35 protein-coding genes and 1 pseudogene are annotated in these 41,815 nt (G+C 41.6%); 4 read left to right on the top strand and 32 right to left on the bottom strand.

What is annotated here, in order from left to right; genetic code table 11:
- On the bottom strand, positions 1-254 hold a 254-nt coding region (locus CXF72_RS09660), incomplete at its 3' end, for a 2TM domain-containing protein (RefSeq protein WP_101038761.1).
- 482 nt (positions 255-736) lie between these two features.
- Here CXF72_RS09660 and CXF72_RS09655 point away from each other — a divergent pair.
- Positions 737-2,017, top strand: a complete 1,281-nt coding sequence (locus CXF72_RS09655; RefSeq protein ID WP_101038760.1) for a cation:proton antiporter — start codon at positions 737-739, stop codon at positions 2,015-2,017.
- Between the two features lie 172 nt (positions 2,018-2,189).
- On the opposite strand, the gene rhlP is transcribed toward CXF72_RS09655, so the two are convergent.
- From rhlP to zwf, 18 genes and pseudogenes are all read right to left on the bottom strand, one after another.
- Complete coding sequence (rhlP, locus tag CXF72_RS09650) at positions 2,190-3,059, bottom strand: rhombotarget lipoprotein (RefSeq protein ID WP_101038759.1); 870 nt, start codon at positions 3,057-3,059, stop codon at positions 2,190-2,192.
- Positions 3,060-3,183: 124 nt separating this feature from the next.
- The gene (locus CXF72_RS09645) at positions 3,184-4,062 is read right to left on the bottom strand and encodes an NAD(P)-dependent oxidoreductase (RefSeq protein ID WP_101038758.1); all 879 of its coding nucleotides are present in this window, start codon (positions 4,060-4,062) and stop codon (positions 3,184-3,186) included.
- A 241-nt stretch (positions 4,063-4,303) separates the two neighbouring features.
- Positions 4,304-4,471 (bottom strand): succinylglutamate desuccinylase/aspartoacylase domain-containing protein, encoded by a 168-nt coding sequence (locus tag CXF72_RS20240; protein ID WP_442966036.1) that lies wholly within the window; start codon positions 4,469-4,471, stop codon positions 4,304-4,306.
- Positions 4,472-4,792 (bottom strand): succinylglutamate desuccinylase/aspartoacylase domain-containing protein, encoded by a 321-nt coding sequence (locus tag CXF72_RS09640; RefSeq protein WP_101038757.1) that lies wholly within the window; start codon positions 4,790-4,792, stop codon positions 4,472-4,474.
- 110 nt (positions 4,793-4,902) lie between these two features.
- Positions 4,903-5,500, bottom strand: a pseudogene (locus tag CXF72_RS09635) (N-succinylarginine dihydrolase).
- 198 nt (positions 5,501-5,698) lie between these two features.
- A complete protein-coding gene (gene astA / locus CXF72_RS09630; protein WP_101038756.1) occupies positions 5,699-6,733 on the bottom strand; it encodes an arginine N-succinyltransferase in 1,035 nt (344 codons plus the stop codon).
- 49 nt (positions 6,734-6,782) lie between these two features.
- Positions 6,783-7,796, bottom strand: coding sequence for an arginine N-succinyltransferase (locus tag CXF72_RS09625; RefSeq protein WP_101038755.1), 1,014 nt, complete (start codon positions 7,794-7,796; stop codon positions 6,783-6,785).
- Positions 7,797-7,802: 6 nt separating this feature from the next.
- Positions 7,803-9,017 carry a bifunctional succinylornithine transaminase/acetylornithine transaminase gene (locus tag CXF72_RS09620; RefSeq protein ID WP_101038754.1) on the bottom strand — a complete coding sequence of 405 codons (1,215 nt, stop codon included), beginning with the start codon at positions 9,015-9,017 and terminating at the stop codon, positions 7,803-7,805.
- A 93-nt stretch (positions 9,018-9,110) separates the two neighbouring features.
- The gene (locus tag CXF72_RS09615) at positions 9,111-10,082 is read right to left on the bottom strand and encodes a GlxA family transcriptional regulator (RefSeq protein WP_101038753.1); all 972 of its coding nucleotides are present in this window, start codon (positions 10,080-10,082) and stop codon (positions 9,111-9,113) included.
- Positions 10,083-10,086: 4 nt separating this feature from the next.
- Positions 10,087-10,869, bottom strand: a complete 783-nt coding sequence (gene hisP / locus CXF72_RS09610) for a histidine ABC transporter ATP-binding protein HisP (protein ID WP_101038752.1) — start codon at positions 10,867-10,869, stop codon at positions 10,087-10,089.
- A gap of 28 nt (positions 10,870-10,897) precedes the next feature.
- Entirely contained in the window at positions 10,898-11,596 is a 699-nt protein-coding gene (locus tag CXF72_RS09605; protein ID WP_101038751.1) for an ABC transporter permease, read from the bottom strand.
- Entirely contained in the window at positions 11,593-12,279 is a 687-nt protein-coding gene (locus tag CXF72_RS09600; protein WP_101038750.1) for an ABC transporter permease, read from the bottom strand. The genes CXF72_RS09605 and CXF72_RS09600 overlap by 4 nt, the downstream gene beginning before the upstream one ends.
- Positions 12,280-12,678: 399 nt before the next feature.
- On the bottom strand, positions 12,679-13,452 hold the full coding sequence (locus tag CXF72_RS09595; RefSeq protein ID WP_101038749.1) for an ABC transporter substrate-binding protein: 774 nt from the start codon (positions 13,450-13,452) through the stop codon (positions 12,679-12,681).
- A gap of 847 nt (positions 13,453-14,299) precedes the next feature.
- The gene (locus CXF72_RS09590; protein WP_101038748.1) at positions 14,300-14,554 is read right to left on the bottom strand and encodes a transporter substrate-binding domain-containing protein; all 255 of its coding nucleotides are present in this window, start codon (positions 14,552-14,554) and stop codon (positions 14,300-14,302) included.
- Complete coding sequence (locus tag CXF72_RS19320) at positions 14,506-14,694, bottom strand: hypothetical protein (RefSeq protein ID WP_157823227.1); 189 nt, start codon at positions 14,692-14,694, stop codon at positions 14,506-14,508. Before CXF72_RS19320 ends, CXF72_RS09590 begins: the two co-directional genes overlap by 49 nt.
- 793 nt (positions 14,695-15,487) lie before the next feature.
- Positions 15,488-16,936, bottom strand: a complete 1,449-nt coding sequence (gene gnd, locus CXF72_RS09585; RefSeq protein ID WP_101038747.1) for a decarboxylating NADP(+)-dependent phosphogluconate dehydrogenase — start codon at positions 16,934-16,936, stop codon at positions 15,488-15,490.
- Positions 16,926-17,660 carry a 6-phosphogluconolactonase gene (gene pgl / locus CXF72_RS09580; RefSeq protein ID WP_101038746.1) on the bottom strand — a complete coding sequence of 245 codons (735 nt, stop codon included), beginning with the start codon at positions 17,658-17,660 and terminating at the stop codon, positions 16,926-16,928. The genes gnd and pgl overlap by 11 nt, the downstream gene beginning before the upstream one ends.
- Before the next feature lies 1 nt (position 17,661).
- Entirely contained in the window at positions 17,662-19,161 is a 1,500-nt protein-coding gene (zwf, locus tag CXF72_RS09575; protein WP_101038745.1) for a glucose-6-phosphate dehydrogenase, read from the bottom strand.
- A 290-nt stretch (positions 19,162-19,451) separates the two neighbouring features.
- On the opposite strand from zwf, the gene CXF72_RS09570 reads away from it, so the two are divergent.
- Complete coding sequence (locus tag CXF72_RS09570) at positions 19,452-20,396, top strand: precorrin-2 dehydrogenase/sirohydrochlorin ferrochelatase family protein (protein ID WP_101038744.1); 945 nt, start codon at positions 19,452-19,454, stop codon at positions 20,394-20,396.
- A 795-nt stretch (positions 20,397-21,191) separates the two neighbouring features.
- Here CXF72_RS09570 and CXF72_RS09565 read toward each other — a convergent pair.
- Complete coding sequence (locus CXF72_RS09565) at positions 21,192-21,419, bottom strand: hypothetical protein (RefSeq protein ID WP_101038743.1); 228 nt, start codon at positions 21,417-21,419, stop codon at positions 21,192-21,194.
- Between the two features lie 275 nt (positions 21,420-21,694).
- Between CXF72_RS09565 and CXF72_RS09560 the strand changes: the two genes are divergently transcribed.
- Positions 21,695-23,041: a magnesium transporter gene (locus tag CXF72_RS09560; protein WP_101038742.1), complete on the top strand. Its 1,347-nt coding sequence runs from the start codon at positions 21,695-21,697 to the stop codon at positions 23,039-23,041.
- Positions 23,042-23,586: 545 nt separating this feature from the next.
- On the opposite strand, the gene CXF72_RS09555 is transcribed toward CXF72_RS09560, so the two are convergent.
- On the bottom strand, positions 23,587-24,435 hold the full coding sequence (locus CXF72_RS09555) for a LysR family transcriptional regulator (RefSeq protein ID WP_101038741.1): 849 nt from the start codon (positions 24,433-24,435) through the stop codon (positions 23,587-23,589).
- A 577-nt stretch (positions 24,436-25,012) separates the two neighbouring features.
- Here CXF72_RS09555 and CXF72_RS09550 point away from each other — a divergent pair.
- Positions 25,013-26,221: an acetate kinase gene (locus CXF72_RS09550; RefSeq protein WP_101038740.1), complete on the top strand. Its 1,209-nt coding sequence runs from the start codon at positions 25,013-25,015 to the stop codon at positions 26,219-26,221.
- Between the two features lie 59 nt (positions 26,222-26,280).
- On the opposite strand, the gene CXF72_RS09545 is transcribed toward CXF72_RS09550, so the two are convergent.
- From CXF72_RS09545 to CXF72_RS09495, 11 genes are all read right to left on the bottom strand, one after another.
- Positions 26,281-26,652 (bottom strand): VanZ family protein, encoded by a 372-nt coding sequence (locus CXF72_RS09545; RefSeq protein WP_101038739.1) that lies wholly within the window; start codon positions 26,650-26,652, stop codon positions 26,281-26,283.
- Between the two features lie 728 nt (positions 26,653-27,380).
- On the bottom strand, positions 27,381-30,056 hold the full coding sequence (locus CXF72_RS09540; protein ID WP_232784934.1) for a cation-translocating P-type ATPase: 2,676 nt from the start codon (positions 30,054-30,056) through the stop codon (positions 27,381-27,383).
- A 57-nt stretch (positions 30,057-30,113) separates the two neighbouring features.
- Positions 30,114-32,774 carry a pyruvate, phosphate dikinase gene (ppdK, locus tag CXF72_RS09535; protein WP_198552555.1) on the bottom strand — a complete coding sequence of 887 codons (2,661 nt, stop codon included), beginning with the start codon at positions 32,772-32,774 and terminating at the stop codon, positions 30,114-30,116.
- A 319-nt stretch (positions 32,775-33,093) separates the two neighbouring features.
- A complete protein-coding gene (locus CXF72_RS09530; protein WP_101038737.1) occupies positions 33,094-34,359 on the bottom strand; it encodes a mechanosensitive ion channel family protein in 1,266 nt (421 codons plus the stop codon).
- A gap of 253 nt (positions 34,360-34,612) precedes the next feature.
- Positions 34,613-35,212, bottom strand: coding sequence for a protein-disulfide isomerase (locus CXF72_RS09525; protein ID WP_101038736.1), 600 nt, complete (start codon positions 35,210-35,212; stop codon positions 34,613-34,615).
- 207 nt (positions 35,213-35,419) lie between these two features.
- The gene (locus CXF72_RS09520) at positions 35,420-36,346 is read right to left on the bottom strand and encodes a M14 family metallopeptidase (protein WP_101038735.1); all 927 of its coding nucleotides are present in this window, start codon (positions 36,344-36,346) and stop codon (positions 35,420-35,422) included.
- Positions 36,347-36,738: 392 nt separating this feature from the next.
- Complete coding sequence (locus CXF72_RS09515) at positions 36,739-37,152, bottom strand: cytochrome c3 family protein (protein ID WP_101038734.1); 414 nt, start codon at positions 37,150-37,152, stop codon at positions 36,739-36,741.
- A gap of 85 nt (positions 37,153-37,237) precedes the next feature.
- The gene (nrfD, locus tag CXF72_RS09510) at positions 37,238-38,224 is read right to left on the bottom strand and encodes a cytochrome c nitrite reductase subunit NrfD (protein WP_198552554.1); all 987 of its coding nucleotides are present in this window, start codon (positions 38,222-38,224) and stop codon (positions 37,238-37,240) included.
- On the bottom strand, positions 38,221-38,898 hold the full coding sequence (nrfC, locus tag CXF72_RS09505) for a cytochrome c nitrite reductase Fe-S protein (protein WP_101038733.1): 678 nt from the start codon (positions 38,896-38,898) through the stop codon (positions 38,221-38,223). The genes nrfD and nrfC overlap by 4 nt, the downstream gene beginning before the upstream one ends.
- The gene (locus tag CXF72_RS09500) at positions 38,898-39,473 is read right to left on the bottom strand and encodes a multiheme c-type cytochrome (protein ID WP_101038732.1); all 576 of its coding nucleotides are present in this window, start codon (positions 39,471-39,473) and stop codon (positions 38,898-38,900) included. Before CXF72_RS09500 ends, nrfC begins: the two co-directional genes overlap by 1 nt.
- A gap of 198 nt (positions 39,474-39,671) precedes the next feature.
- Positions 39,672-40,724, bottom strand: coding sequence for an ethylbenzene dehydrogenase-related protein (locus tag CXF72_RS09495; RefSeq protein ID WP_101038731.1), 1,053 nt, complete (start codon positions 40,722-40,724; stop codon positions 39,672-39,674).
- Positions 40,725-41,815: the final 1,091 nt, after the last annotated feature.

Here is a 41,815-nt window from a genome sequence, read left to right as displayed (position 1 = left end):
ATCTCTTTTATCTTTTTTTCCTCCCACTCTTTGCCCAGAAATTTACCTTTGATAATAAAAACATTTGACCCATGAAGAGCGATACCAATCCCCCAGAAAATAGTTACCCAATAAAACCATAAGCTGTCGGAATTTGTGACTAAATTGATAACCATAAGAACTATATTAACAGCAATGTACGTGAGAAAGTTTTGATAGAAGCCTTTTAATTCTTTCACACGTTTTTTAGCCTCTTCGTACTTTTCGTCATTCATAAACTCCCCTTTTCGGGCGGTATTTATATTAGCCGTATTTACTCAATTTATTTAGTTATAAACCATAGAAAGCTTGTATTGATATTGAATGGTTAGCTCTCTTTGTTGCATCAATTCTTATCACTTTTAGTTTAGTTCACTCTTAGTAAAATTAATTTATATCTGATGGATGATAGAAAGCCGAATAGTTATACATTGAATGCATAATGACTGTTATTATTTTTGAAAAAAAAAGCTAAAACACTTAACATAGCGCTTCATTATTTACAGCTTTACAGCTTTACAGCCTAGCCTTATAGCCTTACAGCTTACAGCCTTACAGCCTTACAGCTTACAGCCTTACAGCCTTACAGCCTTATAGCCTTATAGCCTTACAGCCTTACAGCCTTACAGCCTTACAGCCTTATAGCTGACAGCCTTATAGCCGACAGCCTATATATTCCTTTAAACTAAAATTATTTACTAATATATGAGAATTCTAAATGACGGTCTACGCAACTCTCTGTTTTCTAGCCGCAGCAGCGATGCTAATTACATTTTTAAACAGTAAGATAGGTAAGATGCAAAATACGATTGCAATTACTGCAGGCTCCTTAGTCTTATCTTTACTAATAGTTATTGCGGGTAAAAATGGCTTTTATCCCTTACAAGAGATTGCCTCGGAGCAGCTTGCTAAAATTGATTTTCACAGTTTTCTGCTAAATGGTATTTTGGGTTTTTTATTATTTGCAGGTGGTTTAGGTATTAAGCTCGGTAATATCAAAGATCAAAAATGGGAAATCGCGGTACTCGCATTAGGGGCGACTTTATTTTCGACCTTTTTTATCGGTTATGTGCTGTTTTATCTCTGTCAATTTTTAGACTTCCAGTTCGACCTTATCTACTGTCTGTTATTTGGCGCACTTATATCCCCTACCGACCCTATTGCAGTACTTGCGATTGTTAAAAAGCTTAATGCACCAAAACGTATATCGACACAAATTGAAGGCGAGTCATTATTCAATGATGGGTTCGGGCTGGTTATTTTTGTGACGTTATACAGCATCGCATTTTCAGATACCCAACCGACCGCTTTAAGTATTACTGAGTTATTTTTGCATGAAGCCATAGGCGGGATTATATACGGACTTGTATTAGGTTTCTTGTTCCATTATTTAATCAGTGCCACCAATGATCACTCGATGGAATTGTTGCTGACGATTGGTATCCCCAGCGCAGGTTATGTTTTTGCTGCTATTATCGGTGTTTCCGGCCCGCTTGCGATGGTTATCTCAGGTATTATGATTGGCAACTGGACGCGTATTAATGGTTTTTCCAAAGAAAGTATCAAACTGCTCGATCATTTTTGGGAGCTGATTGATGAATTTTTAAACGGCATTCTTTTTCTACTGATTGGTTTAAGCATGTTGGAATACAGCTTCCATCAGGAAGATTGGATTTTAATGGTGATTGCAGTTCCATTAACCTTAACAGCACGTTACCTCAGCATTAAATTATCTTATGTGGCTTTCAAACGATTCCGTGAATATAACCCTTACTCTGTATCGGTATTAACCTGGGGAGGCTTGCGGGGTGGATTGGCGTTAGCGATGGCGATGGCTATCCCTGCAGGAGTTATGATAATTCCAAGCAAACAAATAGATGTGCGCGAAATCATCCTGGTGATGACCTACTCAGCGGTGTTCTTTTCAATTTTAGTACAAGATTCCACCATCACTCCACTGATTAATAAAGCCAAAGCATGGCAGGAAAAACAAAAATAGTTTTCAGTAAGTAGCCGGGTCTTTAATTTATTGATGGCCGGCGAATGGAATTTGAAAATTATTCCGGTCACTATTCCACTCATTAAAGGGCAAGTATCCTGGCCAACGCTATGAAACTCAATATCGTTATGCCAGCGCTTTGAGAAAAGACCTTGAAGTGAGGTCCACCACTTTAGCGATTAGGTTTCATTCTACGAACAGGATATAAAACGGCAGCAAGAAGCATCATTATCACCGTTTCAAAGGGCCCCATAGCACCACCACCGGTATAACCTTCCCGGTGTACAACCTTAACCTTTTCAGGGTGTTGTTTGATTTTATCTTTGAAATTTTCCAGCTGTACAGTGAGATTTCCAACCATATTGGTGGTCGCATCTTCAAAGCTCTTAATACTATCCCGTCGTAATTCTTCGCTAAGGTTTATTGGCGTTGATCGGCCCTTTACATTACTGGTTCCGGGCGCTCTGAAGAGCATACTCCTGCTCTGAATGTCATATACCGCGGTATCTAACAGGGTACTAGTATCATTTTTCTCACCTGACACTATATATGCCCCCACTAGCGTCCAGTAGGTTAATGACAATAAATCTTGATCGGTAAATTGAACCTGATCATATGAAACCAGGGCAATCACATCAATTCCGTATAGGGTTTTTATTTGTTCCAGATTTGTAAAACCACCACCAGCCGTTAGGTATGACGACGGAATAACTTCTATTCCACTGACAAAATCATGCTTAAAAAAGTTATCTGCAACTTTTTTAAGCAGATTGGTTTTATTGTCTTCAGTCAGCGCACTCCCCCCAACAACGCCTGACCACATATTAATGCCTCTGGACCGGGACGGCTGCTCAGGTACGAAGGCTATTCCTACTTTTAGAGGAACATTCAGCATGGGGATTGAGGGCTGTACAAGGGTTGTCGACTCCGTCGGATAAAGATAATCGACAACGCTACTTTTTGCTCTGGTTTGTTGACCGGCGCATCCTGTTATCAAAACCGTTATCAGAATGCAGATCGACGCTCTATAATTTATGTTCATATGAATACCTTTCAGCTACTCTATCTCGCCGCCATAAATTATAAAGCTAGGTTAACCGCCTTATACGCCGGTGTTTATCAACTTAGCATCAATTTATGCCCATTCTTTTAACCGTTCAGCATGATTATTTATCGGTAAACTTTTCTAACCGGGCATGTAAGCTTGCGGTGTCCCAACGACTCCCCCCCATGCCCTGCACTTCACCGTAAAACTGATCAACCACTGCTGTCACTGGTAAGTTTGCCTTATTGTGACGCGCTTCATTAAGCGTAATAGCTAAATCCTTACGCATCCAGTCAACCGCAAAACCAAATTCATAACTATTGTCGATCATTGCCTGGTGACGATTCTCCATTTGCCATGACTGCGCCGCACCTTTCGAGATAACATCAATGACTTTATTGACATCAAGATCGGCACATTTAGCAAAATGAATCCCCTCAGCCAGGCCCTGCACCGCGCCGGCAATACAGATTTGGTTAACCATTTTAGCCAGCTGACCGCTGCCCACATCACCAATCAATTCTGCGCAGCGGGCATAGGCATCAATCACCGGCCGCACTTTCTCAAACACCGCGCTGTCACCACCAATCATAATGGTTAAAACACCCTTTTCGGCACCCGCCTGACCACCGGATACCGGTGCGTCGAGAAATCCTTTGCTCTGCTCAGCACAGGTAGCCGCTAACTCGCGAGCAATATCCGCAGATGCAGTAGTATGATCGACTAATATAGCGCCGCTCTTCATTCCTGCCAGCACGCCGTCTTCACCTAAAACAACAGCGCGTAAGTCATTGTCGTTACCAACACAGCTAAATACAATTTCAGCGTCTTGAGCGGCTTCACGCGGCGTCAGGGCTATTCTCCCCTGATATTGTTGCTGCCATTTCTCTGCCTTAGCGAGTGTCCGGTTATAGACACACACATCATGACCCGCTTGTTTTAAGAATCCTGCCATCGGGTAACCCATAACGCCTAAGCCAATAAATGCAACCTTCATGATAATGCCCCTTTCTGGAATAAATTATTGATTAAAAATGATAAAAGACCATGAAATTCATGGAAATATAAAAGACTAAAAATGCACAATATCCAACATTTTTATTTATAAAATTAATATTATGCCGATTAAAATCAGAATGTTATTTTTTAAACTAAAAATGAGATAACAAAGGAAATTGATTAATCTAAAGCATATTGAATTTTAAGAAATAAGATAAAATCTAGTGTTTCAATAAAGACGGCTACGACGAACTATCAAGCATAATATCAGACAAGTTACCTTTTACTAACAGTAACCCAGCTCGAAAACTGATTTTAACCTTAGGGCTTGGAAAGAGAAGAGAACCACTCTCTTGCTGTACTCGGTATGTCACATCCCTATCCGATGCTAACATAAAACCTTTTGGCAATTAGGTGAAATTTTCCACATTATCGGACAAATTAAGCTTAAATTTTTCGCTCCATTTTGTAATGACTCCTGCTACCTTATAAACCGGCAGCTCAGAGTGTATTTCACTCTCAATAACTTGATTGAAGATTAAGTTAACTAGCCCCTGCTGGATACCTGTAAATTGTTGCAAATCATGGTGACCAAAAAGTCTGGTTTTACCAAGCTCAAGCGTGCAACTGCTTGCGCCAAATTCATTGCTGCTGAAATAACTGAAGGTGGCTACCGACGCATGATTAACCACCAAAGCTTCAAGTCCAACACTCTGTAACCAAACAATCATACTTTGATTATAGCGCGGGGCGCGTCCAAGAAAGCCTTAAGCTGCCCCTTGACTCTGCTGTTACCTTATACCCTGCGATAGTTTCGGCTAGAAAATCGAACATATTGGCATTAGCCTTGTTGAAATGAATAAATTGAGCCTAAGTTCATAATCTGGGTTAACTCATCGAGGGTGCGGTGATTTTCCAGCAATAGCTGCGGATCAGCCAGCTGCGCAGTGAATCATATAAAGCATCATTAAGCAGCGTCTGCTGGTTACATATCGTTAAGCACAACCAGCAAGCACGCTGGCTCTCCCCCGTTACACATGATCTCACGCAAGTCAAAAACACGCAGTTCCTCGATAGGATTATCACCTTGGATAAGTTCATTGAGATAAGCCCAAACCCGCGCATGACGGCGCGACTCTTCCGGCATCACCATCAGCATTTTGCCATCCGCTTTAGTGAGTAGCTGGCTATTAAACAGATAGGTGGGCACCGCATCACTGGCACTGACCTTTGCGGCAGGCACTTCAAGGGGCATAAAATAGACGCCAAGCTGCTGCAGTTTTCGAGCGATTTCAGTAAAGGCAACGCTTTGATTTATAGATGCTTTCTGATGATGAAGTAACAGATTACCGTTACTCACCGAGATCACATCGTTATGAAATACCCGGCTCAATCACTTTGGGATTTTGCTGCACAAAAACGGGTTTTTCCTGATCCAGTCTGGCAACCGCTTCGCTTGCTTCTCGCGTTTGTCGTGCCTGCCACGCTTCGCGCCGCGCTAACAGCCAGTGAAACGTCCTGCTCGGAACTGGAATGATGACCTTCTCAAATCAGGGCGTTATCACCCGGATTGTGCTTTTCAAAACCTTCGCCGCTACCAACTTGCCAGCAACCATTAATAAAATGTGAAGCCTGATTCATAAATTGTTCTCCTTTTCAAATAAAGGAACAATACGTAATTTTTCCCCGTCAAGCACAGATAATACCTGTGCTTGCTCTTGGGTTAGATAAATATTGCTACGATCAATCAGTGGGCTGCCAAGAATTGCGCGAAAGTCCTGATACTGATCATTACTTATCAGCAGGGCTTGCTCGCCAAGTAACTCCGTAGCGCCTACCTTGACTTGCCGCAGCCGACTCTTTTTGACTATGCGCAGATCCTTGGTATAGGCTTCGAGCATCGGGCCTGCATCAAAAATATCAACATACCCCTCATAGCGCATCCCTTCACTTTCTAAAATTTCACGCGCCGGCAGCGTGCTCGGAAGCACCTCTGCGATGACGTTCTGTGCAGCTTCAGTTAAAAAATCAACATAAAAAGCATGCTTGGGCATAAGCTCCGCAATAAAGGATTTTTTCCCTATGCCCGTGAGATAATCGGCTTCTGTAAAATCGATGGCGAAGAAATGCCGGCCTAAACTTTCCCAAAAAGGAGACTCTCCCTGCTGGTCGTGTACACCACGTAATTCTGAGATAATCCTGTCGGAAAATTTATCTTTAAACCCGGCAATAAAGAGTAAGCGGCTTTTAGATAAAAGCTGACCGTTTTTGTTTTTTCGATATTCAGGATCCAAAAATAGCGTACACAATTCACTATGACCGGTATGATCATTACTCAAACTTAATTTTTTCATCTGCCGATAGATACCAAGCTCTTTGGAGGCATGTACCTGTGTGCCGACGTGAAAATCATAGCAAGGATCGTTGAGGCCAATGGAGACCTCTATCGCGCTGATCCCAACCACTTTTTGTGTCGCGCTATCTTCCAATACAAACAGATAACCTTGATCAGAAAGTGCCGCCTCTCCTTCCCATGTCGCGAGTATCCTTTCAATACGCGCGGTCAGATGACGCTCATTTTGAGGAAGCGAGGTAAAACCCGTACCGGTTTTTGCGGCCAGTTGTAAAAGTGCCTGTTTGTCCTGCCTTTTTATCGGGCGAATAAGCATCATAGTTATATTCCTTAACTCTATTTTGGTACAGCGGTTTACAGGCAACCTTTTACAGAGCAACACAGAAAAGACGCGGCTTCTGGCATAAATTAAGCTGCTCTATATTTTCCTGTGACAGCATAAGCCGTTCACCCTGTAACACGCCTTGCACTATGCAGGCTTTAAAATCGTTGTTATCTGCCATGCCAAGCAGATAAGTTTGTGTGGCTGCATCCGTTGTATTGATAGTAAGGGTGACAGATTTGATCTGCTGGCAAAGAGATATCGCATTACGCGGTGCGCTAAGAATAGGGCCGGCGTCAAAGATTTCGACATATTTATCCGGCTCAAATCCCTGCTCACTGAGCAGATCGCACTGCAATTGTGCCTCGTTGTGTACCAGCCCCATTACCGCTTGTGCCTCTTCGTTAATTAAGGTCACGTAAAGTGGGTGATAGGGCATCATTTCAGCAACAAAGGTTTTATCACGTGTGGTGTTGTAATACTCCACCTGGTTATAATCTATGCCGAAAAATTTACGTCCCACATGTTCCCAAAAGGGAGCCCGTCCATCTTTATCTGAGATGCCCGGCAATACCGCCATCCACTCATTAGCAAAGCGCATCGGAAAAACGCTCATAAAGAGTAAACGGCCAAGCGTTACCAGTGACGGGTAGCGCGTATCGGCAAGGGCCGGCGAAATATAAAAAGAGCAAAGCTGCGAATGGTCACTGAGATCATGATTGAGGGTCAGCGCATGAATACGGCTATGGATCTTGAGTTCGCGTGACGAATGGATCTTGATATCGTTTCGAAAAGAATAAAAAGGCTCTCTGTTTCCCGCTAATGCATTGACAACCCCCGTTCCCACTAATTGCCCGGTTAGCATCTCTTCTAATACGAACAGATAGGACTCTTCTCCGGGCGTCAACACTTCCTGCTCAAAGGAATGTATTGAACGCTCGACTTTAGCCAGTAAATGCGATCGTTTTGCAGGAAGCGTAGAAACCATCGGGCCGCTTGCATAAGCTAAACGTTCGAGCTTACTGATATCACTCAATTGTGCTGGACGCAATACAATCATTATTAATTACTCTTTATTCAAATAGAGATCGAGGGCCGCGGCGAAACGCGATAATCCAGTATCAATATCCTGCTCGGGAATATTTAACGCGGGCGCAAAGCGAATAACATCCGGACCGGCAATAAGCATGAGCACTCCCTGCTCTGCGGCCAACGTGCTGATTAATTTTGCCTGTCCACGGTGGGCATCATTTAACTCGCAGCCAATCAGTAATCCCAACCCGCGGATCTCTTTAAATACCTGGCGTTTTTTATTTATCTCATTAAGTTGTGATAAATACTGTTGCCGACGGTCTTTAACTCCCTGTAAAAAATCCGGCTGATTAATCTCCTGTAAAACTGCGCTAGCCACGGCCGCAGCGAGTGGATTTCCCCCGTAAGTAGTGCCGTGTGACCCGACCGATAATGCGCCGGCAAACTTGTCCGTTGTTAACATCGCAGCAATAGGGAAACCGCCGCCCAGCGCTTTTGCCGTAGAAAGCAGATCCGGCTGTACGCCATAGTCCATATAAGCATAAAGATGACCGGTACGCCCTACTCCAGTCTGCACTTCATCAAAAATCAGCAGCGCATCATGTTCGTCACAGAGTGCGCGCAAGCCCTGTAAAAAGTTAGGATCTGCCGGGATAACACCTCCTTCACCTTGGATAGGCTCAACGATCACCGCGCAAGTATTGGCTCCGATAGTCGCTTTAGCCGTCTCAAGATCGTTAAAAGCAACATGGTGAATTCCCGCTGGTAAAGGGGCAAAGTCCTGCGAATATTTAGGCTGTCCACCTGCGCTTACGGTAAACAGGGTGCGGCCATGAAAGCCATTATTAAATGCGACGATTTCATTTTTAGCCGCGCCGTGATGATCATTTCCATATTTTCTGGCGAGTTTCAGCGCTGCCTCATTGGCTTCTGCGCCTGAGTTACAAAAAAATACTTTATCGGCAAAGGTGCTTTCAACTAATTGTTTAGCCAAGTTCAATACCGGTTCATTGCTGTAACCATTGCCTATGTGCCAAAGCGATTCGGCCTGCTGGTTAAGTGCCTGTTTGAGTTTGGCATTGGCATGGCCAAGCGCATTCACCGCAATGCCACCAGCAAAATCTATATATTCCTTGCCTTGCTGATCCACAACCCGCGAGCCGATCCCCTTTACCGGAATAAATGACGCGGGAGAATAGGTGGGGATCATATATTGATCAAAATCTTTTCGAGTTGCTAGTTGAGTCATTATGCTGCCTCTTGGGTTAGATCATTAATTAATAGAATAGTAGACTTGGGTTTTTCAGGCTTTCAAAAATGCGACCAAAACGTATAGATTTTTTCATTTGACACCGAGGTATTTGGCACGTTCCTGCCTTGGTGTGGTTTGATAAAATGACTTGTAAGTTGAAGAAAAATGCGGGCCGCTTGAGAAACCGCAAATCAAGCCTATCTGCACAATCGATTTATTGCTTGTCTGCAATAAATGGTGCGCGCGTTTAAGGCGCATTTGCAGGTAATGGCGGGCAGGCATAGTATTAAGATAACGCCTAAACAATCGTTCAAGATGACGCCGGGAAATAAACACAAGCTCCGCTATTTGCTCAGTAGTGAGCGGCTCTTCAATATTATTTTCCATTAAGTCAATCGCCATTGTCAGCCTCGGCTGCAGATCTCCCAGAGACTGGCTTGGCAGACGTTGCCGTTCACTGCCGCCGCGCACACGATCCATACACAGATGATCGCTGATTTGATTGGCCAAGCCAGCGCCTTCTTGCCTGTCTAAGTAGCCGAGGAGATAATCTACAATAGCTAACTGCCCGGCACAACTGCTTAGACGCAGGTCAGTTTGGTAGAGATCATGACTAAGCATAACATCAGGATAACAGTCTTTAAAATCATCCATTAATGACCAATGTACGACTATTTTCTGGTGTAGCCCAATGCCACTTTCGAGCAGCCACCATACCCCCGCTTTTACCGCCAGCAGTTGCCCTGCTTGTTGCTGATAATAGCGCTGTAGCGCTTTTTTTATTGCAGTTGAAAGCGGCTGCAAAGGGGGCTTTTCCGCAATAACAATCAGTAAATCATAATCTTGTAGATTAGCGAGTTGCGCTTCATCAAGCAGAACTACCCCAGCAGGCGGCGCAACGCAGGGCTCCGCGCAGGCAATCAAGGTTAAATGATACTTGTGCTGCTCTAATAATTGGTTGGCCAGCAAAAACGGCTCGGCGATTGCGCCATAACTGAGCAGCGAACACCCCTGCGGCGCTAACACGGCAATACGGATAATAGGGAGAGGGAAATTAGTCATTATTTCACGCTAAACTACTCAATGAAGCAGATAAAAACTGTTGTAGGCGTTCACTTTTTGGGTGATTAAACACTTCTTCAGGATCCCCCTGTTCCTCTATTTTCCCCTGATGCAAAAATACCACATGGTTGGAGACATTTCGCGCAAAGTCCATCTCATGCGTCACTACTATCATGGTTTTACCCTCTTCAGCGAGCTGCTGCATGATCTTCAGTACTTCGCCGACCAATTCCGGATCCAGTGCGGAAGTAGGTTCATCGAACAGCAGTACTTCGGGCTCCATTGCAAGTGCACGGGCTATCGATACGCGCTGCTGTTGTCCGCCAGAAAGCTGTGACGGGTAACGTTGCTGCGCTTTTTCATCAATACCCACTTTGCTCAGATAATCCATCGCTTGCTGTTTTGCCTGTTGCTTATCCAAGCCCAATACTTCAATCGGGGCGATCATCACGTTCTCCAGCACCGTCATGTGGCTCCAGAGATTGAAATGCTGAAACACCATGGTCAGTTTGGTTCTCATCAACTGGAGCTGTTTAATGTCAAAAACTCTGAGTTGGCCGTCGCCATCACGCACCATTTCGATAGACTTTCCACCGACATAAATATTACCTTCCGACGGTTTTTCAAGAAAATTTAAACAGCGTAAAAAAGTACTTTTACCCGAGCCGGAGGACCCTATAATACTGATAACATCCCCTGCTTTTGCGTTCAAAGAGATGCCTTTGATCACTTCATTATTTCCGTAACGCTTATGCAGTCCGGTAACGGCTAGTTTTGTTTGTTCCATGCACATCTCCTGTTTAACTTGATAAAGGCTATAAATGTTTTAACCATTTTTGCTCGGCGCGCCTGAAAATAGCGACAAGAAAAAATGAGATGATTAAATACAGAATGGCGGCGATGCCAAATGCAAAAAACGATTGATAGGTTGCCGAGTTTACATCTCTGGCTATTTTTAATATATCCGGAACCGTTGCTGTAAAGGCTAATGAGGTTGCATGCAGCACCAGGATCACTTCGTTGCTATAAGAAGGTATCGCCCGTCGCAGTGCGGAGGGAAGAATGACCTTGCTGTAAAGTTTCCAATTAGAAAAACCGTAAGCCCTGGCCGCTTCAATCTCGCCCTTATCTGTTTCGCGTATCGCCCCGGCAAATATCTCAGTGGTATAAGCGCAGGTATTGAGCACTAAAGCCAGTAACATACAGTAATAACCGCTGCGGAAAAACCAGTTAAGAAAATCAGAAGAGTGCACAAATTCCAAGGTGTAAACGCCGGAGTAAAACACCAGTAGTTGTACATACAAAGGGGTGCCGCGAAACAGGAAGGAGAATACCCATACAGGGTAAACATAGCTCCTACGCCCGGATGTACGCGCAATCGCGAGTGGAATTGAGAGCACAAAACCGATAACTACAGAGGTGACGAGCAGCATTAAAGTGACTGAAACGCCGGTATAATGAAAACCATCCGTCCATAAATATGCTTCACCATATTGTTGCATAATATCAATCATACACGAGTATCCTTACGGTCAGACTGAAACTGCTTGTCCAGCCAATAAAATACGACATTGGAAAAGGTTGTAAAAAGCAGATAAATCAGCGCCGCAATAATAGTGAAAAAGAAAAACTCGTAAGTGCCTTTACCCGCCATCTGGGTCGCTTTGACCACATCGGCTAACCCGATAATTGACACAAGCGCCGTGGATTTAAGGATCACCAGCCAGTTATTTTCCAGACCAGGTAAGGCGTGGCGCATCATCTGCGGGAAGAGCACAAAACGAAACACTTTCCATGGTGTAAAGCCATATGCGGTAGCCGCTTCAATTTGTCCTTTAAGAACGGCCAGAAATGCACCGCGGAAAGTTTCAGTCAGGTAAGCACCGTAAATAAAACCGATGGTTAATACACCAGTGACAAATGGATTAATATTTATCTGCTGCCAAGAAAAGAACTCGGTTAACTGATTTAAGGCTATTTGCAATCCGTAGAAAATTAATAACATCAGCACTAAATCGGGAATGCCACGAATAATAGTTGAGTACAGCGAAGCCACTGTTGATGAAAGTTTCGAGCCAAAAATTTTTGCGCAAGCCCCAAGCAGCCCAAGTATCATTGATAACAAGGCAGACATCACCGCCAGACTCATGGTCATCAAGGCACCATCAATGATTAAGTTTGTGTAGCCATAAAGCATAACAATTTCCTTATCTTGCAAATCGCGACTTAGCAGAAGCAGTGACGGATTAACATGAATTACTTTCAGTAAATAGCAACGCTAAATTATTCTTCAGCGATCGCATAGTAAGTCCCAGCAGCAAAAGAGAGTTCATTATTGACGGCAGGACAGCTAAACTAGACATTGACCGAAATAAATGACGAGGGTGAAAATAGGGAGAGCAGAGATTGTTCAAAATCTTTTATCTGTGTTTTTTTAATCATTACTTTTACCTCGTTAGTTAATCCATTAAGTTATAGATTAATAGAGTTGCATTGCTCATGCTTTCAAAAATGCGACCAAAACGTATAGATTTAGCCACTCTTTATTTATCCTGCGATCGCTGCTTAGCATTAAGCAACGATCGGTTAATGCGAGTTATTTACCGTAAATATCAAAATTGAAGTACTTGCTGGCTATCTCAGAGTAAGTGCCATCAGCAAGCATTGAATCGATTGCCTGATTGATTTTTGCTTTCAATTCGCTATCTTCTTGACGCAGGCCGATTCCAGCCCCGACACCAAAATAGGTTTTATTATTGACTTCTGGACCGCTAAATTGAAAGTGTTTACCAATAGAGCGCTTTAAGAAACCGTCATCGGCAGCCACGGCATCTTGAAATGCACCATCCAAACGGCCATTGATCAAATCCGCATAAACGAGGTCTTGACTTTGATAGGTCACCACATCAACCCCTTTTACCGCCCATTGCTCTTTCGCGTAAGTTTCAGCCGTTGTGCCTTGGAAAACCCCAATACGTTTTCCCCCCAGTGCAGCGGCAGTAGGCTGTAAATCAAGACCTTTTGCGGTCACTAGGCGCGCCGGCGTACCGTAAAGTTTGTGTGAGAAGGCAATCTCTTCTAGCCGGGCGTCCGTTATCGACATGGCAGATAAAATAGCATCGATTTTTTTCGCTTTAAGCGAAGGAATCAGTCCATCAAAGTCACTTTCAATCCAACGGCACTGTGCTTCGATGCGTTTACAAATTTCATTGCCCAAATCGATATCAAAGCCTGCCAGTGAACCATCTGGTTTTTTGATTTCAAATGGCGCATAACCCGGCTCTACACCCAGTCGAACAATTTCAGTGGCAAAACTCATGGATGATGCTGTTACAGCAGCAATGATTAGCGGAAGTAGTTTTTTTTTCATTTATTAACCCCTTGATAATTAAAAATGGTGAACAGCTAGATCACATAATGCCAAATAAATAAACGCATTTATCCATCACATAAAACGCTGCCGTAAGTATTTTTTTTTATTGTTTAGATTCAAATAATAAGTGCATAACTTGAATAGGTAGAAAAAACGCTCAGCTGAATATCGGCTAATCGTTTTTTAGCCGGCAAGAGATGCAGCAATGAAAACATTAAACAACTGACCTATTTTCCGGTGCAGTCCAATGCCACTATCAAACAGCTGAACGTTTCGATCCGACAATTTCAGCACAAGCCAAGTATCATTAATAATAAGGCGGACATCACCGCCAGGTTCATGGCCATCAATGCACCGTCAATGATTAAGTTTGTGTCGCCATAAAGCATAACAATTTCCTTATCTTGCAAATCGCGACTTAGCAGAAGCAGTGACCGATTAACGCGAATTACTTTCAGTAAATATCAACGCTAAATTATTCTTCAGCGAGGGCATATTAAGTTCCATCGGCAAGCATTGAATCAATAACCCGCTCGATTTTATCTTTCAATGCACCCTTATTTTTACACCGGCCGATTCCCAAGCCAGCAGCAACAGAGATCTTATTATTGACGTCAGGACAGCTAAACTGGACATTGACCGAAATAAATGGCGCGGGTAAAACGAGGGTGAGCAGAGATTGTTCAAAATCTTTTATCGGTGATTTTTATCATTACTCTTACCTCGTTCGCGTATCCATTTAATGATAGATTAATAGACTTGCGTTGCTCAGGCTTTCAAAAATGCGACCAAAACGTATAGATTTAGTCACTCTTTCCTGATCGTCGCGATCGGTTAATGCGAGTTATTTATCGTACATATCAACATTGAAGTACTTGCTGTCTCTCTCAGAGTAAGTGCTATCAGCAAGCATTGAATCAATAGCCCGATTGATTTTACCTTGCAATGCACTATCCTTTTTGCGCATACCGATTCCGGCCCCGACGCCAAAATAGTTTTCATTATTGACTTCTGGACCGCTAAATTGAAAACGTTCACCAACCGCCCGCTTTAAGAAACCATCACCTGCAGCGACTGCATCTTGAAATGCAACATCCAAACGGCCATGGAACCATCTGGTTTTTTGATTTCAAATGGTGCATAACCCGGCTCTACACCAGTCGAATTTTTTCCGTGGCAAAACTCATGAATGATGCCGTCACAGCAGCTATGATCAGAAGAGGTAGTCATTTTTTTCATTTATTAAACCCTTAGTAATTAAACATATTAAACAGCAACATAGACCTAATGCAGATAATATGCCGGATAACTCAATGAATTTATTAGTTACATAAAAACCTATTGGAAGTGATTATTTAAGATAAGGGGGAAGATGAAATAGAATGCGAATAAAGTTTACTACGAATAAAAAAATAAAAATAAAATACCAATAAAACGCACGCTCATAGTGGAAAAAGTACAAATTAAGTCGTCAACGCACTAGCGTGGTGCAAGTGTTCTGCCTTTATAATAAGCTTTTGGCTAACCGTTAGAGATAAATACAAAAAAGATTATAAAGAGCCGGTATTCAAAATTGATGACGTAGCGCTGCTGGTTTAGGACAGTATTGAAAGTGTTTATTAGGAAGGTAGGGGAGATCAGAATCACATTCTTATCATTTATTAAATTAGCTATGTTATAACTAATTTTATACCTCCGCGTAGATTTTAAAATCACATTGAGTCAGGCAGACTGGACAGTAAAATAGAGAATCAGCCAGACGCATTAGTTGAAGTCATAGAAGTTAAAGCCAAGGATGCCGACATTCAGGTAATCCGCGACAATCTGGAGACATTATTCAATCTTGCTAAAGTGGCGCGGTTGAGCAGCTGCCGGCACAAGGTGAAAAGCTCAAAAGCAGTTTTGTGAAGGTTTCTTTGCAGCGCGGCTAAATGGACGTCCTCCAAACACAACGGCTTAAGTATCAACAATAACACCGGGCGAGATGGGTAGGACCCTAAATTTTCCGCTGCTGATAAAACCAACTCAACGGTTAAGCATCATAGGTTGTTGAAGCGGTATTTCCGCCCTGTCCGGTCCAGTTGGTATGGAAAAACTCCCCGGATTTTTTATCTACCCTTTCATAGGTATGCGCTCCAAAATAGTCTCGTTGCGCCTGAATCATATTGGCAGGTGATTTTGCTGTTGTATAACCGTCCAGAAAAGACAAAGCGGAGGTCATGCATGGCATGGGTAACGCAGTCTGAAAAGAGCTGGCGGCAATTTTTCGCCAGGCTGGCATGCAGCGTTCTAAAATATTTTTAAAGTAGGGATCTAAGACCAGAAAATCTAATTCGGGCAGCAAAGCAAAAGCATCACGAATATTGCCTAGAAACGCACTGCGTATAATGCAGCCACCGCGCCACAACAGAGCTACATTACCGTAATTAAGATCCCAATTATTATCTTCCGATGCCTGCTTCATCAGCATAAAACCCTGCGCATAGGAAATTATTTTACTCGCAAGCAATGCATCATGTAATGCCGCTACCCATTGCTGTTTATCATCATGAATTTCGCCAATGGATTTATTAAATAGTTTTTGTGCGACCACGCGCTGCTCTTTCAATGAAGAGAGGCAACGGGCAAACACGGATTCAGTGATTAAGGTTAACGGAATACCGGCGTCTAATGCATTTATTCCCGTCCATTTACCGGTCCCTTTTTGCCCTGCGGTATCCATTATTTTTTCAATAAGGGGATCTCCGTCGGTATCCTTAGAACCTAAAATATCTGCGGTTATTTCAACTAAGTAGCTATTTAACTCTGTTGTGTTCCAATCAATGAAGGTGGCCTGCATCTCTTGATGAGACATCCTCAAAACATCCTTCATAAAATGGTACGCTTCGCTAATTAACTGCATATCACCATATTCTATGCCGTTGTGGATCATCTTCACAAAATGACCCGATCCGCCATGACCGACCCAGTCACAACAAGGCTCCCCCTGATCTGTTTTAGCTGAAATCCCTTGAAAAATAGCTTTAATAGCAGGCCATGCCCGTACATCTCCTCCGGGCATAATTGAGGGCCCATGGCGAGCCCCTTCTTCCCCACCGGAGACACCGGCACCGACATAATGTAAATGCAGTTTGCTTAACTTTTCAACACGGCGGTTGGTATCGGTAAAATTGGAATTGCCGCCATCAATAATAATATCGCCTTTAGCCAATAAAGGGATTAACTTATCAATAAAATCATCGACGACCTCCCCAGCCTTGACCATCAGCATGATTTTACGCGGCAAAGCCAGTAAACTCACCATTTCTTCAAGGGAGTGCGCCGCGATAACATCGGTATCTTTCGCTGCCGCCGCAAGAAATTGATCAACCTTTGAGACAGTGCGGTTAAATGCGACGACCTTAAAACCGTGATCGTTCATATTTAGAATTAAATTCTGTCCCATCACGGCCAGACCTATTACTGCAATATCAGCATTCATCATTGTGTCCCTCTGTTAATAGCTTTGCCGAGCCTGAATCTAAATACCACTCAGTTAGCCCTGCTGTAGCTTTTATTTTGCCCGCCGGATAGCGCTCGCTGCCCGCGGGTTCAATGTTAATTTCATGAATAATATCGGCTTTACCTTCACCGAGTACCAGATAAGTAATACGCTGACTGTTTTCAATTAAGCCGGCTGTTTTAGATACCCGTAATTGCCCGCTTTGCGGCTGTGTTGCCACCAAGGTTAAATGAGGATCCTGATAGTTGGTTTGTCCGGGGAAAAGTGAGGCGGTATGACCGTCACCGCCCACGCCTAAAAGAATCCAGTCAAACTGCGGAATGCCATTAACATTATCAATATGATTTATTATTTCCTGTGCATAGCGAACTGCTTCCTGCTGCGGGGAGTTTTCCCCGCGAATACGGTGAATATTTTCTGCCGGAATAATAATATTATCAAAGAGCAATGGTTTGCACTGCCCAAAATTACTTTCCGGATCACTCGGGGCGACGCAGCGTTCATCTCCCCACCAGAAATGCAATTTCTGCCAGTTGATGCTCTGTGCATAGGGCGACTTGGCTAAATATTTAAACAGAAGAATTGGGGTTGATCCGCCGGATAAAGAGAGATGGCTTACTTTCTCCTGTTGACTTAAAAGCAAAAAATCCTGGGCCAGTTTCTCCAGCAATAATTGGGTTGCAGCAAAAATTTTATAGTTCATTTTATAACTCACAGTAGTCCGTATCGGTTAGATTTTTACAAGGATAGCGCCATTGATGCTTATCCCGTTTTAATAATTTTTCCGCTTCAATCGGCCCCCATGTACCGGACGCGTATCCATACAAAGGAAATGATTGTTTTTGATAGTCTAAAATGGGCTGTACAAAATCCCAACAGGCCCGCACCGCGTCGCTTCTGGCAAATAGCGTGGCATCACCTTTCAATAAATCCAGCAGTAAACGCTCATAGGCGGTTAATAATTCAGTTTCTTTCAAGTCACTGTAATGAAAGTCCATGGCGACTTCTTTGGCATCAAAACCCGCGCCCGGCTGCTTTAAGCCAAAACCTAACAGGATCCCTTCATCGGGCTGAATGCGAACAATTAATTTGTTTTCGGGGGCTTGGGCTGAAAAAACCGGGTGAGGCGTTTTTTTAAAATGGATAACTACTTCAGTGACCCGGGTTGGCAGCCGCTTTCCGGTACGCAGATAAAATGGCACCCCATCCCAGCGCCAATTATTAATAAACAGCTTAAGGGCGACATAGGTTTCTGTTCTCGAGTTATGCGACACGCCCTTCTCTTCGCGATAAGCCGGCAGACATTGCCCTCTTACCTGCGACTGAATATATTGCCCTAATACCAGGTTATTTTGCAGATCATCTTGAGAAAGTGGTTTTAAACATTGTAAAACTTTGACCACCTCATCGCGCATTGACTTGGCATTGATAACGGCGGGCGGCTCCATGGCAACCATAGCAATCACCTGTAATAAGTGGTTTTGCAGCATATCCCGCATGGCACCGGAACCATCATAATAACCACCGCGCTGTTCCACGCCCAATGCTTCAGCCCCCGTGACTTCTACATAATCAATGTACCTGCCGTTCCACAAGGGTTCAAAAATGCTGTTAGCAAAACGTAATACCAGCATATTCTGTACCGTTTCCTTGCCGAGGTAATGATCAATACGATAAATTTGCTGTTCCTGAAAATGCCGATACAGAGATTCATCCAGACTCAGCGCAGATTTAAGATCACAACCAAAGGGTTTTTCAACCACCAGCCGTTTCCAGCCGTCCGTCTCTTCATTAAGGCCAACAGCGGCAAGATGCTGGGGAATAACAGAATATAAACTGGGTGGCGTGGCAAGGTAAAAAAGGGTGTTATTTTTAAGCTCTAGATCCGTATTAATACGGGTAATACGTTTTTTCAGCAGTTGGTAATCATTGACGTCGCTGGTATTAATCGCCTGATAAAACAGGTGTTCACAAAATTTATTTAATAAGTTTTCATTACTATTTTGGTCAGATTTTATGTTTTTTATTAATTTACTGCGGAATGTCTGATCATTATAAACGCTGCGACTTACCCCCAGAATAGCGAAGGACTTTGGCAGTTTTTGATCGATATAAAGATGATAAAGCGCTGGAATAAGCATGCGCTGCGTGAGATCGCCTGAAGCGCCAAATATGACAATACAGCTGCTATCGATGACTGACATTGAGAATCCTTATATAACAGATAAATATAAAGTTTACTTTAATCAAAGGTTGCTGAGGCCTGAGCAGCTTATTATAACCAGTGGTTTTATAATAACTGCGACTGCAGACGCAGATTAAAGCGGACGGAGAGCCTTAAGCGGCCGATGCTCAATTCTTTGTTAATTTTCAAACTTACGTTATGATTGTTACCCTCTTTTTTGAATAATAAACAATAAGTTAAAAAATAATTTATCGGGGTGATACTTAACGGTATTCGCTTTAACCAAAATATTTGTTAACTAAGGCCAGAATGATGGACTATTTCCCGATTTTTTTAGATGCTAAAAAGTTTAATGCCGTGATTATCGGAGGCGGTAATGTTGCTGCGCGAAAGATTGAACTTCTGCTCAAGTCAAAAGCACAGGTAACCGTTATCAGCCCGGCACTTAAAGACAGTGTGAAAGAACTGTTAACAAACCAGCAACTCACTTGGATTAAAGCTGAATATGCACCTCATTTTCTGGACAACCACCAGTTAGTGATAGCTGCAACAAATATCAGATCGGTCAACATTGAAATCAGTATTGCGGCAAATAAGCGCGGTATGCTGCTCAATGTGGTTGACGATCCTGAGCTTTGCAATTACATCACACCCGCAATCATTGACCGGGATCCGATGATCATTGCCATGTCCAGCTCGGGTAACGCCCCTATATTATTGCAAATGTTAAAATCTCAAGTAGAGCAGATGTTGCCCGCAGGTTACGGCAGATTAGCGCGCTTTTGTGGTCGCTATCGCATTGAAGTACAGGCCAGAATCAAACAGTTTTCCGAACGTAAACTGTTCTGGAAAAAAATATTGACCGGTGACGTCGCCAAACAGCTACTGGCGGGTGATGAAGAGCAGGCTGTGGCGCTGTTTAATCATGCATTGACCACTGACACATTTAAAGAAAGCGGCAGTGTCAGTATTATCCGAATTTATGATCAGCAACCTGATAATTTAACCCTGCAGGCGTATCAAAAAATGCAGCAGGCTGATGCCATATTTTTAGACTCTGATATTACTGCGTTATTTTTTGATTACGGGCGGCGCGATGCCGCTAAATTCCAAAAAATAGATCTCCATAATATTGAAAAATTGACCAATAATAACCAACAAGTTGTGATTATAGCGGCACATTCTACCCAATTAGGATCAGCCTTTAACACCGACTCTCCCGTCTCAGAAATTATTTGCGGACGTCTTATTTAAAAAACTGCGATCGATCATAATCTCGCCTTTCGACGATTAAAATATGGCGCTTCGAAAACTGAAAAGGGGCAGCGCGCCCCTTTTATAGTTTTAGGTGAATATTGTCTGTGAATATTGTTCAGTTAAAAGAAGCAACGCTTAATGCAATGATAAATTTTTAATCATAATCACGCCGGTTAATTAATGTTTCACTAACGACGTTTTTAGCAACGCTTAATGCAATGATAAATTTAGCCGCCACTCACTGTTTATTATTCCAAGCAGAAAGCAATGAAATATTTTATGCTTGCATTAGTTACATTGGCTACTTTTCTTACATTATCGAATAAAAAAGGTAAAGGTCAGAAAAAGAGTAAGATGCACCGCGAATAGCAATAACTTGCTATAGGGCAGCATGGCCAACGCTATTTTTCACCTCTGAATCAGGTGTATTTATCTTTCGGGAGTTTTTGCAGCTACGAGTAAATTTTTTATACAAGGCAGAGCCTGGAATTTCCTCTTTTATAAAGACTGAAATTTACAGGCCTATTGATGGAATATCTGCAACACTTTATGAAATATCTGCAACAATGTTAGCAAGAAGTTAAAATAGCCTGCACATTTTCGACCTTGTTTGTACAAAGCAATTGTTAAGCATAAAAACAGTAAAATTCGTTGCTAGTGACGAATGATTTTAGCCGTTATTCTGGTCATTGTATTAAAATCGAGTCCGTTTTATTCACTCGCCAACTTCTTTATAGCTTTGAGCCTAATCATCACCTACATTTTAGTCCAGTGACCCTATGAATTTTAGCTCTAGTCATCATATAAATAGTCGAATTCTTTTTTTTCTCTTATTTTTTCAAGTTGGAACTCTATTTGTCCCTTAATAATTCGTTTATTTTTATTTTTAGAACGCACTTTTTGGACACTAGATTCTTCGTTAGTATTCTCAGATTCCAGATCGGCTAAATCCTTAAAATAAGGACTAGTTTCATCTTCTTGCTCAAGATCGGCTTCTGCTACACTATGACTGTTATTCATTTAAAATCTCTATCGGGTCAGAATTTGGTGCATAATCAGGCTTTTTCCTGCAAAAACAAAGCGAAAAATTTTGTTCTTAATGATTCATTTTTTTTGTTAAAAAAAAGAGACCTAATACGCCGGAATATGAAGTAATAGGCAGTTTCCCTTTGCGATGGAATAGCGAATCTTTGTTACTAATCCATTAAATTTAATTTATTATTTTCAGCTTATTAAAAACTCTCCAGCGCATTTTTTATAGTAAAATGAGTCTCTCATCCACAAGGATCCAGCTTATGTCATTTGAAAAACTGCCTTTTTTCATTGAAATGCTTAATGATAATATTGAAAATCGATCGGCGTTGGCCGACGTTGTCACTGAATTAGAAAACAGCTTGTCTTTTGAACAAATAGCGGTCTTATTGGAAGCATTCCCAATTCCATTAAGAAAATTAATTTGGCAATTGATAAGCCAGGAAGTGCAGCAACAAGTTTTTATTGAAATGCGTAATGAATCACGGCAATTAATTTTAGATGCCAGTGCAGATGAGCAATGTTTCCCGTTATTTGAGAAATTGGATGCGGATGAATTATTAGATCTGTCAGAAAATCTGAGTGATCGCTTTGTTGATTATGCGGTTTCTAAAATGACCGCTAAACAAAGAGCATTATTTAAGAAAGCACAAGAATTCTCAAATGATGAGGTTGGCCATTGGCAAAGTTTTGACGATATACAGATTCCCGAACGACTAAAAACATCAGCGGTAAAAAAGATTCTTTCAAATTTTTTACCGCCTCTCACTGAAGTCTTTTATGTCACTGATCATGATGCAATATTAATCGGAGAAGTTGCCATTGCGAAGCTTATCGCAATGCAGGATGATATCCCAATATCTACCGTTGTGAATAGAGATCATGAGGTTTTACTTTCTACTGATAATATTTATTCTGCTGCTGAAAAGGTCATTATCTCGGGTAAAGCCGCCTTACCCGTTGTTGATACAAAAGGGTGTTTAACCGGCAGGTTAGATTTACAGCAGGCCCATGCTATAAGGGAAGAGCAAAAAGATATTCAATTATTTAAGTCCTCAGGCATGGTCGAAGAAGAAGATCTGTTTTCCAATATATGGATCAGTAGTAAAAATCGCGCGGTTTGGTTAGGTGTTAATCTTGTGACTGCTTTTTTGGCTTCTTGGTTTATCGGCCTATTTGAAGGTACGCTGCAACAAGTTGTCGCGCTTGCCGTACTGATGCCCGTTGTCGCCTCAATGGGCGGAATATCGGGAAGCCAGACATTAACCTTGATTATTCGCGGACTTGCATTGGGGCAAATAACCGATGCGAATCAGAAAGCCATTGTCATAAAAGAGCTTAAAGTGGGCTGCATAAATGGATTACTGTGGGCAGCGATCATTGCGGGCATTACCTATATCTGGTTTGAAAATCCATTATTATCCTTAGCTATTTATATCGCCATTCTGGGCAATATTATTATTGCTTCACTTTCCGGTGTCTGGGTGCCCTGGTTGTTAACTAAACTGAAAATTGATCCTGCTCTTTCGGGGGCTGTAATATTAACCACGGTAACAGATATTTTTGGCTTTATTACCTTTTTAGGCTTAGGTGCCTTATTTCTGACTTAATACCAAAGGAATGAATGAAGTGAGCAATTATTGCGAAGGAAAAATTAGCACTTAAGTTGCATTCGATCGTTGTACTCCTTCACAAAATCGTATGGAACGATTTTGAACAGCTTTAGCTGGCCACAAAGTGGTGAAGAACAGGATGTTCTGAATAAAACTCACAACGCAGTTAGGGATGATTTTAACCAGCAAGGGTGATCACCTTTTTAGTTCTTTTGGTATATACCCATGATACTTCAAGATGCAAAGTCAGCAAGGAAAATTGTGCTGAGATGCTAGGCATAAAATTGAAGGTTAGTTATTCTACAGAGAGATTTTATAACAACGCAGATTGGCACAATTTACCTTGCCCTACGGGGCGCAAGGTCGAAAACCAGCGCTGCGTTGCACCAATCGAAAAGGGAATAACCATTACCTCATGTTGCATCTTGCTCTGATCGAAGAGCTTGCGCCTGACAAAGCATGTTGAAGTAACATGGGTATAAGTCAGTCAACTTTCATTTTTACCGCTGCAACATTCAAAACGGCATCAATGAAAGCGTTTCTTAATAAATCATCTCCGGAAAGTATTGGATTGCCTGCTTGATAACATCTGCTTTATGACTTTTTGCCAGATAAATAGCAAATATTTCCCGAGAATAGACCGGCGCATCATCAATAAGGTAGAGTTTTTCGCAGCTTATATGATCGATAACCATCTGACGAGGCAAATAAGCACATCCGCCGGCTTCTAATATGTACTCTAATGCGACCCGAGGTTGACTCATGAAATGTTTGGCCGGTGGCGCATTTTTAAACTCTCTCAGATGCTGAGTATTGACCGATTCACCATAATCAACCACCACATAATCATTTAAATTCTGTGTTTTTATATCAATATTGGATTGTGTGGAAACAAGATGCAGTGGTACTGCCGCTACCTTTTCCGTTACCAATTCTTCAACAAAGGGAGGTTCAAACAAAAAGGCGATATCAGTAACACCGTTTAAAACACTTTTTCGTAACTCAAGGGGCGAACTGGCATTAGTTAATAAACTAATCTCCCCCATGTTGCGATGTATTTTTTGTAACCAGGTCTGTAAAATAACATCCCAAATAGACATCATTGAACCTATGGCTAACTGCGTGGTTTTCTGGTCTGAAACACCGACATCTTGTTTCGCTTTTTGCCACATAAAAATAATTTCGTGCGCATGTTTAATTAAACGATCTCCTGCCGTTGTCAATTTAAGATGCTTTTGACGGCGATCAAATAACAATACCCCTAAGTCATCTTCAAGTAGTTTAATTCTTGCACTCACGGCAGATTGAGTGATAAATAAAGATTCAGACGCCAAACGAAAATGCAGCGTTCGACTGACTTCTAAAAATGTTTTAAGCAATTCAATTTTCATTTACTGGTCACTCTCAATTAATTAATTTTTTTATCAAACAATCAAAATCATGATTTATTGTACCTCTATTATTGCGGGCATACTAAAAATAATCAGCGGCTTTTCAAGGTTGAATCTGGCCGATAAAAAGAGGCTGAGAGTCGCTGTTAAAATCAGCATAAAGCGTCATTGGAATGCAAATATAACCCCAGTAAAAGGCAATCAAAGTTGTCCCGCAGCGACTAACCTTTTTTTTGGCGTTTTGTTGTATTTACCCATTGCCTTTTTATTATCCCGCTGCTCGACAACAACGGCAAATATTTATCACATAATAAATCATCACGTTAGGCCTTTAATCATAAAATTTACAGTTAGCTTAATGAGATTAAAATCTAATGCTAAAGCGAGCTTGATGAAAACTATATTGTTATCTTTCAACTTCGCCTGTATCCTACGCACCCTTTGATATAGGCTATTTAATAGGGTGTTTTTCGGCTATTCGGCATTTTCTAAAAATAGACAATATACCCTTTATAAAAACCCACAAAATATCAATCTGATCCACTGTTTTTTACACAATAAATAGGAAATATAATACATGAGCAACAAGCTAATTCTTGTACTTAACTGCGGCAGTTCTTCACTGAAGTTTGCCATCATCGACATGTCAACAGGTGAAGAAAAACTATCAGGTCTTGCTGAATGCCTGCATCTGGATGATGCGCGCATGAAATGGAAATTGGAAGGCGTGAAAGGAAGTGCAGATTTAGGTATTGGCGCAGCTCATGAAGAAGCTCTGAACTATATTGTCAATGAGATTCTGTCCAAACAACCTGCATTAAAAGAAAACCTCTTTGCAATTGGTCATCGTATCGTACACGGTGGTGAAAAATTCACTCAATCTGTAGTGATCACCGATCAAGTGATTCAGGGCATTGAAGATTGCGTGTCGCTGGCGCCTTTACATAATCCTGCTCACCTCGTTGGTATCCGTGCCGCACAGCATGCTTTTTCCGGACTGCCAAATGTAGGCGTATTTGATACCGCTTTTCACCAGACCATGCCTGAACAAGCGTTTTTATATGCACTACCTTACAAACTTTACCGTGAAAATGGTGTCCGTCGTTACGGCATGCACGGTACCAGCCACCTTTACATCTGCCTTGAAGCTGCCGGAATATTAAACAAACCCGTTGAAGAGTTAAATATTATTAACTGTCACCTTGGTAACGGCGGCTCTGTTTGTGCGATTAAAAACGGTCAGTCCGTTGATACTTCTATGGGTATGACACCCTTAGAAGGTTTGGTCATGGGGACTCGTTGTGGTGACATTGATCCGGCCGTTATCTTCCACCTGTATGATGAATTAGGTTATAGCATGGCAGAAATAAATACTATGCTGACTAAAGAGTCTGGATTATTAGGGTTAACTGAAAAAACATCTGATTGTCGTTTTGTTGAAGATAACTACGATACGGATCCAGCAGCGAAACGTGCCATGGATCTATACTGCTACCGTCTGGCTAAATATATAGCCAGCTACACGGCAGCATTAGACGGGCGATTAGACGCAGTGGTATTCACCGGCGGTATTGGTGAGAATTCAGCACCAATACGTGAACTAACACTGGCGCGTTTAAGTTTATTAGGTTTTAAAGTAAACCCGCAAGAAAACCTGGCAAACCGCTTTGGTAAATCATCGAATCAGGGCATTATTACTGAACAGGATAGTACGGTCGCAATGGTTATTCAAACCAATGAAGAGTGGGTTATTGCCCGTGATACATTAGCCTTAGTAAGCGCTTAATTACAGCTCTTATTGACGATAAAGCTTGTAATAACCCGAGTGTTATTACAAGCTTTTCATTAGCTATCTTGGTTTATCAAAGAGGGAAACACTCTGTGTATTAACTGTGCGAATAGGATACTGAACATAATGCCGCTCCAATTTGCGACAAGATCAAGCCAATCATTAGTACGTCCAACCAGAGGTTGCAGTAACTCAATTCCGCCGCTTAAACAAAGAAAGAATAACGCAATGAGCAACCAATGCTGAGGTTTTTTCAACGCGACCGGAAACATTAATAATGCATAGGCAATAAAATGATGCATTTTATCTCCACCTGGTACGGAGGGTAAATTAATACTAAGGTTGAACGACAGCAGCGTAATCACTGTCAGCATGAAAATGGTGCAGGCAAACCAATAATTACGCATTATTGTTAATAAGATAATCATTCATATTCCCGTTAAAAATTTTAAACCGCTAATTAATTCTGTAAAACCAATAGATTCACTAAGGGTGCCTCTAACCCGCTCCGCCGCTGTTCATTTTAAATGATGGCATGCAATTTTACAGCCTTTGATACCAATAAGATATATTAATTGGATCAAGCGATAGGGGAAGATACTATTTTTTAGGCCGCAAGTAAGTCAAATGTCATCCATAAAAACGACAGTATCGAGTTTAAGTCATCGACAGATATATACCCATGTTACTTCAAAATGCTTTGTCAGGCGCAAGGTCTTCGATCAGAGCAAGACGCAACATGACCTTTCGAGCGATTAACTGCGTTAATCCTCTAGCGGTAGATGTAAATGCAAGCATTTACATCTTAAATGATTATTCCCTTTCGATGGGGGCAACGCAGCGCTGGTTTCGAACTTGCGCCCCGTAGGGCAAGGCAAATTGTGCCAATCTGCGTTGTTATAAAATCGCTATCTAGGATAACGATACTTCAATTTTATGCCTAGCATCTCAGTACAATTTTCCTTGCTGACTTTGCATCTTGAAGTATCATGGGTATAAAGGCGCTTTATTAGCCTTTGTATTTTACATCAGAAAAATTATTCCTCTAGAATATTTTAAATTAGCCGTTAATAAAACTTGTTATGGGAAGATCACAAGCCAGGTTGAAGCCTTACTTAGCAGAACTCGCACTTTCCTATTTTATAATAACTGCGATTCAAGATCTGCTGCTTTTTTGTTGATTTTTATTTCTTACGGTTTTTTTTCTTAAAAAATATTTATGCACCTCCTCCGCAAAAAACAGGGTACAAGCAACGGATAATAATCCCCCCCACTGCGCAACTGTAATGGGCTGGATTTGCAGTACATTATTCAGTACCGGTGTATACATTGCGCCGATATGAATAAGTTGCGCAATGGGGACAGCTAATATTAAAAATGGATTGGAAAATAATGGCAGACTGAAAAGTGATTTTTTTTCTGATCGGCTGGAAAGAACATGAATATTACCAAACAACACCATTAACATTAAGGTCATATTACGTGCATTGTGCAGATCGGTTTCCATTTTAATTAAATAGAAAAAAGTAGTAAAAGCGAGTACTCCCATCACCGTGCCATTAACCACTACATGCTCAATGATGCCGCGCTCAAATATCGGTTCACTGGGTTTTCTTGGCGGCTCCGTTAACTCATTTCCCTCTTTAGGTTCAAAGGCTAATGCAACATCCTGTACGCCATTGGCAATTAAATTAAGCCACAATAATTGGATGGCGGTTAACGGCATAGGTAAGCCGCTTAATACGGTCAGAAAAAACAATAACAGGGCTGAAAAACCGGTGGCGATTAATAATGCGATGACTTTGCGAATATTGTTATACACAATTCGCCCCTGTTCAATGCCGTTGACAATGGAGGAAAAATTATCATCGGTGATAATTAAATCTGCGACCTCTTTGGCGACATCGGTGCCCTTTTTCCCCATGGCAATACCGGCATTCGCCCGCCGCATTGCCGGAGCATCATTAACCCCATCTCCGGTCACCGCAACAAAATGCCCCGCGCGCATAAAACTATCAACAATCATCTCTTTTTGAGTCGGCTCGATGCGCGCAAATACTCGGACGGAACGAATAAGATCATCAAAATTTTGCGTACTTATCTTTTGCGCTTCTTTTATCATTGGCCCGGTAACAACCTGACTTTGAAGCGATGCCAGCCCCAGTTCAATCGCTATCGCCAATGCCGTGGCAGGGTGATCTCCGGTGAGCATTGCAACTTCTATTCCACCCGTTTGGCATTTTTTGATAGCCTCTTTTGCTTCAGGTCGAACCGGATCGATCATTGCAACCATGCCCAAAAAGGTCATTCCTTCGAGGTGATCCAGTGCATTTTTAGCCGTTGGAATTTGCCGTATCGCCAGGGCAATAATGCGAAATCCTTTTCCCGCCAATTGTTCAAACTGAGCCTGTATTTTTTTGTGATCGATAGGTATCGTCCCTGATGGGGAATGCATATGAGTTGATAATTCCAGCATTTTTTCCGGACTGCCTTTTACATAAAGACAGGGTTGTTCCTGATTCAGATTTAAACTGCCGCCAAATGCTTTTTCAGACTCATAGGGAATAATTTCAAGTTGTTTTTGCTGTTTTCTAATATCGGAGACAGAAAGACCTAATTTTTTGGCTAACACTAAAAAAGCAATATCAACAATATCGCCGTCCGATGCCCACTCACCGCCCGAATAATCTAAATGGCTTTCATTGGCTAATACCCCGGTAATACAAAGCTCCCGAAGCTGCATGATATTCTCACCTTCTATTGTACCATCAGCAACACCTTGTCCTGAGACCTTATAAATATCACCCTCCGGCAAAACAACCTGCTGAATGGTTAGCTCATTGACTGTTAAGGTACCGGTTTTGTCTGAGCAGATAAAAGTACAAGAGCCTAAGGCTTCCACTGCGACTAATTTACGAATGATCACATGGTGCTTCACCATGCGCCTCATACCGATAGCTAAAGCAACCGTTAACGCTGCAGGTAAACCTTCGGGGATAGTAGATACAGCAAGCCCTATCGCCATCATAACCATGATATCTGTTTCGTATCCCCCGATCAGCAGCATCAAAAAAATCAACATAAGTATTGAGATAATAATGGCAAAAGCCACTTTATAGGTAAATTTTCGCATCCGTATTAATAAAGGTGGTTCAGAAATCCTTTGCGCAGAAACATGAGTGGCAATATTGCCTATCTCTGTATTAAGACCGGTATTGATAACGATTCCCTGTGCCCGTCCGTGGGTAACTATGCTGCCGGCAAAACAGCGGTTAAATTGATCACTAATGGGAGCCCCTTTTTTCACTTTGGTGTGAGTGTTTTTAGCGACGGCTAAAGATTCTCCAGTGAGCATAGATTCATCAACAGCAAGATCCTGTGCTGCAAGCAGTTCAATATCGGCAGCGACTTTATCCCCGGAAAATAAAAGCAGCAAATCCCCCGGGACAACACATTCAGCGTTAATGGTCTGCGCATTACCATCGCGAATAACGTGGGCTGAGCCTTTGATCATCTGCTTAAGTGCATGGGCTGATTTTTGTGCGGAATACTCTTGAATAGTGCCTATAATGGCGTTAATAAATAACACCGTTATAATAAAAACGGCACTGGGTAGCTGTTTAACCATAAAGGATACAATCGCAGCAACACATAAAATATAAATAAAGGGGCTCAGAAATTGTTTAATAAAGATAAGAATGAGACTGCTGGGCTTTGAGGAGGGAAGACGATTCTCTCCATACTCCTGCAATCGCTGAGCCGCATCGACTGAGCTGAGACCCTGTTCTTTAGCGTCTATATACATATCAATTGTTGCCTTCAGTACTGTCACAAAAAACGCCGGATAAAGAGATTACCAAACGTTTAAGTTTAGGTGATTGACTATTTACTATTCATTTATTAAAGCTGCATGGGCAGCTGCCAAGCGCGCAATGGGCACCCGGTATGGCGAACAGGAAACATAATCCAGACCAATTTGATGACAAAATTCAACACTCGAAGGCTCTCCTCCATGCTCACCGCAGATACCAACTTTCAAACCGGGTCGGGTCTGCCTGCCCTTTTCAGTGCCCATTTTCACTAGTTGGCCAACGCCGGCACGATCCAATGTAATAAAGGGATCGCTTAAAAATAGCCCATTTTCTATATAATAAGGTAAAAATCGACCGGCATCATCGCGCGACAAACCATAGGTGGTCTGGGTTAGATCATTAGTGCCAAAGGAAAAGAAGTCAGCTTGCAGGGCAATCAGATCAGCCAATAAGGCGGCCCGTGGCAATTCAATCATAGTGCCGATTTGGTAGTCGACTTTAACGCCATAAGCGGCCATTACCTTTTCTGCCACTTGGACCGCTTTTTCGCGCAGAACCTTCAATTCGTTTACATCAGCCACCAGCGGGATCATGATCTCCGGAACAATTTCATAATGCTCATTTTTAACCAGTTCACAAGCGGCTTCCATGATCGCTCGAACCTGCATATCGTAAACCTCCGGATAAGTGAGACCGAGTCGACAACCACGATGACCGAGCATCGGATTAAATTCATGCAGCTCTTCAACATGCGCTTTAACTTCCGAAAAACGCATGCCGGCAAGGGCCGCAAGATCGGCGATATCATCATCATTCTGTGGTAAAAATTCGTGCAATGGAGGATCCAGTAAGCGAATAGTGACAGGCACTCCTCGCATCTCCCGGAACAGTCCGATAAAGTCATTTTTCTGCATCGGCATGATTTTCGAAAGCGCCCTTTCCCGACCTTCTAAATCGGTGGACACAATCATTTCACGCACCGCTTGGATCCGTTTAACGTCGAAAAACATATGTTCAGTACGACACAAACCTATCCCCTCTGCGCCGAACTCTCGCGCAACCTTGGCATCATGGGGAGTGTCGGCATTGGCTCTTACTTGCAGGGTGCGGAAGGTGTCGGCCCAACTCATTAAGGTGCCAAAATCGCCACTGACCGCTGGTTGCACTTTTGGGACATCGCCAAGAATAACCTCACCGGCTGCTCCGTCCAGAGTAATAATATCCCCGCGCTTGATGGTATGTCCTGACTTAGTCACCATTACCTGTTTTTCGTAATCGATATGCAGATCTCCACAACCTGCGACGCAGCTTTTACCCATACCCCGAGCGACAACCGCCGCATGTGATGTCATGCCGCCGCGCGAGGTTAGAATGCCCTGTGCAGCGTTCATACCATGAATATCTTCAGGACTGGTTTCAATCCGAACCAGGATGACTTTCTCTTTCAATCTGTTTTGTTGTTCAGCTTCATCGGCATTAAAGACCACCTTGCCGCTACAAGCACCAGGGGATGCAGGTAAGCCCTTAGCGATTATATTTTTGTTCACGGAGGGATCAATCGAGGGGTGCAGTAATTGCTCTAGTTGCTCCGGTAAGACTCTTAATACTGCCTCGCGTTTGTCGATCAGCTTCTCAGCAACCATTTCCACAGCAATCCGGATTGCAGCTTGTGCTGTTCTTTTACCTGTTCGGGTTTGCAGCATATACAGCTTGCCGGATTCGATAGTGAACTCAAGATCCTGCATATCACGAAAATGTTTTTCCAGAGTATTACGGTGATCCAATAGTTGTGCGTAACACGCCGGCAAAACATCTTCTAATGCCGGCAGGTCGCCCGGTTTATATTTAGCCTTATTAATAGGTTGCGGTGTGCGAATACCGGCAACAACATCTTCACCCTGAGCATTGACTAAAAACTCACCATAAAAATAATTTTCTCCCGTTGAGGGATCGCGTGTAAATGCAACGCCGGTCGCACAATCATTACCCATATTACCAAAGACCATGGCCTGCACATTGACCGCTGTTCCCCAGTGGGAGGGGATATTATTTAGTCGGCGATAAGTGACCGCTCGCTGATTCATCCAGGATCCAAAGACAGCACTAATAGCTTCCCAAAGTTGCTGCTGCGGATCAGTTGGAAAATCAAGGCCAAGCACTTGCCGATAACTGGCTTTGAATGCAGCGATTAACTGCTGCAAGTCTTCGGCACTCAACTCATTATCATTTTGAATATCTTTCGCGCGTTTTTTATCCTCTAATAACTTTTCAAAAACATCACCATCCACTCCCTTGACAACGTTAGCGTACATCTGAATAAAGCGCCGATAGGAGTCATAGGCAAAACGCGGATCACCACTCAAGTTAATAAGTCCCTGCACCGTCTGGTCGTTGAGCCCCAAATTAAGTACGGTGTCCATCATGCCGGGCATAGAGGTGGGAGCACCGGAACGTACCGATAATAATAAGGGGTTAACCGGATCACCAAAACCTTTCGCCATCTGTTGCTCAAGCTTTTTAAGTGCCCCATTCACTTGCGACTCCACGCCTTCAGGATAATGACGATCGTGTTGATAAAATGACTTGCAGACTTCGGTTGTTAAGGTGAACCCGGAGGGAACGGGCATCCCGATTGCAGCCATTTCAGCGAGATTAGCCCCCTTTCCACCGAGTAATTCGCGTTGCGAGCGATCACCGTCAGCTTGGCCTTTAGTAAATAAATAAACATATTTTGCCATGATCATTGCCTCTTAGCCTATAAGCAGAAAATAGATCTCGCTCTGTTTTAAAAAGTAATTTAAGGTGAATTAATTATTAACTATTAAGCTGTTTATTAAGTATGAGTGCGATTGATAAAAATGCAAAATAGTTGCCCGATAGCAAAAGAAATACTTATTGTAAAACAGCCCAAAAGACTTAAATTGTTGCTTTGAGGATAGCCGCTTTTTAATTAAGGGTAGAATTCATACTGAGGAAAAAATGTCGGCAAGACTTAGCAAGTTGAATGGTGTTAGTTAATAATGCGCCGGCAAAGGCGCAAAACGAGTATCGCATTACTTAATTATTAGCGGATCGACCGAACGCTTTTTCAAAATCAGAACCAATAGGATCCTGAAAAACTCTCAGGCCAAACTCAGGAATAACAGCTAAAATATGGTCAAAAATATCCGCTTGAATTCCCTCATAATTAACCCAGTCCTGATCGTTACTAAAAACGTAAATTTCAATGGGTACGCCCGTAGAACTTGGTGCCAACTGCCTCACCATAAAAGTAAAATCTTGATGTATTTTAGGATTTTTTTTCAAATAAGCGGATAGATATGCCCTGAAGGTACCTATATTAGTGAGCCGCCTGCCATTAGCAAGGTTACTTAAATCGTTTCCTGTTTCTTTATTGTAAGTCTCTATTTCTTGTTGTTTGTTAAGTAAATAATCTTTAAGAAGCTCAATTTTCATAAAAGACTGAAGTATTTCTTGATCACAAAATTTGACCGATGTCATATCAATTGAGATAGAACGCTTGATTCGGCGCCCTCCCGACTCGGTCATTCCCCGCCAATTTTTGAACGACTCGGACATCAAAGCATGGGTAGGAATAGTGGTGATAGTTTTATCCCAGTTTCTGACCTTAACCGTATTAAGGGTTATATCAATCACGTCACCATCCGCATTACGACTTGGCATTTCCAACCAGTCATCAATACGTAACATATCATTGGCAGTAATCTGCATTCCGGCCACCAGGCCAAGGAGAGTGTCTTTAAAGACGAGCATAATGATCGCCATCATCCCGCTCATGCCTAAAAATAATGCCCAAAGATCCTTGCTCAGCAGAAGTGAGATGGCGGCGACCGTTGTAAAAATCCACAGAATAATTTTGAGAACTTGAATATAATTGTTGATTGGACGTTGCTTGGACATTTTGTAGGTACGGTAAATAGCATCAAATGCAGCTAGCAGACTATGAATAACAAGGGCAAAGGCAATAATCAAATACAGCGAAGTAAACTTAGAAAGGTTATCCAACAGAAGCGGGTAATCATCTGCCGGAAAAATGATTTTTGAAGCCACACTAAAGACCAATATTGGCATTAGATGAGACAAACGGGTGAATACATGACAGTCGTAAAAAGTGTTATCCCATTGACTTTTAGTCTTATCAATAAATTTTTTAACAAAAACAGTTATTATTTTTTTGGTGATATAATTAGCTACCACCGAGATCAGAATAAGTATTAACAGCACTGAGATAACTGACATATCTGTTGCTAATGCTTGATCTGAAAAAAGTGTCTGATACTTTTTAATAACGGTATTAATCATTAATCTTATCCTTTGATGTTTATTCAATAATATAATCTATTAGGGTCTGTTCTTTTTTTACAATAGAATAAACAACAATTGCAAATTATACCAAATTCACTCATTTTACATTCATTTATGCTGCTTAGTGTAATGAATATTAGTTGTTGAATAACGTCATGCTTTATAAGCGCTTATCAAAAAAAAGCTTTACAATAATATTGTAAAGCTAATAAATCACAGCAATAAAAAACACTATTTAACCTTTATATTTTTAAGCTAACTCTTGTTTTATCGCCTCTATTATCGCTTCAGGTTTACTTAAATACAGTGAATGGTTTAATAACACCGCCTTTTCATCGACGATTAACAATAAAGCGGGGAAGTCAGTTGTTTTCATAAACTCTTGAACTTCACTGATATCAGACAAGGTATATTCAGACTCACTGCTTAATTCATCTTTGAATATTTTATTAGGTGGCGATAACTTAAACTGCTCGACAATCTCATTAAAATCGTGTTTACATCCGAAGGGATTACCTTCAATAAAGTGGGCTTTTTGCAATGCGTTTAGAACACCTAATTCTTTCTCTGGTTGTTTATTTTGCAACCAAGCCATAAAATTGGCCGTCATAATCGCATTTTTAGGACTATCGACAAAACGTTTATACTGTTGGCCAAATTTCACAACACTTTCTTTTGCGACCCGGTCCATCTTCTCATGGCCAACACGATCACTGCCATCATAATGAGCACAATGCCATAAATGGATTGTCATTTCAGGGCAGGATTTTTCGATCTCATTAAGTAAAGCAGTACTTGCGTAGCTCCAAGGGCAGTGAGAATCATATATAAAAAATAATTCTGGGGTCATTCAATTAATCCTTTTTAATAAATAGATTTGAGACCTGACGGGTCACAGATTAAGGTCTATTTTAATGCAAATGGGGGCAGAGTATATAGGTGTTCGCTTTTTGGCAGAAAATCAGTAAATTAAAGGGTCATTTAAGAGATTTTCAAGTACGGCAGACCCCATGCTGAATACATAATTTAGCCTGATTAATTTTATTACCTTATGTCATTAAACAATATTTTCGTTAATTAAATAATCAAGCCCACCTGTTACCGCCGCAACCTGCGCATTAATACAATCTTCTCCTGTCGCCTGAGGGCTATCGGGATAAACCTCTGTTGTTGTGCAATAGAGTGCGTTAGTAAAACCATTACACAGCCCTAACTGTTTAGTGTCATAATGAATAACACCATCTTGGCTAACGGACTCTCCAATAATTTTCCCATTTGCATCAACAGGGGCAATATGAGTCACTTTTCTAACCGCTTCAATAATAGCACCTTGAAAATCATGCTTGGGATTATTGGTATCGGCAACCAGATAAAAACCATCGGGAATATCCGTAAGTTCTTGCTCAACACCATCTCTGGCCGTTAAAGCAGGTCTAAACTCAGTATTATCCGTGTCCGTTGTTTCATGTAAATCAATATGAGTCATAAAATTTAGACGATGTTTTTTAACATATTCCATCAATTGAGATGCCTCAAGAGAGGGGCTTGGTTGATAAAATGATCTATTTGGATCCGTCGCATCGGGATTCCAACGGTTAACCGTTTCATAACCCCACGGGCTGATGCAGGGGGCGACAGCAATATTGAATTTTTCAGCATAGTTAAGGCCATGTTTCTCAATAAAACGCAGTGCCCCATGAACTCCGCTAGTTTCATAACCGTGGACACCACCGGTTATCAAAATTGAAGGTTTATTATTATCCCAATCGCGGGTTGTGACTATATAAAGCGGATAGTTATAGGGCGAATAACAAAGTTCACCATATTGTTCAACCCTAAAATCTGTCGCTAACGCCGTGATTTTTTTGAGTACATCATTTTGATATGAACGTTTAATTGTCTGTTTTTCAAACCATGCTAATTTATCTTCCGCTTGCCATTTTTGGGGGCGTGGCGTTATTAAATCAGTTTGTTGTTCTTTCATTATATTGCCTTACCGACGGTCGGAATTAGTTTATAAAACACGCAGATCTATGCGACTTAAATAAGAACGATTGGAGGACAATATAATTATTTGACATTACCTGCAACTCAATGAGTAAATAAGTTTTTATTACAATCTTATCTAGCCGTTAATATTCTGTCATCACAACCGTAAAAATAGATAAACAGTCTGACCGCATTAACCGCATGATAAAGATTGCAATTAGAAAAGCCGTTTCTGCAACTCACATTCAGGTTGAGTTATTCATGCGTAAGACAGGAAAATATTTCAGAAGTTAATGTTGCCACTATTCTGACACAAGGGCGAACAGCGATAGATATACTGAGAAAGAGTGTGTCCGTTAACATAACATTATTTATACTAGAGCCGCTTTATTTTTCTTTGAGGAACTGCGAGGTAGTTTCAACTACTCTCTGGTATTTAAATAAGGGCTCGAATGCATCATGGTCATCGTCGTGACAGTCTGAACAAAATTCTTTAGGATCTGTTTTTTCATGGGTGATATGGCACTCTGTGCAGGGCATATCTTCCTCCTCACGATGCTTTATATTATGCCATTTACCTTCTAAGAACCCATATTCATCATGACATTCAATACAGCTGCTTTGTTCAAATTCCAGCCATGTAGAAGGTTCCTCTTTTTCATGGCAGGCACCCGCGCAGTCTTGATCTTTTAGATGAAAATTAGCTAAGTTCTCCTGATCCGGATTGGGTAAGTCTGCCGCCCCGGCCATAGCACCCCAGCAAAGCGCGAAACTTAACAATAACATCTTCAATAAATTCATAATAAGTCACCCACCATACTTAAGCATAGTTATATTTTATCAGTATTAAAACAGGACATTTTTATATCGTATCTGGAAGTACGCTTCAGGCTGGTGTCATTTGCCCGGCATAAAGAATAAACATCCTTAATGACATTACTCCGACCAGAGTCAATACGGCGCTACTCAGAATGAAAGCATTACTGTGCTTAACCTTAATCGAGGTAATTTGATTCATCATCAAGGGTAAAAGAATACCAATACCCATTACGCCAACCCAAAAAACACCTGCCCAAAAACCACCTGAAATAGCGGCATCGATAGAGACTTTATCCATTTCACCTCCGAAGTTCATACCAATAATCAGTATTATCAGTAAGGCCAATTCGGACCAAACAATAGGCTGTTCCAGGCGATGACTTAGGGTCATGCCTGAAGTCTTTGCATTGGCGGAGAAGAAGGTCGTCGCTAATAAAATGGTTGCCGCAATGCCCGATGACAAACCAGAGGCTAAAAAGAGTAAGGGTAGAACAGGTTGATTAAGTAAAGGATATGAATTTAAAGCGGAAAGCAAAAATCCAGTGTACACCCCAAGCAGAACAGCAAGTATCGCAATAACAAACTCAAGTTGCCTCTCAACCTTGGCAATTAAATCCCATAACCACAAAATACCGAGTATTTTCATTGCCCAAGGCATAAAACGTGCCAGCAATGTTTCCAACTCCTTCCTAAAGACCAGCGCTATCCATGCAAATGTTGTTATCTGATAAACGATAAACAGCGTGACACCACGGCCCATGACTGAAGTTGGGTTAGCAAATTGATAAACAATCACCTTCCAAAAATGCAGAGGTTTAGTTAAATCAAAAACGAGGATCACTAAACCAAAAATAACCATACTCGGCACAAGAATTGCTGCCGCTTTAATCAGCGGATTTTTCGCAGCCTTCTCCGCCGAGGGTAATTTCCATTTAATAAACAGCGCTAAACACATTGCCCCGGAAGAGATACCCAGCACAAACAGATAAATTGCGATAGGCCAGTGCCAGACAAGGGAGTCAAAATGCAGAGCCTGCTGTAAACTTTCCATCATAGTTCAATCTCCCCTTTCAGATCTGGCACTCTAAACATTTTTGGTTTAGTACCCAGATGTTTTTTATAACGGTAGATTGTTTTTTGTTGCAGGGTTTTAACAATTTCACTGTTTGGATCATTGAGATCACCAAATACAAGTGCCTGCTGCGGGCATGACTGTACACAGGCCGGTAATTGCCCTTTTGCAAGATTGGTATCGCGGCAAAAATTACATTTATCAGCTGATTTAGTCACGGGATCGATATAGCGAACTTTATAGGGACATGCAGCAATACAATACATGCAACCAACGCAGCGATCTGCATGTACATCCACAATCCCGGTTTTTTTATCAATAAAAGAAGCACCCGTCGGACAAACATTAACACAAGGTGCATCTTCACAATGCTGGCAAGATTTTCTAAAAAACTGATAATCAGCATTCGGAAACTCACCACGGGGCTCACTACGGATAATCTCTAAACGGCTCACTCCCTCCGGGACATTATTGGTTTCCCGACAGGCATCAACACAGGCTTCGCAACCAATGCACAGGGTTTCATCGTGGATCATCCCATAACGCTTTCCATCAATGACCAAGGTTTGAATAACAGATGTGCCAGCAACGCCGGCAGTTGCGAACATGGTTGTGGCACCTAGACCCGCTAAAAATTTTCTTCTGGAATAGTCCATCATAGCTCCCCTTGTGATTCATTTATTGAATGATGACAATCAACACAAAGTTTTATTCTCGATTTTCGCTCGATATTAATGATGGGATCAACTGCATCATGTAATTTATGGCAAGAAGCACAATTTATCTTTTTATAATGCACATCGTGTGTCCATTCCGCTTTGCGAAGCTCAACAGGAGTATGACATTTTAGACATTGGCCATTTTGTTGTGCTAATGGGGTAGGTGAATGAGCAGCAAAACTAATAACACTAACGTCTTGTTTGGGATGTTTACCCTTATCTCCATGACAAGCGGTACAATTATCGTAAAATTTTTCACTGCCATGTGCAGCACCCTGCACTGTTACAGCGGGAATTTTTTTTAGTTTTCGTTCTACTTGATGACAGCGGATACAACGTCTATTTTCTTTAATCAGTTTTTCCATCTCAGCTTTATTTTCAACCTGTATTTCAAAATCAGCCGCGGGCACCAAGATATTCCGCTCCGAAACGACCTTATTACCAGCCGCAAGGCCGGGCAGGCATAAAATGCATAAACTCATAAAAATTAATGACCGCTGTAATAGCCTCATATATCCTCTTTTTATTTAAGGATCTGAATGGTTATAGCTTTAACATTAACCTCCACGGGCGACTGCTATTCTTACCCGCAGGGGTTGTTTTTATCTTTAATCAACTAAGTATGATTTATTAGTTATAAAAAACGTTGTGACAGTATAACCAGCTGCACCAACCAGCTGGTTATACTGTTCACCTATTAATAATAGGCTTTATTTGAACTTAAGATCCAGCACGCCACGGTGATAAACATGATTTATTTGAGAATTATCAAATACTGAAATACCAAATGGATACACCTTAGTCAGATCGTTAAACTGAACATCTTGAGTTGCGGCTTGCTCACCCGTGGTGACCAACTTACGTTTAATTTCAATAGTCCAAACACCCTCTTTCCAAACACCAACTGCATCAATATCAGCACGAGAACCTGTAAATGGCTGCGTTATAATACCTGGAATGCGCGTAGTCTTGTCATAGTCGGCTGTAAACGGTTGTTTTTCAGAATCAAAAATAGAGGGAGCATTCTCACTTGGATTTGCAGAAACAAATGCAGGTTGTCCATTTTCATCAATATTATTGACATAACCGCCACCTGTTTTGTGATCCCCCTTGCGTCCCCAATTAGCATTTTCTTCAGGATCTGAGGTGCTATCTATATATTGATCATCTATTTGATTATTAACACCGGTACGGACTCCTTTCCAGTGCCACATATCCAAGGTTTGACCTGCTTGGGTATATTTACGCGCGGGAGATTTACTATCAAATCCATTGACTTTTCCGTCATCTGCACGATGGCAGGCATCATTGCAGCCTTTTTCTGCGAAATCATCGGTGTTTATATCCCAGATAATAGCGGCTTTGTCTTCGTAATAAGTATTATCGTGGCCGGTGTCATCTTTATTTGATAACTGCTTCCAGCTGCCATCAGCTTGTTTCATCCATGGAAAACGATCCAGACTTTTGGTTGGATCTGCATAACTCATCAAGAAATAGATATATTGGTCGTCATAAAGGGACTTCATTTCAACAATAGTTCTTGTAATACCTTCATAACCGTTGCTTGGTTTGTAAGGCTGTTTGTCAATTTTAACCTTCATGCTTGGCGCTTTATCCCAGGCAGCATCAGCCATTCCATCCATTTTTATTTCTGACATGCTTTTAACACTTTCCAAGGTAGTATTTTCGGCTTGTACAGCACCAAAGGGTATGAGTGAAAAGACAAGAGCGGAACTAGCAATTAATGATTTTTTTAGTTTCATGGCTGTTATTTCCTTTACAGTGAAAATTAAATAGCATAATGACAGTGTCAAGTAGTACAGCTGAACTTTAGATCATCAATAATACTTAACTGCGGGTGCAAATATAATCAAGTCCTAAAATGAAGATACCTAAAGAACACTCATACTGTAGGGTAATATTGTTCCCTTCCTTCCCCCTTTATTTGATTTAAAACAATATTTATATCAAATAAATGTAATACAGCAGTGTGATTATTGCTAATGAGTCATTGAGCACACTCTATTTGGCAAAATTTACAACTTAAAATCACATTATTATCTTTAATTAATGCCAATTCGTTGGATACTGAGAACTATTTATGGAGGTGTAAATTCAAATGATGCCCGTGCTATTAAGCGTTTAAAATCGTATTTAAAAATATAAAAACAGACTAATTGGTTTTTCGGATTAGTCTGTTTTTCCATGCTAAAAGCGCTTATAACTGCAAACGTTTAAACGAAAAAATCCCAGCTGACGTTAGTCACAGGAGTTTATCTGGATTTAATTGCTTAGCTGGTGCGGAATACCCGCGATGGAACAGGGTTCGCAGACATAACCCAGACTGTCGCCAAACTGCAGGCAGCTATAGATCACACAAAAGAAAATACAATTCCCTTCTGAAGGAAACTGTTAAAATATCCATTAAAATCAAAAATTTAATATATTTTACTTTTACAATGTGATTATTTTTTTGCTATTAATGAATGTAGACGAGCATGGAATATTTTTATTAGTTATGTAGAGAGACTGCTATTATTATCTGTAGGGTGCACTCTATGCACTCTATGCACTCTATGCACCGCAAGCAGCGACAATCGGTGCGCGGAGCGCACCCTACAAGCTGCACAATAGATTGGATAAATATGCAATGGAATTGCTACTATGTAATCTGTAGGGTGCATTCGATGCACCGCAAGCATTAGCAATCGGTGCGCGGAGCGCACCCTACGAACGGTCTATTTTCCCCATGCTCGAGTAGTCATCGCCACAAGCGCTTAAACAAAAAAATCCCTGTTGACATCAGTCAACAGGGATTTATCTGGATTTAATAGCCTAGCTTGTGCAAGAAGCT

The organism is Psychromonas sp. MB-3u-54 (assembly GCF_002836415.1).
GTDB lineage: Bacteria > Pseudomonadota > Gammaproteobacteria > Enterobacterales > Psychromonadaceae > Psychromonas.
The sequence above is the reverse complement of the archived record's forward strand: the minus strand, read 5'-3'. Positions and strand labels throughout refer to the sequence as shown.

Coding starts and splice junctions, on each gene's coding strand:
- CXF72_RS09655 (WP_101038760.1), top strand. CDS start 737: ATGACGGTCTACGCAACTCTCTGTTTTCTAGCCGCAGCAGCGATGCTA.
- rhlP (WP_101038759.1), bottom strand. CDS start 3,059: ATGAACATAAATTATAGAGCGTCGATCTGCATTCTGATAACGGTTTTG.
- CXF72_RS09640 (WP_101038757.1), bottom strand. CDS start 4,792: ATGATTGTTTGGTTACAGAGTGTTGGACTTGAAGCTTTGGTGGTTAAT.
- astA (WP_101038756.1), bottom strand. CDS start 6,733: ATGATGCTTATTCGCCCGATAAAAAGGCAGGACAAACAGGCACTTTTA.
- CXF72_RS09625 (WP_101038755.1), bottom strand. CDS start 7,796: ATGATTGTATTGCGTCCAGCACAATTGAGTGATATCAGTAAGCTCGAA.
- CXF72_RS09620 (WP_101038754.1), bottom strand. CDS start 9,017: ATGACTCAACTAGCAACTCGAAAAGATTTTGATCAATATATGATCCCC.
- CXF72_RS09615 (WP_101038753.1), bottom strand. CDS start 10,082: ATGACTAATTTCCCTCTCCCTATTATCCGTATTGCCGTGTTAGCGCCG.
- hisP (WP_101038752.1), bottom strand. CDS start 10,869: ATGGAACAAACAAAACTAGCCGTTACCGGACTGCATAAGCGTTACGGA.
- CXF72_RS09605 (WP_101038751.1), bottom strand. CDS start 11,596: ATGATTGATATTATGCAACAATATGGTGAAGCATATTTATGGACGGAT.
- CXF72_RS09600 (WP_101038750.1), bottom strand. CDS start 12,279: ATGCTTTATGGCTACACAAACTTAATCATTGATGGTGCCTTGATGACC.
- CXF72_RS09595 (WP_101038749.1), bottom strand. CDS start 13,452: ATGAAAAAAAAACTACTTCCGCTAATCATTGCTGCTGTAACAGCATCA.
- CXF72_RS19320 (WP_157823227.1), bottom strand. CDS start 14,694: ATGAAAAAAATGACTACCTCTTCTGATCATAGCTGCTGTGACGGCATC.
- gnd (WP_101038747.1), bottom strand. CDS start 16,936: ATGAATGCTGATATTGCAGTAATAGGTCTGGCCGTGATGGGACAGAAT.
- pgl (WP_101038746.1), bottom strand. CDS start 17,660: ATGAACTATAAAATTTTTGCTGCAACCCAATTATTGCTGGAGAAACTG.
- zwf (WP_101038745.1), bottom strand. CDS start 19,161: ATGTCAGTCATCGATAGCAGCTGTATTGTCATATTTGGCGCTTCAGGC.
- CXF72_RS09570 (WP_101038744.1), top strand. CDS start 19,452: ATGATGGACTATTTCCCGATTTTTTTAGATGCTAAAAAGTTTAATGCC.
- CXF72_RS09565 (WP_101038743.1), bottom strand. CDS start 21,419: ATGAATAACAGTCATAGTGTAGCAGAAGCCGATCTTGAGCAAGAAGAT.
- CXF72_RS09560 (WP_101038742.1), top strand. CDS start 21,695: ATGTCATTTGAAAAACTGCCTTTTTTCATTGAAATGCTTAATGATAAT.
- CXF72_RS09555 (WP_101038741.1), bottom strand. CDS start 24,435: ATGAAAATTGAATTGCTTAAAACATTTTTAGAAGTCAGTCGAACGCTG.
- CXF72_RS09550 (WP_101038740.1), top strand. CDS start 25,013: ATGAGCAACAAGCTAATTCTTGTACTTAACTGCGGCAGTTCTTCACTG.
- CXF72_RS09545 (WP_101038739.1), bottom strand. CDS start 26,652: ATGATTATCTTATTAACAATAATGCGTAATTATTGGTTTGCCTGCACC.
- ppdK (WP_198552555.1), bottom strand. CDS start 32,774: ATGGCAAAATATGTTTATTTATTTACTAAAGGCCAAGCTGACGGTGAT.
- CXF72_RS09530 (WP_101038737.1), bottom strand. CDS start 34,359: ATGATTAATACCGTTATTAAAAAGTATCAGACACTTTTTTCAGATCAA.
- CXF72_RS09525 (WP_101038736.1), bottom strand. CDS start 35,212: ATGACCCCAGAATTATTTTTTATATATGATTCTCACTGCCCTTGGAGC.
- CXF72_RS09520 (WP_101038735.1), bottom strand. CDS start 36,346: ATGAAAGAACAACAAACTGATTTAATAACGCCACGCCCCCAAAAATGG.
- CXF72_RS09515 (WP_101038734.1), bottom strand. CDS start 37,152: ATGAATTTATTGAAGATGTTATTGTTAAGTTTCGCGCTTTGCTGGGGT.
- nrfD (WP_198552554.1), bottom strand. CDS start 38,224: ATGATGGAAAGTTTACAGCAGGCTCTGCATTTTGACTCCCTTGTCTGG.
- nrfC (WP_101038733.1), bottom strand. CDS start 38,898: ATGGACTATTCCAGAAGAAAATTTTTAGCGGGTCTAGGTGCCACAACC.
- CXF72_RS09500 (WP_101038732.1), bottom strand. CDS start 39,473: ATGAGGCTATTACAGCGGTCATTAATTTTTATGAGTTTATGCATTTTA.
- CXF72_RS09495 (WP_101038731.1), bottom strand. CDS start 40,724: ATGAAACTAAAAAAATCATTAATTGCTAGTTCCGCTCTTGTCTTTTCA.